Source organism: Lacinutrix venerupis, from assembly GCF_001971745.1.
Classification (GTDB): Bacteria; Bacteroidota; Bacteroidia; order Flavobacteriales; family Flavobacteriaceae; genus Lacinutrix; species Lacinutrix venerupis.
Genome location: NZ_CP019352.1, coordinates 2,774,388 through 2,832,058, shown reverse-complemented (window position 1 = coordinate 2,832,058; position 57,671 = coordinate 2,774,388). Strand labels below are relative to the sequence as shown.

Here is a 57,671-nt window from a genome sequence, read left to right as displayed (position 1 = left end):
TATTTCCTGCTTACGCAAAAATATATCCTTTTATTGAGATTGTTTTAGGACTTATGTTTTTAATGCGTTTTCAAATTTTTACAGCACTTATTGTAACCATTATTGTATTGGGTATTACTACAATTGGAGTAATAAAAACACTTTTAAATAAACAAGAAATACAATGTGCATGCTTAGGTACAGTGCTTAAATTACCTATGACTAAAGCTACTTTTATTGAAAATACAATCATGATTATTATGGCAATAATTATGCTTTATAAAACCTACAATTAAATGAAAAAATTAATATATATATTATTGCTATTGCCGTTGTTTGCAATATCTCAAGAAAAAATAACTGGAACAATTTTAGAAGATAATGCTTCTAAAAATCCATTGCCAGGAGCTAACGTTTTTTGGCTAGGAACTAAAGTTGGAAATGTTACCGATTTTGATGGAAATTTCTCCATTCCGTATAAAGAAGAATACAAAAAATTAGTAATAAGTTTTGTTGGTTATAAAACCGATACGCTAACAGTTTTAAATGCAAAACCAATTAAACATAGATTAAAACCAACTAGCGAACTTGAAGAGGTTGAAATTACAGCTAAGCAAAAAACAATGGGAACATCGTATTTATCATCTCAAAATATTATTACTGTAAGTAGTGATGAGTTGTTAAAGGCCGCTTGTTGTAACTTGTCGGAAAGTTTTGAAACTAATCCATCAATCGATGTTAATTTTGCAGATGCAGTAACAGGAACAAGGCAAATTAAAATGTTAGGCTTAACAAGTCCATATATTTTAATCGCTACCGAAAACATACCATCTATTCGTGGAGCATCTCAAGCTTTTGGACTTAGTTTTATTCCTGGAACTTGGGTAGAAAGTATTCAAATTACAAAAGGAGCTGGAAGTGTTGTAAATGGTTACGAAAGTATCGCAGGACAAATAAATACCGAGCTAGTAAAACCTAAAACAGATAATAAATTGTTTGTAAACCTTTATGGAGCAAGCAGTACACGTTTAGAATTAAATACACATTTTAATACTAAAGTAAGTGATAAGTGGGATACTGGTTTTTATATACATGGTAATACACACCAGAAAAAGCATGATGTAAATAATGATGGTTTTATAGATATGCCATTATACAATCAAGTCAATTTTATGAATCGCTGGCAATATATTAATCCAGAAAAAGGATTGGTTAGTTTTATTAATTTAAAGTATTTAAATGATGAAAAACAATCAGGACAAATAAATTTCGATCCAGATAGAGATAAATTAACTACAAATTATTGGGGAAGTGAGATTGAAACAGAACGTTTTGAAGTTTCAGCAAAATTAGGATATGTAAATCCTGAATTACCATGGCAAAGTTTAAGTATTCAAACTGCATTTAGTGGTCATCAACAGGATTCATATTTTGGATTAAATCAATACGATATAGAGCATAATAGTTTGTACACCAATATTATGTATAATACTATAATAGGAGACTCGAGACATAAAATTAAAACAGGAATAAGTTATACTTACGATCATTACGATGAGTTTGTAAATACTCTAAATTACGAAAGAACCGAAAACTCGATAGGTGCATTTATGGAGTATAATTATTTTAATTTAGATAAGCTTAACATTACTGCAGGTTTAAGAGTAGATAGACATAATTTATTAGGGACGTTTGTAACACCACGTTTGCATATGCGCTATACAACTTGGGAAAAAGGTGTATTTAGAGCATCTGCAGGTAGAGGTAAACGAAGCGCTAATATTTTTGCCGAAAATCAAAAATTATTTTCGACCTCTCGAACAATTAATATTTTAAATAATACTGGTGAAATTTATGGATTAGATCCAGAAATCGCATGGAATTACGGAGTGTCTTTTTTACAAGGATTTAGACTGTTTAATAGAAAAGCTGAAATTACAGCAGATTTTTATAGAACAGATTTTAAAAATCAAGTAGTTGTAGATTATGAAAATGCACAAGAAGTAAATTTTTATAATTTAGAAGGAGATAGCTATGCTAACAGTTTTCAAGTAGAATTAAATTACGAACCGTTAGATCGTTTAAATACCCGTATAGCTTACAAAAACTACGATGTAAAAACACAATATGCATCTGGTAAATTAGAAAAACCATTAACTCCAAAGCATAGGTTTTTTGCAAACGCTTCATACGAAACACAAGTAAAAAATAACTCGAATTGGAAATTTGATGCCACATATAACTGGTTAGGAGAACAACGTTTTTCTTCTACAGCAAATAATCCTGCGCAGTATATGTTACCAGACTATTCTCCAACTCTAGCTACGCTTAATGCACAAGTAACTAAAGTGTTTTCTCCAAAATTTGAAGTATATTTAGGAGGAGAAAATATAACCAATGTAAGGCAAGATAACCCAATAGTATCTGCAGATAATCCTTTTGGCTCAAGTTTTGATACTACGTTTGTATATGGTCCAATATTTGGTGCAAATTATTATGCGGGATTACGATATAAAATAAAATAACTCAACAGCTATAAAATTAAAAATCTAATAAATAAATTTATATAATTATGAAAACAATAAAAAGTACAATTCTAGTTTTAGCAGTTTTAATAACGTCTATAACTTTTGCTCAAGACAAAAATAAACGCGCTTCTATAGAGGTAGATGGCGTTTGTTTAATGTGTAAAAAACGTATTGAAAAAGCAAGTTTAAATACAAAAGGTGTAAAATCTGCAAAATGGGATGTGCAAACACACGAACTTAAATTAATTTTCGATGAGCGTAAAACAAATATTGAAGCTATTTCTAAAAGTATAGCCGAAGTAGGGCACGATACAAAAGAATTAAAAGCTACAGACGAGGCTTATAATTCTGTACATCCATGTTGTAAATATCGTGATGAAGAAGTTTTAGATAATCATTAAAAAAACTATAAAATAGTTATAAAGAAAAAGCCTAAACTTATGTTTAGGCTTTTTTATTTTAAAACATATTATAATAAGTAATTAGAAGGCGTTAAATAATAATAAAAACCATCCAGTAACTAATAATAAGCCTCCTAAAGGAGTAATTGGTCCTAAAAATTTAAGTTTTTTACCTTTAGCATCACTTAAAACTAAACCATAAATACTAAACGAAAATAGTATTATGCCAAATACAAAACACCAGTAAATTGCACTGCTTTTTGGACCTTGACCAAAGCCTAGTACCAATAAAACAATAGCATGATACATTTGGTATTTAACTCCAACCTCGAAACTTTGTAATTGTTCTTTAGATAGTGTTTTTTTTAAGGTGTGTGCTCCAAAAGCACCAAAAATTACTGCTAACATACCAAATAAAGCAGCTGTTGCAATTAGTGTTTGTGATGTCATAATTAAATTATATTGTTAATTTTTGTAAACTACAGGTATAATTTCGCCTTCAGCTAAACAATATTTTTCTATTTCTTCGGAAGATAACTTAGCTGTATAATCTACTTCTTCTACTTTAAAACCAATAGATCTTAATTTGTTAAAGTAATCGCGTCCATATACGCGAACATGGTCGTATTGGCCAAAAACTTGAGCTCGTTCTTTTTTGTCTGTAATAGTATTATCTTCAAAAGTTTTATCTCTATTTAAATCTTGTGGGATTTGAAAAATTCCATATCCACCAGGTTTCATAACACGATATAATTCTTCCATAGCTTTAGTATCATCTGGTATATGTTCTAGTACGTGATTGCATAGAATAATATCAAAACTATTATTATTAAAAGGAAGATTGCAAATATCTGCTTTTACATCTGCAATAGGCGAGAGCAAGTCGGTAGTTGTATACTCTATATTTTTAAGTTTTCTAAATCGTTTTAAAAAACATTGTTCTGGTGCAAAATGAAGCACTTTTTTTTTAGCTGAAAAAAAAGTGGTTTCATTTTTTAAATACAACCATAATAATCTATGGCGTTCTAAAGATAGCGTTGATGGTGATAATACATTATCTCGTTGTTTGCCATATCCATATGGTAAAAAACTTCTAAAGCCTCTTTCGTCTATAGGATCCATATACTTTGAGCCGTAAAGAGATACGGCTAGCATAGGCCTAATAAGATAGCTTAGCCTAATAAGAATAGGTCTTGGTATTATATTTAGTATTAATTTGAAGAGTTTTTTCAATTTAAACTATACATTTAAAATTTATTTTTAGTAAAAATTTTATAAAAAATACTAAAATAGAGCTTAGTGATATTTGTATTGCTATTAAATATTTAAAGTAAAATCTAAAATTAAAAAATAACAGCAGTTTTAACCTAAAAAGAAATTAAAGCACTAAAGCCTTTTGTCTAAAAGCATCTTCCTCGTCACTTACAATACCTAAAGCTTCATAAATGTAAGCAAAAGTAGATAGTATCTCCGGTTTTCCGTCTAAAATGGCAACATCATGCTCAAAATGTGCACTTGGTTTACCATCTTGAGTGGTAATAGTCCAACCATCTCTATGTTGTTTTATACGTCTAGTACCCATATTAATCATGGGTTCTATGGCAACAACCATACCTTCAATAAATTTTTTACCACGACCACGTTTTCCATAATTAGGCATTTCTGGATCTTCATGCATTACACGCCCTAAGCCATGTCCAACTAATTCTCTTACAACACCATATCCATGATCTTCGCAGTATTTTTGAATAGCAAAACCAACATCTCCAACACGATTGCCCACTTTTAATTCTTTAATACCAACGTATAAAGATTCTTTTGTTACTTGTAGTAACTTTTTTGTTTCAGAATCTATTTCTCCAACAGCAAACGTATACGCGTGGTCACCATAAAATTCATTTTTTATAGCACCACAATCTATAGAAATAATATCTCCTTCAACCAAAGGTGTGTTGTTAGGTATACCATGTACAACTTGAGAGTTTGGACTCATACAAAGCGTGTTAGGAAAATCATACAATCCTAAAAACCCAGGCACTGCTCCTTGATCTCTTATGCACTCTTCTGCAATTTTATCTAGTTCTAATGTTGTTACGCCAGGTTTAACAGCTTTTGCAACTTCACCTAATGTTTTAGAAACAACTAATGCAGCTTCTCGCATTAACTCTATTTCTTCTCTTGTTTTTACTACTATCATAACCTGTTAATCTCTTTTTTAGAATCTAAAAAAACCTTTTTTCTTTTTTTGTTTGGGTTTAGGTGCCTCGTTAGTGAGCATTTGGTATATTTCTCCCCAACCAAGTACGCCTCCTATATTTCTATCGTCTATAAATAAATCTGCATGAATTTTTCTACTGGCATTTTCTAGTATATCTTCTTCAGGAAAACTACGGTTTATAGCATAAAATTCTATTCCGTTAGCTTTACAGAAATTTACTGCTTCATCTAGTTTCTTACCATGACGATACGTCCATAAAATTAAACGATGACCATCTGCTTGTAAACGTTTTAAGGTGTCGAAAGCAAAAAGGCGCTCATCTCCAATTCTAGGATAAGCATCTTCTACAATAGTGCCATCGAAATCTACCGCAATAATAAGTCCTTTAGAAATATTCATTTTAATTATAAATAGAATACAAAAATACAATTTTTATAATCAAAATAGAGCGATGTTTACTTACTACGATTATTTGTAAGTGGTGATTTTTAAAACTATTTCTATGTTTTTATAACTTATCTATAGATATAGAGCAGTAAACTATTAAATTAATGAGTTTTGTGTCATTACTTTAGGTTGTTCTACTCCCATTAATTTTAAAATTGTAGGTGCAACATCTCCTAAAACTCCATTTTTAATAGCTTTTAGTTCTTTATCTATTAAAATAATTGGTACAGGATTGGTGGTGTGTGCAGTATGTGGAGAGCCATCTGGATTTACCATAGTTTCGCAATTACCATGATCTGCGATTAATAATATTGTATAATCGTGTTCCACAGCAGTAGTAATAACTTTACTTACGCATTTATCAACTGCTTCACATGCTTTAATTGCTGCTTGCATAGAGCCTGTATGTCCAACCATATCGCCATTTGCAAAATTTAAACATACAAAATCAACCTCACCTTTTTGTAGTTCTGGAACTAGAGCATCAGTTAATTCAAAGGCACTCATTTCTGGTTGTAAATCGTAAGTTGCAACTTTTGGCGAATTTTTTAAAATTCGAGATTCTCCTTTAAAAGGCTCTTCTCTTCCTCCTGAAAAGAAAAAAGTAACATGTGGATACTTTTCTGTTTCTGCAATTCTAATTTGTGTTTTGTTGTTTTTTTCTAATACTTCTCCTAAAGTTTCTGTAATGTTATCTTTATTAAAAACAACATGTAGGTTCTTAAAATTTTCATCGTAATTAGTTAGGGTAACATAATATAAATTCAATTTTTTCATATTGAATTCTGGAAAATTTTCTTGAGTTAGCGCATTAGTTAATTGTCTACCTCTATCTGTTCTAAAATTAAAGAAGATTACAACATCATCTTCTTTAATGGTTGCTAAAGGAGAACCTTTGGCGTTAGATTTAATTATTGGTTTTATAAACTCGTCTGTAATATCTGCATCGTAATTTTCTTGAATGCTTTCTTGAAGATTATGAGATAGTGTACCTTCTCCGTTAACTAACGCGTTATACGCTAATTGTACACGTTCCCAACGTTTATCTCGATCCATAGCATAATAACGACCAGTTATTGAGGCTATTTCTGAATTTTTATCTTTATTAAATTCTTCTAAATCTGCAATAAAGTCTTTTCCAGAATGTGGGTCTACATCACGTCCGTCTGTAAATGCATGAATATAAGATTTTTGTACTCCATAAGCTTCAGAAGCTTCAATAAGACCTTTTAGATGGTTAATGTGAGAATGTACACCACCGTTACTTACTAATCCTAAAAAGTGAATAGGTTTATTGTTTTTTTTAGCATATTGAAAGGCGTTTTCTAAAACAGGTTCTTGTGCTAAAGATTTATTCTCTATGGCTAAATTTATTTTTGCCAAATCTTGATAAACAATTCGTCCTGCTCCTAAATTCATATGGCCAACTTCACTATTTCCCATTTGTCCTTCTGGTAGTCCAACATGTAAACCGTCGGTTCTTAATTGAGCATTAGGGTATTTAGTGTATAAACTATCTATAAATTGTGTGTTAGCATTATCTATGGCAGACACTTTAGGATCAGGACTTTTTCCCCAACCATCAAGAATCATTAGGATGACTTTTTTGTTCATTTTCTTAGAATTTGAATAACAAATATAAAAAGAAAAGTCCCGCAAATGCAGGACTTTATATTATAATTAAACGAAAACGATTTAGTTTCTTCTGTATTTTTCTATTGCTTCTCTTATTTTTTCAATTCTATTATCTGGATCTGGATGCGTGCTAGAGAATTCTGGTTGTCTATTTGGACCTGCGGCATCTTTTAAAATTTGCATAACACCTATCATTTCTTCAGGGTCGTAACCAGAACGCATCATGAAACGAACTCCAAGTTCGTCGCTCTCAAGTTCATCACCTCGTCCATTTTTAAGCAATGTGCCATTTCCAATTTGGCTAACTACACCACCCATATCTGCGCCAACAGAACCTGCTGTACTTAAGCCTTGCCACATTTTACTATTTGCAATACGTTCTGCAGAGTGTTTTCCTAAAACATGACCTATTTCATGACCAAGAACACCAGCAAGCTGATCTTCGTTTTTTAATTTTGAAAATAAGGCATACGTAATACATATTTGACCACCAGGTAATGCAAAAGCATTAATAGTACTTGGGTCTGCTAATAGGTGAAAATCGTATTTGTAAGGAGTGTCTTTTGCAATGCTATTGTTAACTAATTTGTTCCCTACTTTATCTACCAAAGCTTGATATTGCTCATTTGGATATAGTCCACCATGCTGTTGTGCCATTTGATTTATACTGGCTAATCCCATTTGTATTTCTTCTTCTGCAGTCATGTCAATCGCTTGTACTTTCCCGGTGTAAGGATTGGTTTCTCTGCTCATGTAATGTTTAATTAAAAAAAATGCTGCTATGGCTACACCTATTAATAATCGTCCTTTAAGTCCACCTTTTCTCATTTTAGTATTTCTTGGTTATTTTATAAAGTTACAAAAGTTCGGGATTAATATCTAAAATATTTTCTTTAGTATATTGGTTTATAAACTCTTCTGAAAAGTTGCTGCTCCCGGTAAGTTTATCTTTTTTTAGTAATTCTGAAATATTTATTTCTTGATATTTTTTTAAATATTGAAGAGATAGAGGTTTGTAGGTGTAATGCCAAGGCTCATATTTAAAGCCTTTTCTATTTGATGAATTTGTATAAACTAAATAAAAGCCAAATTGTTCTGAATTAGCATCCATCCATTTTTTTAGTTTGTAAAACACTCCATTTTCATGATAGTTTTTTGTTTGTAAAATGCCATTTGGTTGTTTAACATTAGTTTGATAAATATCAATATCTGTTCCCCAATGATGGCGCGAGGTGCCAGGAATTGTAGAATATTCTATAATTTTCTTAATGTTTTCTTTTCCGGAAAGTCCTTTAGATTTATTTCTATTAAATTTTCTTTCCCATATACGTTTTTGATGCGCAAAACTTCTATAGCTAGAAGCAATACCAATTGTTATGTTGCTTTTTAATGCTGCAGCTTGCATTTTTTTAAAAGCGATGTAAGCTTCTTCTCTTAATTTGTAATCTTTTCCAAAGAGTTTTGGGTTTCCTTTGCCTATTAATTCTTCAGTTGAAATTGTATTTTGAGCAAAAGCAAACTGAGAAAAAGAGCTAATAGTAAGAAGTAATAATACTAAAAGATTTATACTTTCTTTTTTAATCATAATTTTTTGTGCATTACAAAGTGATCACCTACGTTAGGTATATTAAAAACAGGTCCAATAGTTTCAAAACCATTTTTTTTATAAAAGTTTAAAGCAATAATTCTTGCATTAAACCAAAGACGCTCTACTTTTTTTTCTTTTAAAAAATGAACACCAAAATTTAATAGCTGTTTTCCAAGTTGTAAGCCTTGGTAACCTTCTAGAACACCCATTGCTCTAAGTCTATATTGGTTAGGTTCTTTAAAATAAACAGATTTATCTATTACAAAAGTGCTAACCGCAACAAGTTTGTTATTGTAAAATAACCCAAAATGATAGGTTGTTTTCAGGTTGTCTTCCGGAATAGGACACGCTTCGATAGGTTTTCCTTTTCTTAGCACAGCATGACGAATAGGTAGAGTTTGTTCTCCGGTAATAGCTTCAATTTTTATGTTTGAAAAATTGTTTGTTTTCATAGAAAGTAATGTCTTTCAAACTTAATGATTTTATTTAAATTTACTAAAAATTATCAGTATGTCTTTAAGCTTTAAAATTATTAATAAAAAGGATATAAATTGTATTATTCCTTTAATTCAAAAGTTAACAAATAATGCAAATTCTGACGCTATATTAAAAGAACGTTTTGCAATAATTGTTGAAGAAAATTATGAATGTGCAGGTGTTTTTGAAAATGAAAAGCTAATAGGTGTTTGTGGAATGTGGTTTCAAACAAGACATTATGCAGGAAAATCTATGGAAATTGACCATGTTTATATAGATGAAGAGTATCGCGGTAAAGGTTTAGGAAAACGTTTTTTTAATTGGCTTTACGATTATGCAAAATCTAAAGGATGTGTAATTTCAGAGTTAAATACCTATGTGCAAAATTATCCTTCGCATAAATTTTATTATAACGAAGGATATGAAATTTTTGGCTATCACTTTTATAAAACCTTGTAATTAATAGTTAATATATATCCAACCAGAATAAGTTTTATTATCTTCTGTTAATTGTAATATATAAAAATAAGTTCCTACGGGTAATCTGTCTCCTTGACTACCAATAATTTTTTTGTTTGAAACTCCATTAAAAGTGTTTTTGTAATCTACAGCATCATATACAACACGTCCCCAACGATTAAATATTTTTAGTTCATTTTTAAATAAATCTATGCCTTCAATAATAAAAGTTTCGTTTACTCCATCGTTATTTGGGCTAATTCCATTATAAACAACAAGTCCATCGCTTCCAATAAGTGATCCAAAAGTTATAATTTCAAAATCATTTGGAGTAAATTGAAAAGAGCTTATAGTACCATTATTAAGGTCGCCAGTAACATTAGTGTTTCCTAAATCTAACCATTTGTTTTCTGCTTTACTCCATCCTACAACTCTTAAATTTAGCAAATCATTAGTAAGTAAAGGGATTTGGCTTTCTTGATCCCAAGTTAAAGTAACTAAGGTTTTGTTAGTGCCATTAAAATCCCAAAATTCTTCATTACTGATTTTGCTAATAATTACTTCAGAGTTATTAGTATTAAAAGATTGTAAGAAAGTAGAAGGGAAGTTTGGGTCTTCATTAAAATAAGCTGCTTTAAATTTTGAACTGATATTTTGTGTTGGAATAATTAAAGGTCTCAATTTGTTATCATCTCCAATTGGAAAAGTAAAAGAATTATTACCTGTAATAGCAGCATATCCATCCGTTAATCTAAAATCATCTTCACTTACAAAAAAAGAATTGCTTAAATAATCTAAAGATATTTCAGAATTTGTTCTAGGTGTAATAATATCTCCAATAATATAGTACAAGCCATTTGAAACTTCTGTATTTATTTCTAAAAATAAATTATCGTCTACTGCAATATCCATATCAAAAAATCTTGGAGTTTTTGTTCCTGATATTTTTAAAGAATTATCGGAATTGTAAAAGCCTGCCAAACCTAAATTTTCATTAAAAGTTCCGTTATTAATTAAATCAATATGAAACCCTATTTGACCTTGATCATGAATTTGAATATTTCCAGAATTTTGAAGCGCTTGCTGTCCAAAATTAATTTGAAATAGAAGCAATGCTATATATATTAAATTTCTCATGCTTCTTAATTATTTATAAGCAGTAAATATTACAACAACATTATCTGATTTGTTAGTTACATTTATTGTAAATCCATTAGCGTTAAATGAAGTTAAGCTAGCTAGTGTTCTTCCAACAGCATCACCATTTTGATTACCATATCTTAAACCAATACATCTAGAGCTTGAAGCGAATCTTGAAATATCGTTAATAGAATTACCACTTCCACCTACATAAATTACTTGTTGTGTTATCGTTCCAGAGTCATTTCTAGCAAAGCCATTCATTGTTCCAAAAGAGTTAGCAATGCCTGTGTTATTATTGCCTACACCGTTGTCTGCGTCTATATCTAATGTTTCTACATTCGCATGAGCAACAAATGTTATCGATGATGGTTCAAATGGTATTCCTGTTATAGTTTGGTTCCCAGTTGCTGTAATAATAAATTGTCCAACATAAGCATTAGAAGGGCCTACTGGACCTTGAATACCTTGCTCACCTTGTGGGCCTTGAGGACCAACTTCACCTTGTGGTCCAGTTTCACCTTGAATACCTTGCTCACCTTGAGGACCTTGAGCACCGTCGGCACCATTTATTCCAGCAGGACCTTGTGGACCTTGAGGACCAACTTCACCTTGTGGCCCAGTTTCACCTTGAATACCTTGCTCACCTTGTGGGCCTTGAGCGCCATCTGCACCATTTATTCCAGCAGGACCTTGTGGGCCTTGAGGACCAGTTTCACCTTGAATACCTTGCTCACCTTGAGGACCCTGAGCACCATCTGCACCATTTGTTCCAGCAGGACCTTGTTCTCCTTGAGGTCCAACTTCACCTTGAGGACCTTGAGGACCTTGAGGACCAGTTTCACCTTGAATACCTTGCTCACCTTGAGGACCCTGAGCACCATCTGCACCATTTATTCCAGCAGGACCTTGCTCTCCTTGAGGACCAACTTCACCTTGAGGACCAGTTTCACCTTGAATACCTTGCTCACCTTGAGGACCCTGAGCACCGTCAGCACCATTTGTTCCAGCAGGACCTTGTGGACCTTGAGGACCAACTTCACCTTGTGGTCCAGTTTCACCTTGAATACCTTGCTCACCTTGTGGGCCTTGAGAACCGTCAGCACCATTTATTCCAGCAGGACCTTGTTCTCCTTGAGGACCAACTTCACCTTGAGGTCCAGTTTCACCTTGAATACCTTGCTCACCTTGTGGGCCTTGAGCACCATCTGCGCCATTTGTTCCAGCAGGACCTTGAGGGCCTTGAGGACCAACTTCACCTTGAGGTCCAGTTTCACCTTGAATACCTTGCTCACCTTGTGGGCCTTGAACGCCATCTGCACCATTTGTTCCAGCAGGACCTTGTGGACCTTGAGGACCTTGTTCACCTTGAGGTCCAGTTTCACCTTGAATACCTTGTTCACCTTGAGGACCCTGAGCACCGTCAGCACCATTTGTTCCAGCAGGACCTTGTGGACCTTGAGGACCTTGTTCACCTTGAGGACCAGTTTCACCTTGAATACCTTGCTCACCTTGAGGACCCTGAGCACCGTCAGCACCATTTGTTCCAGCAGGACCTTGTTCTCCTTGAGGTCCAACTTCACCTTGAGGACCTTGTGGACCTTGAGGCCCAGTTTCACCTTGAATACCTTGCTCACCTTGAGGACCCTGAGCACCATCTGCACCATTTATTCCAGCAGGACCTTGTTCTCCTTGAGGACCAACTTCACCTTGAGGTCCAGTTTCACCTTGAATACCTTGTTCACCTTGTGGGCCTTGAGCGCCATCTGCACCATTTATTCCAGCAGGACCTTGTGGGCCTTGAGGACCAACTTCACCTTGAGGTCCAGTTTCACCTTGAATACCTTGCTCACCTTGTGGACCTTGAGCGCCATCCGCACCATTTGTTCCAGCAGGACCTTGTGGACCTTGAGGACCTTGTTCACCTTGAGGTCCAGTTTCACCTTGAATACCTTGTTCACCTTGAGGACCCTGAGCACCGTCAGCACCATTTGTTCCAGCAGGACCTTGTGGACCTTGAGGACCAACTTCACCTTGAGGACCAGTTTCACCTTGAATACCTTGCTCACCTTGAGGACCTTGAGCACCGTCGGCACCATTTATTCCAGCAGGACCTTGTGGACCTTGAGGACCAACTTCACCTTGTGGCCCAGTTTCACCTTGAATACCTTGCTCACCTTGAGGACCCTGAGCACCATCTGCACCATTTATTCCAGCAGGACCTTGTTCTCCTTGAGGACCAACTTCACCTTGAGGTCCAGTTTCACCTTGAATACCTTGTTCACCTTGTGGGCCTTGAGCGCCATCTGCACCATTTATTCCAGCAGGACCTTGTGGGCCTTGAGGACCAACTTCACCTTGAGGTCCAGTTTCACCTTGAATACCTTGCTCACCTTGTGGACCTTGAGCGCCATCCGCACCATTTGTTCCAGCAGGACCTTGTGGACCTTGAGGACCAACTTCACCTTGAGGACCAGTTTCACCTTGAATACCTTGCTCACCTTGAGGACCCTGAGCACCGTCAGTACCATTTGCTCCAGCAGGACCTTGTTCTCCTTGAGGACCAACTTCACCTTGAGGTCCAGTTTCACCTTGAATACCTTGTTCACCTTGTGGGCCTTGAGCGCCATCTGCACCATTTATTCCAGCAGGACCTTGTGGGCCTTGAGGACCAACTTCACCTTGAGGTCCAGTTTCACCTTGAATACCTTGCTCACCTTGTGGACCTTGAGCGCCATCCGCACCATTTGTTCCAGCAGGACCTTGTGGACCTTGAGGACCAACTTCACCTTGAGGACCAACTTCACCTTGAGGACCAGTTTCACCTTGAATACCTTGCTCACCTTGAGGACCCTGAGCACCGTCAGTACCATTTGCTCCAGCAGGACCTTGTTCTCCTTGAGGTCCAACTTCACCTTGAGGACCTTGTGGACCTTGAGGCCCAGTTTCACCTTGAATACCTTGCTCACCTTGAGGACCCTGAGCACCATCTGCACCATTTATTCCAGCAGGACCTTGTTCTCCTTGAGGACCAACTTCACCTTGAGGTCCAGTTTCACCTTGAATACCTTGTTCACCTTGTGGGCCTTGAGCGCCATCTGCACCATTTATTCCAGCAGGACCTTGTGGTCCAGTTTCACCTTGAGGTCCAGTTTCACCCTGAATACCTTGCGCACCTTGTGGGCCTTGAGCGCCATCTGCACCATTTGTTCCAGCAGGACCTTGTTCTCCTTGAGGACCAACTTCACCTTGAGGTCCAGTTTCACCTTGAATACCTTGTTCACCTTGTGGGCCTTGAGCGCCATCCGCACCATTTATTCCAGCAGGACCTTGAGGACCAGTTTCACCTTGAATACCTTGTTCACCTTGTGGGCCTTGTTCACCTTGAGGACCCTGAGCACCATCAGCACCATTTGTTCCAGCAGGACCTTGAGGACCAACTTCACCTTGAGGTCCAGTTTCACCTTGAATACCTTGCTCACCTTGTGGGCCTTGTTCACCTTGAGGACCCTGAGCACCATCTGCACCATTTAATCCAGCAGGACCTTGAGGGCCTTGAGGACCAACTTCACCTTGAGGACCAACAATTCCAACAGTAGTTGTTACATTGTTTTCATTGGTATAAGTAACTGTACCATCTCCATTATCAACTAGAGTTGTAGCAGTTTCTAAGTTAGACACAATATTTGAAAGATTTAATTGTGTAAGTGTACCATCTTCATCTATATAGTCAATAGTGGTATTGTTTGGGTTTAAAGTAATTGATGTTAAAGTTTCTAGTGAAGGTATATCTATTGTAACAGGAGCGCCATTACCATTGTTAAAAGTATAAGTTCCATCATTATTATCTATAAGATTAGACTTAATAATTGTTGTTGTAGACCCATCTTCGCTGGTATAACTAATAGTTCCATCATTATTATCTATTAATGAAGTAACAGTTTCATTATCCATTACATTAACACATAAACTTGACCATGTATTGTTATTATATTGGAATAAGCAATTTTCGTCAGTATTGTAAATAATAGCTCCATTTAGTGGATTTAGAGCGTTCATCTGAGCTGTAGAAATTCTTGTTACAACTAAAACTTTATCTGTGCTTTCTAATTCAAGAATAGAGTTTGGGTTTATGGATTGAGGGTTTTCACCAACCTTAACTTGAGCAAATAAATTAGTTACTAATAGAAATGTGAATAGTAGTAGGATTTTTTTCATTTTGAGGAATTTTTCTGTAAAAATATATCATGTTGATTGTTTTTACGAAAATCCATCATTCTTAGTTTTATTTATCGGTAAAAACCAAAAATATTCGATGAAATACACAATAATATTTATTAATTTTATTTGATAAACTATTTTAATTATTATATTTGCCACCGGAAATGCGAGAGTAGCTCAGTTGGTAGAGCGTCAGCCTTCCAAGCTGAATGTCGCCAGTTCGAACCTGGTCTCTCGCTCTAAGAAGCCTTATCTTTTAAAGATGAGGCTTTTTTATTTTAATATATTTAGGCTTGTATTGCTTTCAATCTCATACGGCTCTTTTTTGTATTCAAAAATTCTAGCTTTTAAATTACCTTTTAGAGTAATATTATTGCCTTTAACTTGAATATAGCTGCCTTCTCTTAAGCCAATTACTGGTTGTGTATTAAATTGATGAAATTCTTTAATTCGAGTTTCTCTTGTTTCTCCCATATGCTTGCTTCCAATAATAGGATCAAGATAGTGTGGATTTATATTAAATGGAACAAAACCTAAAGTCTTAAAACTTGGAGGATAAACTATAGGCATATCGTTAGTGGTGCTCATTGTTAATCCGCAAATATTACTACCGGCACTTGTGCCTAAATATGGTATACCATTATTAACGACTTCTTTTAAAGTATTTAAACACTTGTTTTTATATAATTGATTTACTAAAACAAAGGTATTTCCTCCTCCAACGTAAATGCCTTTAGCTTCTTTTAAAGCTTTAATAGGATTTTTAAATTCATGAATACCTATTATTTTTTTATCAATTAAATTAAAAGGTTCTTTTACTTTTTGCGTGTATTCTTCATGAGAAATACCGCCAGGTCTAGCATAAGGTATAAACAATATTTCATCTGTATTTTTAAAATGATTTTTTAGATCTTCTAAAATATAGTCTAAGGTTTCTCCTCCAAAAACTTTAGAAGTGCTTGCAATAATTATACTTCTCATTATGATTTATTTGTTGTAAATTTATGTATTACCAATTTAATTGTAATAGGCTATAGAAAACCTTTAACAAAAGTTTAAACCTCTTTTAAATTTAAATTAAGAAATGAAAACCGTTATTTACAAGTATAAAACCAATTATATGAAACATACTCTATCTATTTTATTTTTTTTTACTGCTACATTATTTCTTTTTTCTCAAAACGATTCTCGGATAGAAGTTAAAGGAAAGATAATTGTGGACTTAGAGGATTTAGAAAATATCACTATTTATAATACATCTTCAAATAAAGGAACAATTACTGATTCTTTAGGAAATTTTAAATTAAAAGTAGCTCTTAATGATGAAATTAAAATTTCATCTATTCAACTTATTCCTTTTACTACAAAAATTACTGATGCTGTAATAGATACTAAAGTTTTAAAAGTTTATTTAAAAGAATACATAAATACACTTGATGAAGTTGTTTTGTTACCTTACGATTTAACCGGAGACCTTGCTACTGATGCTTTAGATGCAAAAGTGTCTGAGCCTATAGTTTTTAATTTTGAAAGTTTTGAGAATTTTGAGATGCCAGATGATTACCACTCAAAAGTAGATAATATAGCAGTTGGAAGCCAAAACGATCGCATACGTTATATGGCTAATGGTGTTGCAATTTTGGGATTAGTAACTAATTGGATATTTAAAAATAGAAATAAAGATAAAAAGAAAGCTAAGGATACAAGGTTAGAAACGCCTATCTCAAATCTATCTCAAGCATTTGAAAATTCATATTTTATAGAAAATTATAAAATACCAGAAGATAAAGTGCAAGCTTTTATTGCTTTTGTTGAAGATTCTCAGTTTGATAGTAGTCTTTTAGAGCCTAAAAACGAATTAAAATTAATAGAATATTTACATGCCAAGAGTAAAGTGTTTTTAGCATTAAAAAATGAAGAAAAGAACTAATATATGTTTTCTTTTATTTTTATTTTCTAGTATAGGTTTTTCTCAAAACCTAACTTTAAACGGTATTGTAACTGGAGAAGAAACGGTAGAAAATATTCATGTTATAAATAGAAGTCAAAAAAAGTATACTACAACAAATGAAAAAGGGTACTTTAAAATTGAAGCTTTAAAAAACGATACAATAGTATTTACTTCCGTTCAATATAAACCTTATATACATATTATTACTTCAAAAAACATCTTAGATAAAGAGCTTAGTGTAGCTTTAGAAATTAATGTTAACGAGTTGCCAGAAGCGGTAATTGGTTTTACCTTAACGGGAGATTTAAATAAAGATATTTTAAATTCTGATGCTAAGAGACCAATAAATTTCTATGATGTTGGAATTCCTGGTTATACAGGGAAGAAAATGAGAAAAAGTGAAAGATTATTAGCCGAAGCTGGTGAGTTTAAACCGTCTATGTTACTTGGTGTCTTAGCTGGCGGAATACCTCTAAACCCAATTTTAAATGGTATTTCAGGAAGAACTAAAGAACTAAAAAAGCGAGTGGCACTTGAGGATAATACAATATTTATGAATGCTTTAAAAAATAGACTGTCCGAAGCTTTTTTTAAAGAAAATGAATTAAAAAAAGAGCTCAGAGCAGATTTTTTCTACTTCTGTGCAGAAGATAAAAATTTTGAGACTAGATGTGCAATAAGCGATTTGGAAGCCCTAAAATTTATGAAAGAAAAATATTTAGTTTACAAAGAAAATTTAGAATCTAAAGAATAAGTCTAAAAGATGGAACGCTTTTTGACTTCTTTATGTAAGTTTGTATACGAAATCTCAAGCCATGAAAATTATTAAAATATTTCTAGTTTTAAGCATAGTATTATCATTAGCCTACTCTAGTGCTCATAAGTATTATGTAAGTATAACAAAAATTGAATACGTTAAAGAAAAACAATCTGTACAAATTATAACTCGCATTTTTATAGATGATTTCGAAAGACTTCTTAAAGAACGTTATGATAATAAAATAGTTTTAGCAAGTAATAATGACGAAACACAGATAGATAAATACATTGAGAAATATTTACTCTCTAAATTTAAAATTACTATAAACGAACAAGAATCGATAATAAATTTTATTGGTAAAGAGTATGATGGAGATGTGGTACAATGTTATTTAGAAATTGAAAATATTAAAAATATTAAGTCTTTTAGCGTAGAGAATAGCGTACTGTATGATATGTTTAGCGATCAAAAAAATATTGTTAGAACATTTATAAATGCTAAACACAAGTCCTTCATTTTAATTCCCGAAAATAGTATAGGAATGTTAAACTTCTAATAAAATAGATGTTTAAATCTTAAAATTTGTTAATTTCAGCCTTTATTCTGAAAAAACAACAACCAAAATGAACAACTTTAAGTACTACGTGCTATCTGCACTTTTTGTTACTGTTGGTGTATTCGCACAACAAGAACAAGAAAAAAAGGAGCCTCAACAAGGGCATACTAATCAAAATAAATTTAAACAACTCTATGATGAGTTTTCGACGCCAAACATGTATCGTGCTGCATCTGGAGCACCCGGATCTGCATACTACCAACAACAGGCAGATTACAAAATGGATTTAGTACTTGACGATGTTAATGCTAAATTATCAGGTTTCGAAACAATAACTTACACTAATAACTCTCCAGACGTACTTAATTATCTTTGGGTACAACTAGATCAAAATATGAGAGCCAGAGATTCAAAAACACCTTTAATAGAAAGTAGTGGAATTGGACCTGCGAAACAAGTATCTAGCTATGCCAACGATTACATGGGAGAAGGTTTCGATGGAGGTTTTAATATTGAAGAAGTAAAAGATACAAATGGGAAGCCATTAAAACACATGATTAATCGTACAATGATGCGTGTTGAAATGCCTAAACCATTAGCTTCTGGAGAAAAATTCTCTTTCTCAATAAAATGGTGGTATAACATTAATGATCATGTTAATGGAAGAGGAAGATCTGGTTACGAGTATTTTAAAGAAGATGATAATAGAAACTATGTAATAGCACAGTTTTATCCAAGAATGGCTGTTTATAATGATGTAGAAGGATGGCAAAATTCTCAATTTTGGGGACGTGATGAATTCGCATTGCCTTTTGGTGATTTTGATGTAAATATTACAGTGCCAGCAGATCATATTCTTGATGGAACAGGTGTACTTACTAATAGAAAAGAAGTGTACTCAAAAGAAATGATGAAGCGTTACGAAAAAGCTAAAAAATCTTTTGATGAACCTGTGGTAATTGTAACTCAAGCAGAAGCAGAAGCTGCCGAAAAAACAAAATCTACAAAAACAAAAACATGGAAATTAAGTGCTAAAAATGTGCGCGATTTTGGGTTTGCAACATCAAGACGTTATATATTAGATATGATGGCGGTAGACATCAATGGATCTACTAAAATGGCAGTTTCTATGTATCCTAAAGAAGGAAATCCGTTATGGGAAGATTGGTCTACTAAAGCAGTTGCAAGTACATTGAAATCTTATTCTAGAATGACTTTCGATTATCCATATCATAAAGCTATTTCTGTACATGCAAAACAACAAGGTATGGAATACCCAATGATTTGTTGGAATTATGGTCGTCCAGATAAAGATGGAAATTATAACGATCGTACTAAGTTTGGTATGATGTCTGTAATTATTCATGAAGTTGGACACAATTTTTTCCCAATGATTGTAAATAGTGATGAGCGCCAATGGACATGGATGGACGAAGGTTTAAATACATTTGTGCAATATGTAGCAGAACAAGATTTTGGAAAATGGTATCCAGGTGCTCTATCTGAAGGGCAAACAGCGTATCCTTCACGTCGTGGACCAGCAAAAAATATTGTACGTTATATGGGTGGTGATCAAAACTTTATTGCACCAATAATGACAAAAGGCTTAAACACATACCAATTTGGTAACAATGCATACGGTAAACCAGGAACAGCTTTAAATATTTTAAGAGAAACTGTAATGGGACCAGAATTATTTGACTATGCATTTAGAGAATACTCTCAACGTTGGATGTTTAAGCACCCAACTCCAGAAGACTTTTTCCGTACAATGGAAGATGCTTCAGCATTCGATTTAGATTGGTTCTGGAGAGGTTGGTTTTACACAACAGATTATGTTGATATAGGAGTTAAAGATGTAAAAGCATATTATGTTTCTACTAAACCAAATAAGCAAGGAAAGGCAATTGTAGAGCGTTATGGATTAAGTGAAGAAGACTTAGTTTATTTTGTTGAAGAAGGAAGTGAAGATCATGAAGCAGGAACAAAAAGCGAAAAGGTTTCAGATAAATCAAAAACTTTACAAGAATATTTAATGGATAACTTCTCTGCTCAAGAGCGTGCAAAAATGGAAGAGCCTAAATACTTTTATAACGTAACGTTTAATAAGCCTGGAGGATTAGTAATGCCAATTATTGTTGAGTATACTTATGCAGATGGAACAAGTAAAACAGAAACTTATCCAGCACAAATATGGAGGTTAAACGATAAGGAAGTTAGTAAAGCAATTGCTTCAAATAAAGAAATTGTTAGTGTAACTGTAGATCCAAAAGAAGAAACTGCAGATGTAGACACATCAAATAATTCATGGCCAAAAGAGGTTAAAGAAGGAGAATTTGATAAGTTTAAGAATAAAGTTAGAAATTAAAACTTTAAGCTAAAAACAAATATTAAAAAGACCTGTTCATTTTTGAGCAGGTCTTTTTGTTTTTATAAAAAATATCTAATTTATCGTAAAACTTCCAAATTATTAAATTCGCAAATTTTAGCCTAAAAAAATGTGATTTTAAAAGATTTTTTTGTTCTCATTGAATTTATTACTTTAGCGAACGTTAAAAACTAATCAAATTATAAAACTAGTATGGATAAAATGATAATTTATTTGCCAATAGTATTGGCAGTATTGGGCTTAATTTACATGTTTGTTAAACAACAGTGGGTAATGAAGCAAGATGCAGGTGATGGTAAGATGAAAGAAATCTCAGATCACATCTACGAAGGCGCTTTAGCTTTTTTAAATGCAGAGTATAAATTACTTGCCATTTTTGTTGTTATAGTAAGTGTACTATTAGCAATTGTTTCTTTGGTTGTGCCAACAACGCATTGGTTAATTGTGGTGGCTTTTATCTTTGGAGCTGTCTTTTCTGCCTTTGCAGGAAATATAGGAATGAAAATAGCAACAAAAACAAATGTAAGAACAACTCAAGCGGCACGTACTAGTTTACCAAAAGCATTAAATATTTCTTTTGGAGGTGGAACTGTAATGGGACTAGGTGTTGCTGGTTTAGCTGTATTAGGCTTAACGGCTTTCTTTATATTTTTCTTTCATTTTTTTATGGGAGGAGTTTGGACAAATACTATGGATATGACCATAGTTCTTGAAACCTTAGCAGGTTTTTCTCTTGGAGCAGAATCTATTGCATTATTTGCACGTGTTGGTGGCGGAATTTATACAAAGGCTGCAGATGTAGGAGCCGATTTAGTTGGTAAAGTAGAAGCCGGTATTCCAGAAGACGATCCAAGAAATCCTGCAACAATTGCAGATAACGTTGGTGATAATGTTGGTGATGTTGCCGGAATGGGAGCCGATTTATTTGGGTCTTACGTAGCAACAGTTTTAGCGGCAATGGTACTTGGTAACTATGTTATAAAAGATATGGGAGGAAATATTGGTGAGGCCTTTGGAGGTATTGGCCCAATTCTTTTACCAATGGCAATTGCTGGAGTTGGGATTATTATTTCTATTTTTGGAACAATGCTAGTTAAAATAAGTAATAATGAAGCAAAGGAGTCTCAAGTAATGGGCGCGCTTAATAAAGGTAATTGGACGTCTATAATTTTAGTGGCTTTAGCATGTTTTGGTCTATGTAAATACATGTTGCCAGAAACCATGCAAATGGAATTTTTTGGAGAAGGCTTAATTCAAATATCATCAATGCGAGTATTTTATGCCACCTTAGTTGGTTTATTTGTAGGTGCAGTTATTTCTTCTGTAACTGAATATTACACAGGTTTAGGTAAAAAACCAATCTTAAAAATTGTACAACAGTCAAGTACAGGTGCAGGAACTAATATTATTTCTGGTTTAGCTACTGGAATGATTTCAACTTTTCCATCTGTATTATTATTTGCTGGTGCAATTTGGGCGTCTTATGCATTAGCAGGATTTTATGGTGTAGCTTTAGCAGCTTCAGCAATGATGGCAACAACAGCTATGCAATTAGCTATTGATGCATTTGGACCAATCTCTGATAATGCAGGAGGTATTGCAGAAATGAGCGAACAAGAACCAATTGTTAGAGAACGTACAGATATATTAGACTCTGTTGGTAACACTACAGCTGCAACAGGAAAAGGGTTTGCAATTGCTTCTGCTGCCTTAACATCATTAGCATTATTTGCTGCATACGTTACATTTACAGGAATAGATGGTATTAATATATTTAAAGCACCAGTTTTGGCTATGTTATTTGTTGGTGGAATGGTACCAGTTGTATTTTCTGCTTTAGCTATGAATGCGGTTGGAAAAGCAGCTATGGAAATGGTGCAAGAAGTGCGTAGACAGTTTAGAGATATTCCTGGAATTATGGAAGGTACTGGAAAACCAGAGTACGATAAATGTGTTGCAATTTCTACAAAAGCTTCTTTAAAAGAAATGATGTTACCAGGATTATTAACTATTGGGTTTCCATTAATAATTGCTTTTGTGCCAATGTTATTTGGAATGAACCATTTAGCTATTGCCGAAATGTTAGGAGGCTATATGGCTGGAGTAACAGTTTCAGGTGTACTTTGGGCAATTTTCCAAAACAACGCCGGTGGAGCTTGGGATAATGCTAAAAAATCTTTTGAAGCAGGAGTTGAAATAAATGGAAAAATGACTTATAAGGGATCAGATGCTCATAAAGCGGCAGTAACAGGAGATACAGTTGGTGATCCATTTAAAGATACTTCTGGACCATCTATGAATATTTTAATTAAACTAACCTGTCTTATAGGTTTAGTAGTAGCGCCAATTTTAGGTGGTCATACAGAAGAAGGTTATGCGGAAGTTACTAAAGAAATTTCTGTAGAAAATAATATTACTATTAATAAAGATAATGCTGAAGCAACAGTTACTTATACCACTATTGTAAATGGAGAAGAAGTAATAAAAAAAGAAACTTTTACAGGTACAAAAGCTCAAGTAGAAGCGAAGTTAAAAGCATTTGAAGCTGCTAATGATGTTGCTAGAGATGAGAATGTTAAAACAATTGAAAAAATAGAAATTAATAAAAGCTAAGGTCTATTTATATTTTATTTAAGAAACCTGTTAACTTTATTAGCAGGTTTTTTTGTTATTTTACAATAGTTAATTCGACAAATTTTTCATGGGAATATTTAAAAAAGATCCACTTCAAATCATTGCTTTTCAAAGCTACGGAAGCAATACACATTTTTACGCAAGAGGAAGAGCGCTTGAAGATGAATCTATAGATTTAGAATCTCAAAAAATTTGGAATTTAGCAATTAATGCATTTAAACGGTTAGAGTCTGATGAGATTGCAAATACAGCTATAAAAGTAAAACTTCCAAACAATAAAATTATAAAAGCCAAAACAGATAATGATGGTTATTATATTATTGAAGAAACAATTGAAAATTTAAAAAGTTTAACAAATACTGAAGGTTGGTTGTCTTTCGAATTATCTTACGATGATGTTACCATAAAAAGAAAAATAACAAATAATAATAGATTTCCAGGTGAGTTGTTAATACCTTCATCTAAAGCAGAATTTGGAGTAGCAAGTGATATAGACGACACCATTTTGCATACAGGAGTAGTTTCTACTTTAAAATGGCGTGTTATATATAATTCTATATTTAAAAATGCAAAAAGCAGATTGCCACTTGAAGGCGCTGCAGAATTTTACCACATGCTGCATCGTGGCGTATCTGGAGAAAATGCAAATCCTATTTTTTATGTTAGCCATAGTCCTTGGAATCTATATCGTTATTTGGAGTTGTTTTTAAGACAGCATAAGTTTCCTAAAGGACCAATTTTACTTAGAAGTTTTAAAGAGTTTAGATCAAGAAAAACTTCAGACGAAAAACCTCAAAAACAAAAAGAAATTCTTAACCTTTTAAAAACGTATCCAGATTTGCCTTTTATTTTAATTGGTGATAGTGGAGAGCATGATGCAGATATTTATATTGAAATTGCTAAGCAGTTTCCAGAGCGTATAAAAGCTATTTATTTACGTAGTGTAAAACATAAAAAGAGAATGTTGCGTGTTAAAGGCTTACTTGAAAAATATAAAACTACACCTGCGTTGTTGGTAGAAAGTAGTAAGCAAGCTATTGAACATGCTAGGGAAAATAGATTTATTAAATAATTTCTTGTGTTAAATTGAAACTCTGTACAAAATGTTTAAACATCTTTTAAAATAAAAACTAAAGGTTATTTAAAATAGTTATAGGTGGCTATTTGAGATTGTATAGGTTCTTTATTATTTTTTATATATTCATTTTTTTGCTCTGCATCAATAATTCTGGCTTTTACATTGTCTTTTAATTGTAGTTGTAAAATGTCTTTAACAATTTTAAAATTATCAGGATCAAGTATAGGTGTAATAACTTCAATTCTATGACTTAAATTACGTTTCATCCAGTCTGCCGAGCCAATAAATAATTTTTCATCACCATTATTACCAAATAAATATACGCGACCATGCTCTAAATAGCGATCTATTATACTAGTTACTGTGATATTTTCACTTTGATTTTTAATGCCTGGAATTAAACTACACATACCACGAACAATTAGCCTGATTTTTACACCAGCATTACTAGCTTTGTATAAAAGTTTAATCATTTGTTTGTCTTCAAGGCTATTCATTTTTAAAATAATTAAACCTTGTTTTCCAGCATGAGCAAATGCAATTTCACGTTCGACCATTGCAGAAAATTTATGTCTTGAAGTAAATGGAGAGATAAGAAGTTTTTTTGCTTTAGGTACTATTAATACACCTTCAAGTACTAAAAATACACGGTTTAGCTCTTTAGTAATTTTTTTATTAGCAGTCATTAAGCCAAAATCTGTGTATAATTTTGCTGTATTTTCATTAAAATTTCCTGTTCCTATATAGCAGTATCTGTTTATTTTATTATTAATTTCTCTTTCAATATATAGTATTTTAGAATGAACTTTAATGCCTGGATAACTATAGATAACTTTTGCTCCATTTTCTTTAAAAATGTTTCCCCATTTAAGGTTGTTTTTTTCATCAAACCGAGCTTTGGCCTCAATAAAAATAACAACTTTTTTACCATCTTTAGCTGCGTTAGCGATCGCTCTATTTAACCTAGAATCTTTAGCAACGCGATAAAGTGTCATTTTTATGGTAGTAACTTTAGGATCGCTTGCTGCTTCTTCAATTAGTTTTATTACAGGCTCAAAAGATTGATAAGGATAGTGTACTAATTGGTCTTTAGCGTCAATGGCTTTAAACATTGAAGAACATTTTTTAAGTACAGGATGAGGTTTTGGAGTTAAAACTTTATTTGATAATTTTTTATCTGTTGGGTTTGGAAACTTAAAAAAATCTTTAAAATTATGGTGTGCTCCACCCATAATAATATCAGCATTGGTAACGTCTAGAGTTTGTTTAATAACATTTTGAAGTGTCTTAGGCATTTTAGAATCTATTAAAATTCTAGTGGCTTGTCCTGTTTCTCTTTTTGGTAATGATTCTTTAATTTTTTGCATTAAATTACCAGAGAACTCATCTTCTATATATAGTTCTGCGTCTCTAGAAAGCTTTAATTCGTAATATTTTAAATTAGAATTATTGTGGTTAAGTTTTAAATTATGCTTTAAAATATCATCTATAAAAGTAATGTAATGCTTCCCGTCTTTGGTAGGGAAAACAAAAAAACGATCTTCGTTTTCTGGAATTTTTACAATTTCAAACGTATTTTTATCTAATAGCGTAGTGAGATAGAGTGCTTCATTTTCAACAAAAACAGAGTTTTTTTCGGCTATAGTATGAGTTTCAAATTTTAATTTGTGTTTTATTTTTTTCTTAAAATAATCTTCTGCTACTTTTTTTTGTGATGTAGAAAACTCATCTGCACTAATTAAATAAATGTTTTCTTGTTTTAGTGCTGGTATTATATCGCCAACAAATATAAGTCCAAATTCTTCTTGTAGAATATGGACTTGTTTTCTTATTTCTTTTAAAACCTTATTTGGTTTTGTAATTAGTTTTTTACGAAGTGGTTTTTCGATATTTTTTATTTGCCTGATGTCAGACACGCGAACTTTAAAAAACTCATCTAAATTGGATGAGAAAATAGCAAGAAATTTTATACGTTCGTATAAAGGGTTTCTAATGTCTTTTGCTTCTTGTAAGACGCGATGGTTAAAGCGTAGCCAAGATAAATCGCGATGGTAGTATTTAGAATTGTAAAGGGATGCCATATTTTGTTTTTAACAAAATAAGGCTTTTCAATTTAAATTATGTAAGTAAAATGTTAAGGTTAAAAGAGTCCGTTTATTTCAGCATCAATTTTATTAAGTATGAAGCCTAAATCTTCTGGTCTGTCAACAAAATCAAGATTGTCAACATCAATAATTAATAATTTTCCTTTTGTATATCCTGTAATCCAAGCTTCATAACGTTCGTTTAATCTGCTTAAATAATCTATGCTAATAGAGTTTTCGTAATCACGACCACGTTTGTGAATTTGCGATACTAAATTGGAGATAGAACTACGTAAATAGATTAATAAATCTGGGCCTTGTACAAAGCCTTCCATAAGTTCGAAAAGTGATGAATAGTTTTCAAAATCACGATTAGTCATTAGGCCCATTGCATGAAGATTTGGTGCAAAAATATGTGCATCTTCATAAATAGTTCTGTCTTGTATAATGTCCTTTCCACTTTCACGAATTTGAGCTACCTGGCGGAAACGACTGTTTAAAAAGTATACTTGTAAATTAAAACTCCAACGTTCCATTTGGTTATAGAAATCATCTAAATATGGATTGTCTACTACGTCTTCTAATTGGGCTTCCCATTTATAATGTTTGGCAAGTAATTTTGTGAGCGTAGTTTTTCCAGCTCCAATGTTTCCGGCAATGGCAACGTGCATATTATTTTAATTTTAGTTTGTATTGATAAAGCTCTTTATCGGTGTAAATATAAAGGTTTTGATTGGTTACAAAAAACTGACTTATTAAAAAATTTGGAATGTTGATAGGTTTTATATTTTTGGTGTTTTCTTCTAAGTAAAATATGTTTTTGTCTTTCTTTAAAAAAATATTTTCATTACTCTCTTTTATAGAAGTATAGCCGGTATTTGGCATTTTAGAAACTAAACTCCCAAAATAATTGTATTTATAGATATAGTTTTCGGTTAGTAGCCAACATGAGTTATAGTTACTAGTAATATCTAAAACATTGTTTTCTATTGGAAGAGTTTTTGCACGTATAGTATTTGTTTTATAATCGTATAGTTCTAATTGCATTAAGTCTTGATTAAAAATCCAAAGTGTGTTGTCGCTTCCTGTAGAAATGTGCGAGACATTTTTATATGGATTAACTTGGTTAAAATCTACTTTAAAAATTTCTGCAAGTCTATTATCTAGAATTATAACAGTATTAAATGTTTTATAAAAAACATTAATTTTTAATGGATTAAAAGTGCTTGAGGAGGTTATACTACCTAATTGTACATTACTATATTTAAGTAGTTTTTCTTCTTGTTTTTTTATTAAGGAATTGTTTAATGTATAAAAAATGGTTCCAAAATTATCTACGTCTATTATAGAATCTGCTTTAAATTTAATTTTACTTTGCTGTTGTACTTGTATGCTGTCTTGAGCAAAGATAGAAAATGTAAAAAGTAAAAAAAGATATTGTAGCTGTTTCATTATGATGTGAAAAGTACAAAAATTGAACCGTTTTACACAAACAAAAAACACCTTAATATGTTAAGGTGTTTTTGTCTAAATTATTTATTAAAAAAAAGCTTATTTTCTAATAATCTTAAAGTTAGTTGTTTCGTTTCCAGATTTTACTGTTACAATATATATACCAGATTCAAGGTCTAAAAGATTTAAAGAGACTAATTTACCTGATGTATCTTTTCTAATAATAGCCTTACCTAATATATCGTGAACTGTAATGTTATTTATGTTTTTATTATATTTTATATTAAGAACATCGTTAACAGGATTTGGATAGTAACTAAAGTTATTTAAATCGAAATCATCAACACTTAAAGGTGTGCTATCGTAGGCAGAGATTCTAAATTTACCAAATTGATATGCCCATCCCCAAACTCTTACAATAACAGTTTCTCCTGGTGTTTTGTTTGTAAATAGAATACCTGCATATGGGTTACCACCAATAACAAATTGATTATTACAATAAGCAGTACCATTATTTGGAGCTGGTAAATCGTAATAGTAAGGGATTAGTGTGCTAGTTCCGCATGATCCTGTATAAGTTTCCATTGCTGTGTCACTTAAATTTGTTTCTGTAGATTCTGCTCTAGTTTCTACTGTAAAACTACCTGAAGCAGGAACAACAACAGAAAACCATACGTCTCTTCCGTATATTCCAAAATCTGATAAAGTACCACAGTCTGGGAAGTTTGAGTTTCCAGAATTAACAGATGCAGAAGTTGTTGTTGCTGTTATAGCATTGTCTTCAAAATCTTGTCCAACGGTTAACGGAGTAGGATTGTTACAATCGTCGTTAGATGGAGCTGGAGGCGATTTATAAGTACATAATTCAAAATAAATAGCTTGTGATGATTCCGAAGAGGTTACACTTATGTAATAAGTGGTTCCGGCCGTTAAATCTGCTAAAACAATATCTTCACATTGTAATGTAGGAGAAGTTGGGCTTTCTGCAATAGCGTTTAAATATCCTGGAGTTCCAGTGTAAACTCCAATATATAATGGCGTTGTTCCATTTATTAAATCTGCTCTAAATGAATACTCGGTAGTTTCGGTAGGTGTAAAAGTATACCATACATCTGGGTTAGAATTGCTACAAATAGTCTCGTATGTATATGATGCATTTGCTGTATAGCCAACGGTAGTGTTTTCGCAAACTTCAAAAGTTGATTCTGTAAGAGCTTCTGCATTGTCTGGTTCATCATTAATTGGAGGATCTGGAAATGCATATACACACATACGATATTGAATGTTAGCAGAAGCACCTCTAACATTAATATAATAAGTTTGTCCGCTATTTAAATTGCCACTAAAATACCTTGTTGCACATCCAGTTTGGCTTGTTAAATTTCCAGGAGTACCTGTAAATATACCTATTCTTACAGAGTTTAAAGAGCTAGCATTTAATGATTCAATTTCTATTGAATATTTTTTAGTTTCTATTGGTGTGAATGCATACCAAGAATCAACCCAATTATCATATCCAAAACAAGTAAATTCAGTAGATTTGGTAAAACCTTGAAAGTCTCCTGTTTCAGCATTTTCACAATTATAGGTTTGAGATAACAGAGTTGGAGTAGCACCAATTGCTTCGTCTGTTTGTGCGTTTAAAGCAAACGAGAATGCAATAGCTAAAATTAAAAGTAATTTTTTAGTCATGATATTTGTTTTTTGTGTGTTACAAATTTTAAAAATATAGAGCAAAGAAAGTGATGATATATTATCGTTAACTTATCGTTAACCGAAATTAACTTTGTTAAATGAGCAATAGTAAATAAGTTTACGCTTTAAATTATAGTTTGTTATAGAATATAGCAGGTTTAAAAAGCTTAAAATTAAAGATATATAACGATGAAAAAAAATTACTTAATTCTTGTTTTTACATTATTCTGTTTATATGTAAATGCTCAAAGCGTTTTAATTAATGATGCTACTTTAGGAGGTATTTCAACAAGTACTTTTCAAGAAACACCAATTGATGCAGATGATAATTATTCTTATTCGCAAAGCATTTATTTGCAATCTGAAATAAACCAATCTGGAAATATTTCTAAAATAACATATTATACAAATGGAGTGCTTGAAAACTCTAATGATATTGTGGTTTATATGGCTGAAACATCAGATGATGTTTTTGCATCTAATACCGGTTGGATTGATTTGGCTAACTTAACTCAGGTTTATGCTGGAGTTTACACGGTGTATAATAACGAGGTTTCTATAATTTTAGACACACCATTTAATTATTCTAACAGTAACAATCTTGTAATAGTAGTTGATGAAAATCAAGAAGGTAGTGATTCTAACGATTTTATTACACATAATTTAGGATATGGTAATGCAAATGGAAGAGTAATACACTACGGAAATAATTTTACAAATCCTGATCCTGCATCGCCACCAAATGGAATTTTAGATTATTATAGACCAAACATAGAAATAGATTTTACGTCTATAACTTGTTATCCGCCATCGGATATTGTGCTTTCTAATTTTGGCGAAAATACTGTAGATGTAAACTGGCTTTCTGCAGCAATGCAATGGGATTATGTAGTGCAATTGTCTGGCACAGGTAATCCAGATGCGGCTACTTCTGAAAACGTATCTTCAAATAGTACAACTATTAGCGGTTTAACTAATAATACAGAGTATGAGTTGTATTTAAGATCAAATTGTAATACAGATGGAGTAAGTGATTGGGTTGGACCAATAATTTTTAGAACAGCTTGTGGCGTTGTAGATGATTTTTCTGAGAATTTTGAAAGTATGCCGGATGAATTAGAAACACCTTATTGTTGGACAACCATTGCAACATCAACAGGAACGTCTCCTACAATAAAGGTAAATACTAGTAGCTCTCAAGCATATTCTCCAAGCAATTATTACGAAATGCAATTTAATAATGATGATACTGTATATTTAATTTCTCCAGAAAGTTCAATTATTGCAGATGGTATGCATAGAATTGAGTTTGCAGCAAAAGTAAATTCTGCTACAGGTTCAGAAACATACATGAAAGTTGGTTTAATGTCCGATCCTGCAGATGTAAATACATATACGGAGTTATCTTCAATTGTTTTATCGAGTTCTTCAAGTAACACAAATAACTATTCTTTTCATTATGTAAATATACCATTAAATGCTACTGCTAATTATTTAGTTCTAAAGCCAGAAACTAATTCAACGTCTAATAAAATAGTATATCTTGATGATATTGTTGTAACAACTCAACCATCTTGTTTTGAAATTTTAGATGTTGAGGCAGCTAATATAACAGATGTTTCTTTTAGTCTTAATATAACACCAGATATACAAACGCAAACAGAGTGGGAGTTTGTTGTAAAGCAAACAGATTTAAATTTTAATCCTGCTTTAGAAACACCAATAGTAGTAAATACACTAACAACGAATTTTACAACAGATTCTGGTGGAGCTGCTATAATACCAGATAGTCCTTATAGAATTTTTGTAAGATCAAATTGTGATGCTGCTGGTAGTGATGGTTCTGGATATAGTAGTTGGTATGGGCCTTATGATATTAGAACAGCTTGTGCTCCTTTATCGGCTAATTTTTTAGAAAATTTCGATTCTTATTCAAATGGTGATTTTCCTTTTTGTTGGAGTAAAAATGTAACTTCAACAGGCTCGCCTACATTTCAAGTAAGTACTTTTGCATCTTATGCGGTTTCGGGTTCAAGTAGTATAATTATGAATACAGGAAACGATGCTAATGCAAATATTTTATTAATCTTACCACAAAATACAGTTGCAAACGATGGAGCACATAGATTACAGTTTTATGCTAGAAAATCTAATGCTAATACAGCAGCGAGTTTAATTGTAGGGAGTATGAGTGATCCTTTAGATGCAACAACATTTAACGAAATTACCGAAGTGCCAATAGTCTCTGGAGGTACAACAGGAGACATAATACAATACTATGTTAATTTACCAGCGAGTTCTAATGAGTATGTTGTAATAAAACACGGTGCAGGATCTGGAGCTGGTATTGCATTTTATATTGATGATGTAGAAATTACAGATCAGCCAGCATGTACCGAAGTTTATAATGTTTCTGCAGAAAATATAACAGCATCTTCTGTAGATGTAAGTTGGGATTTTCTAGGAGCTCAAGCAGAATGGGAATATGTAGTTCAATTAGCAGGAGTAGGAGAGCCAGTTGCAGGAACCTTAACAACATCAAACACTTTAAATAATGATTTTACTAATTTATCATCTAATACACCTTACGAAATTTATGTAAGAGCAGATTGCGATGTGAATGGAGTAAGTGATTGGGTAGGACCTGTAAACTTTACAACTGCATGTGTTCCAGAATCTGGAGATTTTTCTTCAAGTTTTGAAGGTTTCTCTAACAACGAAGAAATACAACCTTGTTGGTCTAGTTTAATAGATCCGGTTTCTACAAGTCCTTATGTTAGATACAGTGCTGTTCAATCTCAAGATGGAACTATTAGTGTTAGGCTTTATAGTGGTAATGATGCGTCTGCTGGAATATTTTTAATTACTCCAATGCTGGATGATTTAGATAATACCAAGCAAATAGTTTTTCAAGTTTACGATGATAATAATGGCGGTTTAGAAGTTGGTACAATGTCCGACCCAACAGATGCTACAACATTTACATCATATCAAACATATCTTGACGCAGATATGGCTGATGATGCTTGGGAAGAAAAAACAATTAATTTTGATAATTATACAGGATCAGATAATTATATAGCATTTAAATATAATGCTGCTACAACATTCGATTATTTATATATAGATAATTTTACATACCAAATAAATCCAACTTTAAGTGTAGATAGTTTAGAATTTGATAATTCGGTTTCTCTATATCCTAATCCAGTGCAAAACATTTTAAATATTAAAGGTGAAAATATTAAGTCTGTTAATGTTTATAGTATTAATGGAAAAAAAGTTTTAACTACAAGTGTAAATGTTAAAACAATAGATGTTTCAATATTAGAAACTGGTATGTACTTTGTTAATATAGAAGATAATAAGGGAAATGTTATTGTAAAGAAAATTATAAAAGAATAATTAATAGCGCGCACTAAATTTAGTGAAAAGGCAACTAATTTAATTAGTTGCTTTTTTTTATTATAAATTTTAAACCAACTCCTCTAATGCTATTTATGCTAATATTTTTATCTTCTTTAAAATGTTTTCTAACTCTAGTAATAAATACATCCATGCTTCTGCCAGAAAAGAAATTACTATGTCCCCAAACGTTTGCAAGAATATCTTCTCTTGGTATTAATCTATCTTTATTACTGTATAAATAATAAATAAGCTGGGCTTCTTTTTCGGTAATTTTAAAGCTTTTGTTGTTAATGTTTAGAGTTAGATTTTCAATATCAAAAATATAGTTGCCAATTAATATAGGTTCGTTTTTTTTAGCATCTAAAGCAATGGTTTTTTGTTGCTTAGTTCTTTTTATAATATTATTAATACGTAAAATTAGTTCTTCTACTTCAAAAGGTTTGGTGATGTAATCATCGGCACCTAAACTTAAACCTTTTATACGGTCTTCTTTAGTTTTTCTTGCTGTTAAAAATAAAAAAGGTGTTTCGGCATTTTTTTTGGAAATTTTTTTGGAAAGTTTAAAGCCGTCTAATTTAGGCATCATAACATCAATAATGCAAATGTCAAAAGTGTGCATTTTAAATAAATCTAAGGCTTCTTCTCCATCTTTTGCCCAAAACACTTCAAATTTATTAAGCTCTAAGTATTGCTTTAGCGTTATGCCAAAATCAATATCATCATCTGCTAATAAAATTCTCTTTTCTGTCATTTACTGGAACTTTAATATAAAATGTTGTGCCTTCTTTTTCTTTGCTTTCAACATCTATAGTTCCATAATGTGCTTTTATTATTTGTTTACAATAATAAAGACCTAATCCTAGTCCTTTATAATTGTGTATGTTTTTTTCACTCACACGATAGAACTTACCAAATATAAGTTTTTTATTTTTTTTAGAAATACCTATACCATTATCAGAAATCGAAATAATATGATTATTCTCGCTTAGAGTGTATTTAACCTTTAATATCGTGCCATCAAATTTTATGGCATTGTTTAGAATATTTATAATAGCTGTACTAAAGTAAAATTTGTCTATTAAAATTTGTTTTTCTGTATTATCAATGTCTCTAATAAACTGAATGTTGTTGGATATTGTTAAATAAAAGTCATCGCAAACTTCATTTATAAATGCCGAAAGATTAACTTCTTCAAGGTTAAGTTTTATGTCGTTGTAACCTAAACTGTTGTCTACTACTTGGTCGATTAAATTTTGTAACCTTTTGTTTTGCCTGTTTATTGTATTTATGGAGTCTTCGGCAATATCTTTGTTGTCTTTTGCAAACTTATTAGTTAGTGTTTTAGTAGCAATAGATAGGGTTGCTAATGGTGTTTTTAATTCGTGAGTAATATTGTTTATAAAATCTGTTTTAATTTCAGAAACTCGTTTTAATTTAAGTAAATTTCTAATAGAGTATGTAGTTAATGTAATTAAAAATAGAAGTAATAAGAAAGCTATAAAAAACAGTAATAATAATTGTTTAAGAATAATTTTATCCCAATTTAAAATCTTCATATACAGGCTAGCTCTATATCTAATTATAATGGTGTCATTTTCTTGATTACTGTTAATAAACTCTTCGTTAAACGACCAATTCCAATTATTTATTAATAAACCTTCGTAAAAAGGAAAATTAGTTCCTATTAAAAATACTTGTTCATTTTTACTTTCGTCTATAAGGTTTTCTACATTTCCATTTTTATCTATAAGCTGTATGGTTGTTGCAACTTTATTAAATAGTACATTCTCATTTAAATTAAAATGGCCAGCACCTTGTTTATAATATTCTAAAAATTGATCATTTCTTGCTTTAGCTGCGTTTTCTAGAGTTAAAAGCAATTCTTCTTTTGTAATATTACCACTTTTATAATCTGGAATTTTTTTAACAAAGTCCATTCTGTAATTCCAAGACAAAGAATCTACATAGCTGGTTTTTACTATACCGCCAATTTTTTTTCTAGATTCAACAGCAAAGCTCTTTTTTTTAAGATCGTAAGTGTTAAAAATTAAATAACCTTGCATTGTGGTTAAAGCTATTAAAGTAAAAATAGCTCCAGTAATAAGTGCTCTCGATTTTATTTGCATAGAGGAAAATTACTATAATGCGATTTAATATTTTAGTTTTTATTTTCTGTTAACCTATCATTAACTAAGGTTTAAGGCGGTTGGCGAAAAAATAATATTACTAAAATTGCTAATTAATTGTGTGTTAAAGAATTTTGTTATGCAATTTAATGATAAAAGCAAACTGTAGTTTTAAAATTATAGATATTTTATTCTAATTAAAGTTAATGTTTTTTTTAAGAAATATTTAACAAACATAAGTTAAACATTTTCTTCTTTTTAACGTCTTACTGTTATTAACTGTAATTTTACACCATAAACTAATAAATACTATTATGAAATTAAAAGCACTATTAACCTGCGTTACTTTATGCTTAGTGTCGTTATCATTTGCTCAAGACGATTTTCAAGGAGAAGCAACATACATGTCTAAAACTACTATGGACATGGAAAACTTTGGAGGAAGAGAAATGAGTCCAGAACGAAAAAAAATGATTGCAGACCGTATGAAAGGTATGTTAGAGAAAACATATGTGTTAACGTTTAACAAATCTGAATCTATGTATGTAGAAGATGAAAAGTTAGACACGCCTGGAGGTGGACGTGGAATGATGATGAGAATGGGAATGGGTTCTGGTACGCAATATAAAGACATGAAAGAAGGTGTTTTAATTGAGGATAAAGAGTTCATGGGAAAACAGTTTCTAATTAAAGATAATTTAGAAAAGTTAGAATGGAAAATGACAGGTGAAACCAAACAAATTGGTCAATACATGGCAATGAAAGCAGTTGCAATGAAACCTGTAGACCAAACCGATTGGACTAAAATGAGAAGAAGAGGAAGAGATGAGGATAAAAAAGATGATAATAAGAAAGACGAAGCAAAAGGAGATAGAACAGTAAGTGCTTTTGGCGAAGCTAAAGCTAAAGATGGTGAGAAAACTAAAGATTCTTCAATAGTAGCATCAACAAAAAAAGAAACAACAACTATTACAATGGATGATATAGAAATTCCTAAAGAAGAAGAAGTTGTTGCTTGGTACACTATGCAAATACCAGTAAATAATGGTCCTGGAGAATTTTGGGGACTGCCAGGATTAATTTTAGAAATTAATGCCGGAAGAACAACAATTTTATGTTCTAAAATAGTAATGAATCCAGCAGAAAAGAAAGAGATTAAAAAACCAACAAAAGGTCAAGAAGTTACAAGGGCAGAATATACAGAAATTGTAACTAAAAAAATGGAAGAGATGAGGGATATGTACGGTAGAGGACGTGGAGGACGCGGCGGCCGAGGCAGATAAACCAAATAACCAACCATACTATTTATACACAAAACAAATTTTTTGTAAAAAAAGAAGGTGTATGTAAGCTTACATATGTCCATAAAAAATTCCCATATGAAATATATTTTTACGCTACTGTTGTTATTTGTAGCAAATACAATTATTGCACAAGTTAAATTTGAAGGCGTTGTTAAGGATGCAGAAGGCGAAGCGCTAGAATTTGCAAACGTTATTGCTATAAATAAAGAATCTAAAGTTTTAGAGTCTTATGCAGTAACAAACGAAGCTGGACGCTATAAATTAAACCTTGGAAAAAATACAACTTATACTATTCAAGTAAGTTATATTGGTTACAAAAATTTCGAGCAAGAAATTACAACTAAAGAAGAAAGTATAAATCAAAATTTCGATTTACTAATAGATAATAGTCTAGACGAAGTAGAATTGGTTTACGAAATGCCGGTTACTATTAGTGGAGATACTATAACTTATAATGCAGATTCTTTTAAAAATGGAACAGAGCGTAAACTAGGAGATGTACTTGAAAAAATGCCAGGTGTAGAAGTTACAGACGAAGGAGAGATTGAGGTAGAAGGAAAAACAGTTGGAAAAGTAATGGTTGATGGTAAAGACTTTTTCGATGGAGATAGTAAACTAGCTACCAAAAATATTCCAGCAAATGCTATAGATAAAGTTCAGGTTTTAAAAAACTATTCAAATAATAGTCAATTAAGTGGTGTAACCAATAACCAAGATAATATCGCAATTAATATAAAGCTAAAAGAAGGTAAAAAGAACTTTTGGTTTGGTACTGTTACAGCAGGAGTAGGGGACTCTCCAGATGGAGGATTATATTTAGCGCAACCTAAATTGTTTTATTATAGTCCAGAAAAGAGTATCAACTTTATTGGCGATATTAATAATATTGGAGAATTGGCATTATCACGAAGAGATATTTTTAATTTTGGAGGAGGATTTCAGCAACCTAGTCAACAAAGTGGTACAAATATAAATTTAGGTAGCAACGATTTAGGATTTAGACAACTTCAAAATAACCAAGCAAAAGATATTAATACAAAATTTGGAGCAGCAAACTTTAGTTATTCTCCAAAAAGCAGTTTAGAACTAAGTGGGTTTGCAATATTTGCAAGTAGTAGGATTGATTTACAAGAAAATAGCTCTGTACTTTACACAAATAATGATCTAAACATACCAGACGAATACACACAAAGTAATACCGAACAAAAAAGTGATTTAGGTTTATTAAAATTTAGTACAACATATAAGCCAAACGCTAATAATCAATTAGATTACGATATTATTGGTCGTATCTCTAAAGACGAACAAATAAATGGAACATACTCAACTGTAGTAGGAGGTATTAACCAATTAGAAGACACAGATCCTTATAAAATAAATCAAAATTTAAACTATTATTATACTCTAGACGATAGTAACATTTTTGCATTATCTATACAACATTTATTACAAGACGAAGATCCTTTTTATAATGCATTATTAGAAAACGATCCAACAAATAACGATAATGGTTTCGATCCAGATAATCCAGAAAATGATGAAGATTCTTACGATGGTACGGCAGAAGATATCGGTTTAGATAGATCACAACAGTACTATAGCGTTAATCAAGAAAAATTTGTAAAAACAAATCAATTAGACGCTAAATTAGACTATTGGAATATTTTAAATAAAAAAAGTGATATTAATTTTACTGTAGGAACCATTTATAGTAATCAACAATTCGATTCTAACATCTTTCAAACCTTGGACGATGGAACAGATGTAGACACAAACTCAAACATTACTGGAGTATCAGATGTCAACGATATTAAATACACCTTTAGCGATGTTTATTTAGGTATGCACTACCGATACAAAACAGGGAAATTTACAATTAGTCCAGGTTTATCGGCACATGCATATGGTGTAAAAAACGATCAATTTAATACAGTAACAACAAATAATTTCTTTAGATTGTTACCAGACTTAAATGTAAGAGTACAATTAAAATCTTCAGAAAATTTAAATCTATCCTATAAAATGCAAACACAATTTACAGACGTAAATCAGTTTGCACGTGGATTAGTATTAAATAACTATAACTCAACCTTTGTAGGTAATCCTAGTTTAGAAAATTCGCTATCTCATAATATTAACCTAAGTTATTTTAGCTTTAATATGTTTAACTATACAAATGTATTTGCATTTTTAAACTATAGTAAAAACATAGATAATATTAGAACAGAATCTATATTCCAGCCAGGTTCGGTTATTAGAAGTAGTACACCATTTAATTCGGATCTTGCAGATGAGACCTTTACAGCAAGTGGTCGTTTTCAAAGACGTTTTGGTAAATTACAAGCAAGTATAAGAGGTAATTTTAACTTCTCTAAATATAACCAGTTTATTAATAATCTATTATCTGTAAACAAAAGTTTTACACAAACCTATACACCAAGTATTCGATCTAATTTTAGAGAAGCACCAAATTTCGAATTAAGCTACAGATACAGTTTAAGCGATAACGATCAAGGAGATAGAACTACTAAAATTATAACAAATAGTCCATCTATAGAGTTCGATGCATTAATCTTTAAAAAGTTTACGTTTGCAACAGACTATGGTTATACAAGACAAACTTTAGAAGGAAATACAAATAGTTTTGGACTATGGAATGCTAATTTAATGTACAGAAAAACAAACGAAAGTAAGTGGGAGTACGAAATAAAAGCAACAAACATATTAGATGTCTCTTCTAAACTAACAAACAGTGTTGGTGGATTTAGTGTAAGTACAAGTGAGTATTTTATACAGCCAAGATTTTTAACCTTTAGAGCTATTTATAATTTATAATTGGGCGTTACTGGAGTTATGCTTTAGTGCATAACTCCAGTCAGGCTTTCGGCAGTCGCTCTTTTCAAGGAGCTCCAACAAAGCCTCAATCCTTAACGCAAACAAAAAAAGCGAGCTAAAATGCTCGCTTTTTTTTGTTTTGTGTGGGGAGAGCAGGATTCGAACCTGCGAAGACGTAGTCAGCAGATTTACAGTCTGCCCTCGTTGGCCGCTTGAGTATCTCCCCAAAAATCGTTTGCAAATATACTATTGTTTAGCATACTCACAAATGATTTTTAATAAATTTTATGTTAAATCAAATTCTGCCTTAACTTTATCAACGTAATCCAATTTCTCCCAGGTAAATAGCTCAACGTCTAATGTAATATCATTACCATTTGGTCTAGAAAAAGTTTTAGTAACTGTTTCATTTTTTCTACCCATATGTCCGTAAGCAGCAGTTTCGCTATACATTGGGTTACGTAATTTTAAACGAGATTCTATTGCAGCAGGTCTCATATCAAAAACTTTAGAAATTTTCTCTGCAATTTCTCCATCTGTTAAATTAAAAGGGCATGTGCCATAAGTATCTACAAAAATTCCCATAGGCTCTACAACACCAATGGCATAAGATACTTGTACTAATATTTCTTCACAAACACCAGCAGCTACTAAGTTTTTAGCAATATGTCTTGTAGCATAAGCTGCACTTCTATCAACCTTACTTGGGTCTTTTCCAGAAAAAGCTCCACCACCATGAGCGCCTTTTCCACCATAGGTATCAACAATAATTTTTCTTCCTGTTAATCCTGTATCACCATGTGGTCCACCAATTACAAATTTTCCTGTAGGATTAATGTGGTATTTAATATCATCATTAAATAATGCCTGTAAATGCTCTGGAAGTTTTGCAATAACTCTAGGAATTAAAACCTCTATAATGTCTTTTCTAATTTTATCAAGCATTGCGGTATCGCTAGTGTCAAAATCATCATGCTGTGTAGATACAACAATAGCTTCAATGCGTTGAGGTATATTATCATCACTATACTCTATAGTAACTTGACTTTTAGAATCTGGTCTTAAGTAAGTAATATCTTTATTCTCACGACGTAGCTCAGCTAATTCAATTAATATTTTGTGAGACAAATCTAAAGCCAATGGCATGTAGTTTTCGGTTTCATTTGTAGCATAACCAAACATCATACCTTGGTCACCTGCACCTTGTTCTTCTTTACTTTCTCTGTCTACACCACGATTAATGTCGTCACTTTGTTCGTGGATAGCACTAAATACGCCGCACGAATTACCGTCAAACATATAAGCGCTTTTAGTATAACCAATTTTGTTAATGGTATCTCGTGCAATTTTTTGAACGTCTAAATAAGTATTAGATTTTACTTCGCCTGCAAGCACAACTTGTCCAGTAGTAACTAAAGTCTCACAAGCTACTTTAGATTCGCTGTCGAATGCTAAAAAATTATCTATTAATGCATCACTAATTTGGTCTGCAACTTTATCTGGATGTCCTTCAGATACACTTTCTGATGTAAATAAATACGCCATAGTTTTCTCTTAAATTTTAAATGTACAGGATTTGACGAAAGCGTCGAAGGAAGTTTACACTGCCTTTAGCATTTTTTAATGAGGTTGCAATCAGTCAAATCCGTCCTCGTAATTAATTTTCAGCAAAAGTATAAAAATTATATGGATAGAAAATTGTTTTCATATTTTTTAAGAAAAATTTTAAGATATATTCTTTTATTGTGAAAATATTTCTGTTTAAATAGTTTTTTAATAAAAATGATGAAATATATTCTGTTTTATTTGTTTGTGTAAAATATTTTTCACAATATTTGTACTCACAAAGTTCAAACACTTACTGAAATGTTATCAAGAAAGGTGGAGAGATAGACTCTTTGAAGCCTTAGCAACCCTTAGACTTACTAAGAAGGTGCTAAATTCTACTTAATGCTCGATTCATTAATCGAAACATTGGATAGATAACTAAAACCTAATTACTCATTTGTAGTTAGTATTTTCTTTTTAACATTTTTCTATTAGGTATGCTTCAATCGAAGCTTATTTGACTTTTGAATTAATTTAGTTTAACTCGAAAAAATTAGAAAAATGAGTACACAAAAATTTGCTACGCAAGCATTACATGCAGGACACGACACAACACAAACTAGTGGTACAAGAGCAGTGCCTATTTATCAAACAACTTCGTATGTTTTTAATAATTCAGAACATGCAGCAAATCTTTTTTCGTTAAAAGAATTAGGGTTTATTTATACACGTTTAAATAATCCAACAAATCAAATATTACAAGAGCGTTTAGCTGCTCTAGAAGGCGGAGTTGGTGCAGTTGCTTTTGCTTCTGGTACCGCGGCAATTTCTACAGGATTATTAACATTATTAAAGGCAGGAGATCACATTGTAGCATCAAGTAGTTTGTATGGTGGAACTTACAATTTATTAAGTGTAACCTTACCAAGATTAGGTATAACAACAACATTTGTAGATGCTTCAAACCCTCAAAATTTCGCAGATGCGGTTCAAGAAAATACAAGAGCTTTTTTTGTAGAATCTTTAGGTAACCCAAAATTAGATGTTTTAGATATTGAAGGTATTGCTGTACACTCTAAAGCAGCTAAGGTTCCTTTTATAGTTGATAATACAGTGGCTACGCCAGCATTGTTAAACCCAATAAAGCATGGAGCAAATATTGTAATTCACTCTTTAACAAAATATATAGGAGGACAAGGAAACTCTTTAGGTGGTGTTATTATAGATGGTGGGAATTTTGATTGGTCTAGCGGTAAATTTCCAGAATTTACAGAGCCTTCTGCAGGTTATCATGGTCTAAAATATTATGAAACCTTAGGTGCAGCTTCTTTAACTTTTAAATTAATTTTAGAAGGACTACGAGATTTTGGCGGAGCATTAAGTCCAACAAACGCATTTAATATTATTCAAGGTTTAGAAACTTTAGAAGTAAGAATTAAACAACATTCTCAAAATGCACTTGCTTTAGCACAATGGTTAGAAAACCAAGAAGAAGTAGCTTGGGTAAACTACCCAGGTTTAGAAAGTAGTAAATATAAATCTTTAGCAAATAAATATTTACCAAAAGGACAAAGTGGTATTGTAACTTTTGGAGTAAAAGGAGGTTTTGAAGCTGCAAAATCTGTAGCAGACGCTACTAAAACTTTTTCGTTGTTAGCTAATATTGGCGATACAAAATCATTAATTATCCACCCAGCGAGTACAACACATCAACAACTTGACGAGGCACAACAAAAAAGCGCAGGAGTAACTCAAGATTTAATTCGCTTATCTGTAGGAATAGAAGATATAGACGATTTAAAAACAGATTTAAAAAATGCTTTTTCAGTATTAAAACAGGTAGTGGCCTAATAATATAATTTTAATTATATAGTAGAAATGGCTTCGCATTTTAATTGCCATTTAAAATGTGAGGCTTATTTCAAATTTTAAAAATGAAAGATTTACAATACATAGAGAATATAGATTATGCTACCCAAAACGGGAAGTCAGTTAAAATAAAACTGTCTTATCAGGTTTTTGGAAAAACATTACATACAGCTCCAATTGTATTAGTTAATCATGCCTTAACAGGTAACAGTAATGTTGCGGGAAACGATGGTTGGTGGTCAGAGTTAGTTGGTAAGGATAAAGTTATAGACACTAAAGAATATACTGTTTTAGCCTTTAATATTCCAGGAAATGGTTACGATGGTTTTTTAATAGAAAATTATAAAGATTTTATAGCTAGAGATATTGCAAAGCTATTTTTAATAGGATTAGAAAAACTTAAAATAAAATCGCTTTTCGCTGTTATTGGTGGCTCACTTGGTGGAGGTATTGCTTGGGAAATGGTTGTTTTAAAGCCCAATTTGGCTACACATTTTATACCTGTTGCTACAGATTGGAAAGCTACAGATTGGCTTATGGCAAATTGCCAAATACAAGAGCAGTTTTTAGTAAATTCTAAAAACCCAGTACACGATGCACGTATGCACGCGATGTTGTGTTATCGTACACCAGAATCTTTTAAATCAAGGTTTCAACGTTCTAAAAATAAAGAGCTAGAAATCTTTAATGTAGAGAGTTGGTTGCTTCATCATGGTAATAAATTACAAGAGCGTTTTCAGCTTTCGGCTTATAAATTAATGAATCAATTATTACGCACAATTGATGTTACTAAAAATCGAGAGCCAAATAAAAACGTCTTAGATGTTATTCAATCTAAAATAACAATAGTTGCAGTAGATTCCGATTTGTTTTTTACTGCTGAAGAAAACCGAGAAACACAAAAACAATTAGCGTTAACACATCCAAATGTTACCTATAACGAAATAAATTCCATTCATGGGCATGATGCTTTTTTAATAGAATTTGAACAATTAGAAAATATAATTAAAGGCATTTTTAAACCTAAAGTAAAAGAGAAAAAAATGAAGGTATTAAAATTTGGAGGAAAGTCCTTAGCCAATGGAGAAGGTTTAAATAGAGTAATTTCTATAATAGAAAATAAAGTTAAAGATCAAGAAAATATTGCTGTAGTTGTTTCTGCAAGAGGAAGTGCTACCAACCAATTAGAGGCTATTTTAGAAAAAGCAGTAAAAAACCAAAGTTATAAAGAGCAATTAGAAGCTTTTAAAAGTTATCAAAAAGAAGTAATAAATATTGGTTTTGAAGAAGAGTTTTCAAGACTCGATAGTTTATTCGAAGGTGTACAATTACTTGGTGACTATAATCAAAAAATAAAAGATGAAGTTTTGGCGCAAGGCGAATTAATTTCTGCTAAACTAATTACTGCCCTATTAGAAAATAAAAATATTAATGCTAAAGTAGCAGATGCTAGAATTCTAATAAAAACAGATGATACTTTTGGTAATGCAAAACCAATTGATGCCTTGTCTAAAAAAAATGTAATCGATTATTTTAAACAAAATAATGGTACTACAGTAAATATAGTTACAGGTTTTATAGCTTCTAATAAAGACAACAAAACAACCACTTTAGGGAGAAATGGTAGTAATTATACAGCATCATTATTGGCAAATTATTTAGATGCAGAAGAATTACAAAATTACACACATGTTAACGGAATTTATACTGCAAATCCAGATTTAGTAGAAGATGCAAAAAAAATTGAAAGATTATCTTTTACCGAAGCTAATGAGCTAGCAAATTTTGGAACAACTATTTTACATGCTAAAACTATAATTCCTTTAATAGAAAAAAATATTCCACTACGTATTTTAAATACATTTAATCCAGAAGACAAAGGCACAATAATTACAGCACAAAATAAAGATAAAGGCATACGTTCATTGTCTGTTTTAGATAATGTGGCTTTAATAAATATAGAAGGTCGTGGTTTATTGGGTAAAGTAGGTGTAGATGCTAGAATTTTTAGTGCTTTAAGTAAAGAAAACATAAGTGTAAGTATTATTTCTCAAGGCTCGTCAGAACGTGGAATTGGATTAGTTATCGATGCTGAAAAAGCATCTAAAGCCGTAATTGTTTTAGAACAAGAGTTTGAAAACGATTTTTACTCTCAAGACATTAATAAAATTAGTGTAATAGACGATGTGTCTGTAATATCAATAATTGGTCAAGAGCTCAGCACATTCCATAAACCGTTTAACGCTTTAATTAAAAACCAGATTATTCCATTACTCTTCAATAATACCATTACAGGCGAAAATGTGAGTATTGTAATTAAAAAAAATGAACTTAATAAAGCATTAAATGTTATTCATGGTGAAATTTTCGGAATTTCTAAAAAAATAAACCTAGCCATTTTTGGTCATGGTTTAGTTGGTAGCGAACTAATAAATCAAATTATAGCTTCAGCTAAAGATATAGAAAAACGTAAAGGTATTAAACTTAATATTTTTGCAATAGCTAATTCTAAAAAAGTACTATTTAACCGAAAAGGAATCGATGCAAATTGGAAAGAGAATTTAAAAACAAAAGGTGAGAATTATGTAATTGACGATGTGTTTCAGTTTGCAAAAAATAATCATTTAGAAAATTTAGTAGCAATAGATAATACATCAAGTAGAACCTTTGTAAATAACTATATAAAGCTTGTTGAAGAAGGATTCGATTTGGTATCGTCTAATAAAATAGCAAATACTATCGATTTTAAATTTTATAATCAATTACGAGAAACATTAGATAAGAATCAAAAAAAATATTTATACGAAACTAATGTTGGAGCAGGATTACCTTTAATAGATACTATTAAATTGTTACATCTTTCTGGAGAAAACATAGTTAGAATTCGTGGTGTGTTTTCAGGCTCGTTAAGTTATTTGTTTAATACCTTTTCTTCTCAAAATATTCCATTTTCTCAAGCATTACAACAAGCATTAGATAAAGGTTATACAGAGCCAAATCCAAGAGAAGACTTAAGCGGAAATGATGTAGCAAGAAAATTATTGATTTTAGCCAGAGAGCTAGATTTACATAATGAAATTGAAGATGTTAATATTCAAAATTTAATTCCAGAACAACTTAGAGAAATTGAAACTTCAAAGTTTTTAGAATCGTTTAGCGAAATGAACCAAGAATTTCAGCAGCAAAAAGAAGTTCAAAAAGAAAACCATGTGCTGCGTTATATAGGCGATTTACATGGTGATTTATCGCATGAAAAAGGAGCGATATTAGAAGTTAAATTAGTGTCGGTTCCAAGTCAATCTCCTTTGGGAGCATTAAAAGGAGCAGATTCTATTTTCGAAATATATACCGAAAGTTATGGCGATAACCCAATAGTAATTCAAGGAGCAGGGGCAGGAGCATCTGTTACAGCAAGAGGTGTTTTTGGAGATATTTTAAGACTAACAGAAAGAAATAATTAATAATGAGCACTAACAACTTCGAAACCCAAGCCATTCGAACACAAACAGAGCGTTCTCAATTTTTAGAACACTCAACACCTTTGTACTTAACATCAAGTTACGTATTTGAAGATGCTGAAGATATGCGTGCCTCTTTTGCAGACGAAAAAGATCGTAACATTTACAGTCGGTATTCCAATCCTAATACAACAGAGTTTATAGATAAAATCTGTAAAATGGAAAGCGCAGAAAGTGGTTACGCTTTTGCTTCAGGTATGTCAGCAGTGTTTTCAACTTTAGCAGCATTATTAAATTCAGGAGACCATATTTTGTCTTGCAGAAGTGTATTTGGATCCACACAAACCATGTTTAAAAACATACTTCCAAAATGGAATATTTCGACTAGCTATTTTAAAATAGATGAAATTGAAAACATTGAAAGTTTAATTCAACCTAATACAAAAGTTATTTATGCTGAAAGTCCAACTAATCCAGCTATAGATATTTTGGATTTGGAAGCCATAGGAAACATTGCCAAAAAGCACAACATCATATTAATTATAGATAATTGTTTTGCTACACCATATTTACAACAGCCTATTAAATTTGGTGCAGATTTAGTAATTCATTCAGCTACCAAATTAATAGATGGACAAGGTCGTGTACTTGGTGGTATTACAGTTGGTAGTGCAGATTTAATAAAAAAAATCTATTTATTTTCTCGTAATACAGGACCTTCTTTATCGCCTTTTAACGCTTGGGTATTGTCCAAAAGTTTAGAAACACTAGCAGTAAGGTTAGACAGGCATTGTGATAATGCTTTAAAAGTAGCAACTTTTTTAGAAGGTCACGATAAAGTTAACCTTGTAAAATATCCTTTATTAAAATCACATCCACAACACCATTTGGCTAAAAAACAAATGAAAGCAGGAGGAAGCATTGTTGCTTTTGAAGTTAAAGGTGGTGTTGCGGCTGGAAGACAATTTTTAAATAATATTAAACTATTATCACTTTCTGCAAATTTAGGAGATACGCGTACCATTGTAACACATCCAGCGTCTACAACACATGCAAAATTAACTGAAGAAGAAAGATTACAAACCGGAATTACAGGTGGTTTGGTACGTATTTCGGTTGGGTTAGAGCATCCAGAAGATATTATTAACGATTTAAAACAAGCTTTAGAAGTTTAATTAAAATATAAATTATGAGTAGTAATCCAGAATTTAAGCACATTCAAGAGTACCTAGATAAAGGTGCTATAATATTAGATGTCAGAACTGATACAGAATTTGAAGAAGGTCACGTTAAAGATGCGTTGCATATTGTTTTAGACGATTTAGAATATGAAATAGACAGAATAAAAGCTTTAAAAAAGCCAATAATTACGTGTTGTAGAAGTGGAGCAAGAAGCGAACGTGCTAAAGATTTATTAGAAGACAATGGTATTGATGCAATAAATGGAGGTCCATGGCAAAATGTAGAATCTTATTTGCAAAAATAGAATATGGCAAATATTTATAACGAAATACAAAAACGAATTTTAGTACTTGATGGTGCAATGGGTACCATGTTACAACGCTATAATTTTACAGAAGAAGATTTTAGAGGCGAGCGTTTTAAAGACTATCCATCTTCTTTAAAAGGAAACAACGATTTACTGTCATTAACTCAACCCAATGCTATTGCAGACGTACATCGTAAGTATTTTGAAGCTGGAGCAGATATAGTAGAAACTAATACATTTTCAGGTACAACCATCGCTATGGCAGATTACGATATGGAAAATTTGGTTTATGAGCTTAATTTTGAATCCGCTAAAATTGCTAAATACGTTGCTACGGAATTTACTAATGCAAATCCTGAAAAACCACGTTTTGTGGCAGGAAGCATTGGGTCAACAAACCGTACAGCAAGTCTAAGTCCAGATGTTAATAGACCAGAATTTAGGGCTGTAACTTTTGATGAATTGAGAATTGCTTACAAGCAACAAGTAGAAGCCTTAATTGATGGAGGTGTAGATTTATTGTTAGTCGAAACTATTTTTGATACACTCAATGCAAAAGCAGCATTATTTGCAATTGAAGAAGTAAAAGAAGAAAAAAACATAGACATTCCAATTATGGTATCTGGTACCATAACAGATGCTTCTGGTCGTACATTGTCTGGTCAAACCGTAGAAGCTTTTTTAACTTCTATTTCTCATGTGCCATTGTTAAGTGTTGGTTTTAATTGTGCATTAGGTGCAGAGCAATTGCAACCTTATTTAAAACGTCTGTCAAGTCAAACAGATTTTTTTACTTCTGCACACCCAAATGCAGGATTACCAAATGCTTTTGGAGAGTACGATCAAACTCCAGAAGAAATGAAAAACTTTATTGAGGCCTATTTAAAAGACAATTTAATAAATATTATTGGTGGTTGTTGTGGCACAAATCCAGAACACATAAAAGCTATTGCTGAAGTTGTTAAAAAATACGAACCACGTAAAATTAAAACATTATCGTAATGGCAGAAAGCGATTGTAAAAAATATTTAACACTTTCAGGTTTAGAACCCTTAATTGTAACTCCAGAAAGTAATTTTATAAATGTAGGAGAACGTACCAATGTTACTGGTTCTCGTAAATTTTTACGTTTAATAAAAGAAGAAAAATATAGCGAAGCTTTAGATGTCGCTAGAGACCAGGTAGAAGGTGGTGCACAAATTTTAGATGTCAACATGGATGAAGGCATGTTGGATGGTGTACATGCCATGACTACCTTTTTAAATCTTATTGCTTCAGAGCCTGATATTTCCAGAATTCCTATAATGATTGATAGCTCTAAATGGGAAATTATTGAGGCTGGTTTAAAGGTGGTTCAAGGTAAATCTGTTGTAAATTCTATAAGTTTAAAAGAAGGAGAAACCGAGTTTATACGTCAAGCTAAACTAGTAAAGCGTTATGGAGCTGCTGTAATTGTCATGGCTTTTGATGAAAATGGACAAGCAGATACCTATAAGCGTCGTATTGAAATTTGTGAGCGTTCTTATAAAATATTGGTCGACATTGTCAATTTTCCACCACAAGACATCATTTTTGATCCTAATATCTTTCCTGTGGCAACCGGAATGGAAGAGCATCGTAAAAATGCGCTAGACTTTTTTAATGCTACAAAGTGGATTAGACAAAATTTACCGTTTGCTAATGTGTCTGGAGGAGTAAGTAATGTGTCCTTTTCTTTTAGAGGAAACAATACTGTGCGTGAGGCTATGCATTCTTCATTTTTATTTCATGCCATAAAAAACGGAATGAATTTAGGAATTGTAAACCCAACGATGTTGGAGATTTATGATGAAATTGATAAAGAGTTACTGCAATGTGTTGAAGACGTTTTGTTTGACAGACGTGAGGATGCTACTGAGCGTTTATTGGAATTTGCCGAAACCGTAAAAGGAAATAAAAAAGAATCTACAGAAACGGTTCAAGAATGGAGAAATACCGAGTTACAAAGCAGAATTACACATGCTTTAGTAAAAGGGATCGATACATATATAATTGATGATGTTGAAGAAGCAAGACAATCTGTTTCAAGACCAATAGAGGTTATTGAAGGACACTTAATGCAAGGTATGAGTGTGGTTGGAGATTTATTTGGAAGCGGAAAAATGTTTTTGCCACAAGTAGTAAAATCGGCTAGAGTTATGAAAAAAGCTGTAGCGTATTTGCAACCATTTATTGAAGCCGAAAAAGACGGAAAACAAGAGTTTGCTGGAAAAATTTTAATGGCAACCGTAAAAGGTGATGTGCATGATATTGGTAAAAATATTGTGAGTGTAGTTTTAGGTTGTAATAATTACCAGATTATAGATTTAGGCGTTATGGTTCCGCCAGAAAAAATAATTGATACTGCTATAAAAGAGGAGGTTGATATTATTGGTTTAAGTGGTTTAATTACTCCATCATTAGATGAAATGGTTTATGTGTCTAAAGAAATGGAAAAGCAAAATCTTGATATTCCTTTGATAATTGGAGGAGCAACCACGTCTAAAGCACATACTTCGGTTAAAATTGCACCTCATTATAAAGATGCTGTGGTACATATTAATGATGCGTCAAGAGCAGTAACAGTTGTTGGCGAATTATTAAATAAAAATAATGTTGTTTATAAAGAGCAAATTAGAGAAGAATACGATGTGTTTAGAGAAAAATTTTTAAACAGAACCAAACAAAAAGACTACATAAGCATTGAAGAGGCTAGAAAAAGAAAATATAAAATAGATTGGCAAACCTCTAAAATTGTGAAGCCAAAACAATTAGGAATTCAAATAATTGATGATTTTGATATTACAAAATTAGAAGCGTATATAGATTGGTCTCCATTTTTTAGAAGTTGGGATTTACATGGAAAGTATCCTGAAATTTTAACTGATAGCGTAGTTGGAAGTCAAGCGACAGAATTATTTAAAGATGCTCAAGAATTATTAAAAAGAATTTTTGATGAAAAGCTATTAAAAGCAAAAGCCATTTTTGGGTTGTTTCCTGCAAATACCATAAATGATGATGATATAGAGGTTTCTCTCAAAGAATGTCATACTGAACTCGTTTCAGTATCTCATAATCATGAGGACCAACTAACCTTTTTAACCTTACGTCAACAACTAAAGAAAAGAGAAGGTGTGCCTAACCATGCGTTAGCAGATTTTATTGCTCCAAAAGAAACAGGAATTCAAGATTATATTGGTGCTTTTTGCGTGTCTACAGGTTTTGGTACAGCAGAATTAGCTGAGCAATTTGAGGCTGAAAACGACGATTATAATTCGATTATGATTAAAGCGTTAGCAGATAGATTAGCCGAAGCTTTTGCAGAATATCTACATAAAGAAGTAAGAACAAAACATTGGGCTTACGCACAAGATGAGAGTTTAACTAACCAAGAATTAATTAAGGAAAGTTATAAAGGCATTCGTCCAGCTCCTGGTTATCCTGCGTGTCCAGATCATTTAGAAAAGCAAACCATTTGGAAGCTATTAAACGTGGAAGAAAATATTGGTGTAAAACTTACCGAAAGTCTTGCCATGTGGCCTGCAGCAAGTGTTAGTGGCTATTATTTTGGTAATCCTGAGGCTAAGTATTTTGGCTTAGGTAAAATTAAGGAAGATCAATTATTAGATTATTCTAAACGAAAAAATATTAGCACAGAAGAAGCGACCAAATGGCTAAACCCAAATTTAGCAGATTAGTGCGTTAGTGATTGAACGGTCTGTTTGAGCTCCTCGCAGAGAGCGAGTAGTGAAAGCGCGACCTTTAGGTAACGCCAAAATGATAATTGAGATATAATTTTAGGTAATACATGAAAGTAACAGAACATATAAAAAACGCTAAGGGTAAAACGCTATTTTCGTTTGAAATTATTCCGCCTAAAAAAGGAAAAAGTATTCAGGATTTGTACGATAATATAGATCCTTTAATGGAGTTTAATCCACCTTTTATTGATGTAACAACCTCTAGAGAAGAGTACATTTATATTGAAAAACAAGGTCTTTTAGATAGAAAAATAACAAGAATGCGTCCAGGAACGGTTGGTATTTGTGCTGCAATTAAGCATAAGTATGATGTAGATACGGTTCCGCATGTGTTATGTGGAGGTTTTAGTAAGGAAGAAACCGAGTATTTGTTGGTAGATTGTCATTATTTAGGGATTAATAATGTAATGGCTTTACGAGGTGATGCGATGAGTCATCAAAAATATTTTGAGGCTTGTAAAGGAGGTCACCAATATGCATCGCAATTGGTGAGTCAGATTCAGAATTTAAATTGTGGTAATTATTTACATGATGTTGTTGAGGTTGACGATACTTCTGATTTTTGTATTGGCGTTGCTGGTTATCCCGAAAAACATATTGAAGCACCATCGTTACAAACCGATTTAAAACGGTTAAAGGAAAAAGTAGATGCTGGAGCAGATTATGTAGTAACGCAAATGTTTTTTGACAACAAAAAGTATTTTGAGTTTGTGGATGCTGCAAAAAAAGCTGGAATACATGTGCCTATTATTCCTGGTATAAAACCTATTGCTATTAAAAAACACTTGCAATTATTACCTCAAGTTTTTAAAATAGATTTACCTCAAGATTTAATTACTAGTATAGAGCAATGTGATACTAATAAACAGGTTAGGCAAGTAGGAATCGAGTGGGCAATCCAGCAATCTAAAGAATTACAAGCTGCTGGTGTACCTGTTTTGCATTACTATTCTATGGGAAAAAGTGATAATGTAAAAGCAATTGCCGAAGCTGTTTTTTAATAATAAAAAACGCTTACTTTTGTAACATGTTATCTAAAAAAACAAAATACGGAATTAAAGCGCTAACCTATTTAGCTAAGCAGGATAGAAAAGTACCTATTCAAATAGCAACTATAAGTGAAAGTGAAAATATATCTGTGAAATTTTTAGAAAGTATACTATTATCTCTTCGAAAATCTGGAATCCTTGGCTCTAAAAAAGGTAAAGGCGGAGGTTACTATTTGTTAAAAGATGCTTCAGAAATTAAAATGACTAGTGTTATGAGAGTTTTAGAAGGACCAATTGCAATGATACCTTGTGTGAGTTTAAATTTTTACGAAAAGTGCGACGATTGTCCAGATGAAAATGCTTGTGCTGTAAATAAAATCATGCTAAAAGTACGCGATAATACGCTAGAAATATTTAGAAATACTACGTTGGCAGATTTATCGAATTAGCAAATATTCAATATTTGGGTACTATTTTTTAATTATTCTTCTTGGTTTGTAATGTTTTATATCATAGGTTTGCATTATTACCCTACTAATCCGATAGGGATTAAATAATAAGATAATGATAATTGATATATTTTATAAAAGTAATTTAAAAAAGGAAGCGCATAAAAGTTCTCAAGTTGAGGAGGTGAAAGAAGAAAGTTTACCTCAGGAGAAAATAAAAAGGAGCCTTCTTAAAACAATTAGTTGGAGAATAATTGGAACTCTAGATACTGTGCTAATTTCTTATTTAATAACAGGAACTTTAACTATGGCAATATCAATTGGAGGAATAGAATTGGTGTCTAAAATGGCATTGTATTTTTTTCATGAACGAGCTTGGAATAAAATTAATTGGGGAAAATAATGAGTTTAGATTTAAATAAAATAAATAAAGAGTTAAGCGCTAAAACGCCACTTGAAATTGTAGAATGGGCAATTAATTTAGCAAAATCACCTGTAGTAACAACAAACTTTAGACCTTACGAAGCTGCTATTTTAAAAGTAACTAGTGCCGTTAAAGGTGATATTAAAGTTATTTGGTGTGATACTGGCTACAATACGCCAAACACATATAAGCATGCAGAAGAGGTGATTAATAAATTAAATCTTAATGTTAAATTATATGTACCAAAACAAACAACAGCTCATCGTGATGTGGTTTTAGGTATACCAAATATTGAAGATCCAAAACATAAACTATTTACAGAGCAAGTAAAATTAGAACCTTTTAAAAGAGCTATGGCAGAGCATAAACCAGATGTATGGTTTACAAATTTACGCAAAGGTCAAACAGCTTTTAGAGATAGTATAGATATTGTATCTCAAGATAAAAACGGAGTATTAAAAGTGAGTCCATTTTATAATTGGACAGATAAAGAATTAGATGTTTTTTTAGAAGAAAATAATTTGCCAAACGAATTTAAATACTTCGATCCAACAAAACAATTAGCAAATAGAGAGTGTGGTTTACACGCTTAAAATATAGAAATATAGAGATGACAGATACATCAAAAATAAATCCATTAGAAAACGAAGCTATTTATATCTTTAGAGAAGTAGCTGCACAGTTCGAAAAACCAGTGCTTTTATTTTCTGGAGGAAAAGATTCAATAACATTAGTGCGTTTAGCACAAAAAGCATTTTATCCTGCAAAAATTCCTTTTCCATTAATGCATATAGATACAGGTCATAATTTTCCTGAAACTATAGAATTTAGAGACCGTTTGGTTAAAGAATTAGGTTTAGAATTAATTGTTAGAAATGTTCAAGATTCTATAGATGAAGGAAAAGTTAAAGAAGAATCTGGACGCTATGCAAGCCGAAACCAATTGCAAACAACAACACTTTTAGATGCTATAGAAGAATTTAAATTTGATGCTTGTATAGGTGGTGCTCGTCGCGATGAAGAAAAAGCAAGAGCGAAAGAACGTATTTTTTCTGTTCGAGACGATTTTGGGCAATGGGATGAAAAAAACCAAAGACCAGAATTGTTCGATATGTTAAACGGACAAATAGAATTAGGACAAAATGTACGCGTATTTCCTATTTCTAATTGGACAGAATTAGATGTTTGGTCTTATATACAAAAAGAGCAAATAGAAATACCATCAATATATTTTGCACACACAAGAGCTACTTTTTTACGCGATGGTTTAATATGGTCTGCAGACGATGACGTTGTTTATAGAGATGAAAATGAAGAAGTAGAAGAGCGTGTAGTACGTTTTAGAACCGTTGGAGATATGAGTTGTACAGCAGCAGTTTTATCTGATGCTTCAGATATATCAAGCGTTGTACAAGAAATTAGAGATTCTTCAATATCAGAAAGAGGTGCAAGAATAGACGATAAACGTTCTGAAGCCGCAATGGAAAAACGTAAACAACAAGGGTACTTTTAAAACCAATTTTTTATTTCCGCTTTAGCGGAAAATCTTTACAAATAAATAAAAACTCCTTCAAGTTAAGAAGGTTATATATAAAATGGACGTATTAAAAATAGCAACAGCAGGTAGTGTAGATGATGGTAAGAGTACTTTAATTGGTAGATTGTTGTACGACACAAAATCTTTAACCTCAGATAAGTTAGAAGCTATAGAAAAAAAGAGTAAACAATTAGGTTACGATTATTTAGATTTTTCTTTAGCTACCGATGGTTTAGTAGCAGAAAGAGAACAAGGTATTACCATAGACGTAGCTCATATATATTTCTCAACAGCTAATAAAAGTTACATTATTGCAGATACACCAGGACATGTAGAATATACTAGAAATATGGTTACTGGTGCTTCAACATCTCAAGCAGCTATTGTTTTAATAGATGCAAGAAAAGGTGTGATAGAACAGACTAATCGTCACTTTTTTATCAATAATTTATTACGAATTAAAACAGTAATTGTAGCTATTAATAAAATGGATTTGGTAGATTTTTCTGAAGAAAAATATAACCAAATTAAAAGTGATTTTGAAGCTCTAATGAGTAAACGAGATTATCAAGATCAAAACATAACCTTTATTCCTGTTAGTGCTTTAAAAGGAGATAATGTTGTAAATAAATCAGAAAACACACCTTGGTATACAGGCAAAACGCTATTAGATTATTTAGAAAATACAGATCAAAAAGATGTATATAACACAGGAACACCAAGGTTTCCTGTACAATATGTAATACGTCCTAAAACCGAAGAGTTTCATGATTTTAGAGGTTATGCAGGAAAAGTTTATGGCGGAGAGTTAAGTGTTGGAGATAATGTAGTGGTACTGCCATCGCAAACAAAATCTAAGATTAAAGAGATTCATTTTTATGACAAGAAAGTACAAACAGCTTCAAGACGTTCTTCAGTTTTAATAACGTTAGAAGATGATGTAAATATTAGTCGTGGCGATATGATTGTTAAAGAAAACGATTTGCCAACCATAGACAAGCAGTTTACAGCTACCATTTCATGGATGGATTTAGAAAATTTAACAACAGGAAAAAAATACGTTGTGCAACATGGTGTAAATAAAGTGTTGGCAAAAGTGTCTACAATTCATCATAAAATTAATCCAGATTATTCTGGAGTAGATGAAACTGCAGAAACTTTAAAAATGAATGATATAGCAAAAGTTTCATTTAAATTAAATAAGCCAATTTTTTACGATGCATTTAAAACACACAGAACAAATGGTTCGTTTATTTTAATAGATTCGCAATCTAACCATACGGTTGGTGCAGGATTTATTCAATAATATTAATGCAGTATTATGGCAATTATAATAACAGACGAATGTATTAACTGTGGAGCTTGCGAGCCAGAATGTCCAAATACTGCAATTTATGAAGGCGCAGCAGATTGGAAGTATAGCGAAGGTACAAGTTTAAAAGGCTTAGTGAAATTGCCAAATGGAATGACGGTAGATGCAGATAAAGAACACGAGCCAGTATCGGATGAGTTGTATTTTATTGTGCCAGATAAGTGTACAGAATGTAAAGGATTTCATGACGAACCACAATGTGCAGCTGTTTGTCCAGTAGATTGTTGTGTGCCAGATGATGATAACGAAGAGACTGAAGAACAATTGCTAGCAAAACAAGATTTTATGCATAATTAATTAGCGTTTTCAAAAAGCGCTAATTAATTCATAACCAGATTAAATAAAAGTGTTTTAATTTACCCTATTAAATCCATAGGAATTATATATAAAATAATGCAAAGTTTTAGAACCGAAATAGAAAACCCTTTAGTACAAAAGGATATTATTGAATTAGCCAATAAGATTGAGCTATTTAATAACGGAAAAATTGACGAAGAAAAATTTAGAAGTTTGCGTTTAGCACGTGGTGTTTATGGTCAGCGTCAAGAAGGTGTACAAATGATACGTATCAAACTACCTTATGGTAAAGTGTTAAGCAATCAATTACGTCGTATTGCTGAGGTTTCAGATGAATATTCTAGAAGCAGATTACACATTACAACACGTCAAGATATTCAAATTCATTATGTCGATTTAAAACGTACGCCAGAACTTTGGGCAGAACTAGAACGCGATAATGTAACTTTAAGAGAGGCTTGTGGTAATGCCGTAAGAAACGTTACTGCAAGTGAAACTGCAGGAATAGATATCAAAGAGCCTTTTGATGTTTCTCCTTATGCAGATGCTGTTTTTAAATTCTTTTTACGTAACCCAATTTGTCAAGAAATGGGACGTAAATTTAAAGTGTCTTTTTCTGGTACAGATGAAGATACAGGATTATCATACATGCACGATTTAGGGTTTATTGCTAAAATAGAAAATGGTGTAAAAGGTTTTAAAGTCATGCTTGGTGGTGGTTTAGGATCGCAACCAAGACATGCAGATGAGTTTTATAGTTTCTTAGCTTCAGATAAAATAATTCCATTAATGGAAGGTGTTTTAAGGGTTTTTGATCGTTATGGAGAACGTAAAAGTCGTGCCAAAGCAAGGCTTAAATTCTTAATAAAAGATATTGGTTTAGAGGCATTTAAAGGTTTAGTTGAAGAAGAACAAAACGCAATAGAATTTAAATCTGTTGCTATAAATGAAGCCACTTACCAAACATCAACTCCAGTTTCTGTTGAAGCTCCAACAGTTGATATTAAAGACACGGAAGCCTTCAACTTATGGAAAGCCACTAATATAATTCCGCAGAAGCAAGATGGTTATTTTGCAATAGGTATTAAAGTGCTA

Annotated in this window: 45 protein-coding genes, 2 tRNA genes and 1 riboswitch (2 of these 48 cut by a window edge); of the genes, 28 read left to right on the top strand and 19 right to left on the bottom strand. The window is 32.2% G+C overall.

The window, feature by feature from the left end:
- The 3 genes in view from BWR22_RS12770 to BWR22_RS12760 are tightly spaced (at most 47 nt apart) and all read left to right on the top strand, a layout consistent with a single transcriptional unit that may run on beyond the window.
- Nucleotides 1-275, top strand: partial view of a heavy-metal-associated domain-containing protein gene (locus BWR22_RS12770; RefSeq protein ID WP_076734047.1) — the final stretch only. Its footprint begins 457 nt before the window's first position; the window shows 275 of its 732 coding nt (coding positions 458-732); the start codon falls outside the window, past its left edge; it ends in the stop codon at nucleotides 273-275.
- Nucleotides 276-2,504, top strand: a complete 2,229-nt coding sequence (locus BWR22_RS12765) for a TonB-dependent receptor (protein WP_076734046.1) — start codon at nucleotides 276-278, stop codon at nucleotides 2,502-2,504.
- 47 nt (nucleotides 2,505-2,551) lie between these two features.
- Entirely contained in the window at nucleotides 2,552-2,908 is a 357-nt protein-coding gene (locus BWR22_RS12760) for a heavy-metal-associated domain-containing protein (RefSeq protein WP_083678307.1), read from the top strand.
- A gap of 81 nt (nucleotides 2,909-2,989) precedes the next feature.
- On the opposite strand, the gene BWR22_RS12755 is transcribed toward BWR22_RS12760, so the two are convergent.
- The 8 genes from BWR22_RS12755 to BWR22_RS12720 all read right to left on the bottom strand — a co-directional run bounded on the left by BWR22_RS12755 (nucleotide 2,990) and on the right by BWR22_RS12720 (nucleotide 9,248).
- Nucleotides 2,990-3,358, bottom strand: coding sequence for a DUF423 domain-containing protein (locus tag BWR22_RS12755; protein WP_076734045.1), 369 nt, complete (start codon nucleotides 3,356-3,358; stop codon nucleotides 2,990-2,992).
- Nucleotides 3,359-3,373: 15 nt separating this feature from the next.
- Nucleotides 3,374-4,141, bottom strand: a complete 768-nt coding sequence (locus BWR22_RS12750; protein ID WP_076734044.1) for a class I SAM-dependent methyltransferase — start codon at nucleotides 4,139-4,141, stop codon at nucleotides 3,374-3,376.
- A gap of 145 nt (nucleotides 4,142-4,286) precedes the next feature.
- Nucleotides 4,287-5,105 carry a type I methionyl aminopeptidase gene (map, locus tag BWR22_RS12745; RefSeq protein WP_076734043.1) on the bottom strand — a complete coding sequence of 273 codons (819 nt, stop codon included), beginning with the start codon at nucleotides 5,103-5,105 and terminating at the stop codon, nucleotides 4,287-4,289.
- An 18-nt stretch (nucleotides 5,106-5,123) separates the two neighbouring features.
- Nucleotides 5,124-5,525, bottom strand: coding sequence for a BT0820 family HAD-type phosphatase (locus BWR22_RS12740; protein WP_076734042.1), 402 nt, complete (start codon nucleotides 5,523-5,525; stop codon nucleotides 5,124-5,126).
- 144 nt (nucleotides 5,526-5,669) lie between these two features.
- Nucleotides 5,670-7,187: a 2,3-bisphosphoglycerate-independent phosphoglycerate mutase gene (gpmI, locus tag BWR22_RS12735; protein WP_076734041.1), complete on the bottom strand. Its 1,518-nt coding sequence runs from the start codon at nucleotides 7,185-7,187 to the stop codon at nucleotides 5,670-5,672.
- Between the two features lie 81 nt (nucleotides 7,188-7,268).
- Complete coding sequence (locus tag BWR22_RS12730; protein ID WP_076734040.1) at nucleotides 7,269-8,036, bottom strand: M48 family metalloprotease; 768 nt, start codon at nucleotides 8,034-8,036, stop codon at nucleotides 7,269-7,271.
- 28 nt (nucleotides 8,037-8,064) lie between these two features.
- A complete protein-coding gene (locus BWR22_RS12725) occupies nucleotides 8,065-8,793 on the bottom strand; it encodes a M15 family metallopeptidase (protein ID WP_076734039.1) in 729 nt (242 codons plus the stop codon).
- Nucleotides 8,790-9,248, bottom strand: coding sequence for a GNAT family N-acetyltransferase (locus tag BWR22_RS12720; protein WP_076734038.1), 459 nt, complete (start codon nucleotides 9,246-9,248; stop codon nucleotides 8,790-8,792). The genes BWR22_RS12725 and BWR22_RS12720 overlap by 4 nt, the downstream gene beginning before the upstream one ends.
- Before the next feature lie 58 nt (nucleotides 9,249-9,306).
- Between BWR22_RS12720 and BWR22_RS12715 the strand changes: the two genes are divergently transcribed.
- Nucleotides 9,307-9,732, top strand: coding sequence for a GNAT family N-acetyltransferase (locus BWR22_RS12715; RefSeq protein WP_076734037.1), 426 nt, complete (start codon nucleotides 9,307-9,309; stop codon nucleotides 9,730-9,732).
- On the opposite strand, the gene BWR22_RS12710 is transcribed toward BWR22_RS12715, so the two are convergent.
- Both BWR22_RS12710 and BWR22_RS12705 read right to left on the bottom strand, forming a co-directional pair.
- Nucleotides 9,733-10,869, bottom strand: coding sequence for a gliding motility-associated C-terminal domain-containing protein (locus BWR22_RS12710; protein WP_076734036.1), 1,137 nt, complete (start codon nucleotides 10,867-10,869; stop codon nucleotides 9,733-9,735).
- 9 nt (nucleotides 10,870-10,878) lie between these two features.
- A complete protein-coding gene (locus tag BWR22_RS12705; RefSeq protein WP_076734035.1) occupies nucleotides 10,879-15,090 on the bottom strand; it encodes a hypothetical protein in 4,212 nt (1,403 codons plus the stop codon).
- A gap of 169 nt (nucleotides 15,091-15,259) precedes the next feature.
- On the opposite strand from BWR22_RS12705, the gene BWR22_RS12700 reads away from it, so the two are divergent.
- Nucleotides 15,260-15,332 (top strand) — tRNA-Gly (locus tag BWR22_RS12700).
- Nucleotides 15,333-15,366: 34 nt separating this feature from the next.
- On the opposite strand, the gene pepE is transcribed toward BWR22_RS12700, so the two are convergent.
- Nucleotides 15,367-16,074, bottom strand: coding sequence for a dipeptidase PepE (gene pepE, locus BWR22_RS12695; RefSeq protein ID WP_076734034.1), 708 nt, complete (start codon nucleotides 16,072-16,074; stop codon nucleotides 15,367-15,369).
- 139 nt (nucleotides 16,075-16,213) lie between these two features.
- Here pepE and BWR22_RS12690 point away from each other — a divergent pair, with 139 nt between their 5' ends.
- The 6 genes from BWR22_RS12690 (at nucleotide 16,214) to BWR22_RS12665 (ending at nucleotide 24,455) form a co-directional block, all read left to right on the top strand.
- The gene (locus tag BWR22_RS12690) at nucleotides 16,214-17,023 is read left to right on the top strand and encodes a carboxypeptidase-like regulatory domain-containing protein (protein WP_076734033.1); all 810 of its coding nucleotides are present in this window, start codon (nucleotides 16,214-16,216) and stop codon (nucleotides 17,021-17,023) included.
- Nucleotides 17,007-17,798, top strand: coding sequence for a peptidase associated/transthyretin-like domain-containing protein (locus BWR22_RS12685; protein ID WP_076734032.1), 792 nt, complete (start codon nucleotides 17,007-17,009; stop codon nucleotides 17,796-17,798). Before BWR22_RS12690 ends, BWR22_RS12685 begins: the two co-directional genes overlap by 17 nt.
- A gap of 61 nt (nucleotides 17,799-17,859) precedes the next feature.
- Nucleotides 17,860-18,360, top strand: a complete 501-nt coding sequence (locus BWR22_RS12680; protein ID WP_076734031.1) for a DUF6702 family protein — start codon at nucleotides 17,860-17,862, stop codon at nucleotides 18,358-18,360.
- A gap of 67 nt (nucleotides 18,361-18,427) precedes the next feature.
- Complete coding sequence (locus BWR22_RS12675; RefSeq protein ID WP_076734030.1) at nucleotides 18,428-20,728, top strand: M1 family metallopeptidase; 2,301 nt, start codon at nucleotides 18,428-18,430, stop codon at nucleotides 20,726-20,728.
- A gap of 213 nt (nucleotides 20,729-20,941) precedes the next feature.
- Nucleotides 20,942-23,362 carry a sodium-translocating pyrophosphatase gene (locus tag BWR22_RS12670; protein ID WP_076734029.1) on the top strand — a complete coding sequence of 807 codons (2,421 nt, stop codon included), beginning with the start codon at nucleotides 20,942-20,944 and terminating at the stop codon, nucleotides 23,360-23,362.
- A gap of 88 nt (nucleotides 23,363-23,450) precedes the next feature.
- Entirely contained in the window at nucleotides 23,451-24,455 is a 1,005-nt protein-coding gene (locus tag BWR22_RS12665; protein WP_076734028.1) for an App1 family protein, read from the top strand.
- Between the two features lie 65 nt (nucleotides 24,456-24,520).
- Here BWR22_RS12665 and ppk1 read toward each other — a convergent pair whose 3' ends face one another.
- The 4 genes from ppk1 to BWR22_RS12645 all read right to left on the bottom strand — a co-directional run bounded on the left by ppk1 (nucleotide 24,521) and on the right by BWR22_RS12645 (nucleotide 29,689).
- Entirely contained in the window at nucleotides 24,521-26,542 is a 2,022-nt protein-coding gene (ppk1, locus tag BWR22_RS12660) for a polyphosphate kinase 1 (RefSeq protein ID WP_076734027.1), read from the bottom strand.
- A 59-nt stretch (nucleotides 26,543-26,601) separates the two neighbouring features.
- Nucleotides 26,602-27,216, bottom strand: a complete 615-nt coding sequence (locus BWR22_RS12655; protein ID WP_076734026.1) for a deoxynucleoside kinase — start codon at nucleotides 27,214-27,216, stop codon at nucleotides 26,602-26,604.
- Nucleotide 27,217: 1 nt separating this feature from the next.
- The gene (locus BWR22_RS12650; protein WP_076734025.1) at nucleotides 27,218-27,997 is read right to left on the bottom strand and encodes a hypothetical protein; all 780 of its coding nucleotides are present in this window, start codon (nucleotides 27,995-27,997) and stop codon (nucleotides 27,218-27,220) included.
- Nucleotides 27,998-28,096: 99 nt separating this feature from the next.
- A complete protein-coding gene (locus BWR22_RS12645) occupies nucleotides 28,097-29,689 on the bottom strand; it encodes a T9SS type A sorting domain-containing protein (RefSeq protein ID WP_076734024.1) in 1,593 nt (530 codons plus the stop codon).
- Between the two features lie 192 nt (nucleotides 29,690-29,881).
- Here BWR22_RS12645 and BWR22_RS12640 point away from each other — a divergent pair, with 192 nt between their 5' ends.
- Nucleotides 29,882-33,097 carry a T9SS-dependent choice-of-anchor J family protein gene (locus BWR22_RS12640; RefSeq protein ID WP_076734023.1) on the top strand — a complete coding sequence of 1,072 codons (3,216 nt, stop codon included), beginning with the start codon at nucleotides 29,882-29,884 and terminating at the stop codon, nucleotides 33,095-33,097.
- A 43-nt stretch (nucleotides 33,098-33,140) separates the two neighbouring features.
- On the opposite strand, the gene BWR22_RS12635 is transcribed toward BWR22_RS12640, so the two are convergent.
- Nucleotides 33,141-33,851 carry a response regulator transcription factor gene (locus BWR22_RS12635; protein WP_076734022.1) on the bottom strand — a complete coding sequence of 237 codons (711 nt, stop codon included), beginning with the start codon at nucleotides 33,849-33,851 and terminating at the stop codon, nucleotides 33,141-33,143.
- A complete protein-coding gene (locus BWR22_RS12630) occupies nucleotides 33,820-35,226 on the bottom strand; it encodes a sensor histidine kinase (protein ID WP_076734021.1) in 1,407 nt (468 codons plus the stop codon). The genes BWR22_RS12635 and BWR22_RS12630 overlap by 32 nt, the downstream gene beginning before the upstream one ends.
- A 314-nt stretch (nucleotides 35,227-35,540) precedes the next feature.
- On the opposite strand from BWR22_RS12630, the gene BWR22_RS12625 reads away from it, so the two are divergent.
- The gene (locus BWR22_RS12625; protein ID WP_076734020.1) at nucleotides 35,541-36,509 is read left to right on the top strand and encodes a GLPGLI family protein; all 969 of its coding nucleotides are present in this window, start codon (nucleotides 35,541-35,543) and stop codon (nucleotides 36,507-36,509) included.
- A 96-nt stretch (nucleotides 36,510-36,605) separates the two neighbouring features.
- Nucleotides 36,606-39,365 carry a carboxypeptidase regulatory-like domain-containing protein gene (locus tag BWR22_RS12620; protein ID WP_076734019.1) on the top strand — a complete coding sequence of 920 codons (2,760 nt, stop codon included), beginning with the start codon at nucleotides 36,606-36,608 and terminating at the stop codon, nucleotides 39,363-39,365.
- Between the two features lie 144 nt (nucleotides 39,366-39,509).
- Here BWR22_RS12620 and BWR22_RS12615 read toward each other — a convergent pair.
- Together BWR22_RS12615 and metK are read right to left on the bottom strand one after the other, a co-directional pair.
- A tRNA-Tyr gene (locus BWR22_RS12615) sits at nucleotides 39,510-39,591 on the bottom strand.
- A 59-nt stretch (nucleotides 39,592-39,650) separates the two neighbouring features.
- Nucleotides 39,651-40,910 (bottom strand): methionine adenosyltransferase, encoded by a 1,260-nt coding sequence (gene metK, locus BWR22_RS12610; protein ID WP_076734018.1) that lies wholly within the window; start codon nucleotides 40,908-40,910, stop codon nucleotides 39,651-39,653.
- A 321-nt stretch (nucleotides 40,911-41,231) separates the two neighbouring features.
- Nucleotides 41,232-41,354: riboswitch (SAM riboswitch) on the top strand.
- Between the two features lie 120 nt (nucleotides 41,355-41,474).
- Between metK and BWR22_RS12605 the strand changes: the two genes are divergently transcribed.
- The 14 genes from BWR22_RS12605 to BWR22_RS12540 form a co-directional block, all read left to right on the top strand.
- The gene (locus tag BWR22_RS12605; protein WP_076734017.1) at nucleotides 41,475-42,764 is read left to right on the top strand and encodes an O-acetylhomoserine aminocarboxypropyltransferase/cysteine synthase family protein; all 1,290 of its coding nucleotides are present in this window, start codon (nucleotides 41,475-41,477) and stop codon (nucleotides 42,762-42,764) included.
- Between the two features lie 83 nt (nucleotides 42,765-42,847).
- Nucleotides 42,848-46,243, top strand: coding sequence for a bifunctional aspartate kinase/homoserine dehydrogenase I (thrA, locus tag BWR22_RS12600; RefSeq protein WP_076734016.1), 3,396 nt, complete (start codon nucleotides 42,848-42,850; stop codon nucleotides 46,241-46,243).
- 2 nt (nucleotides 46,244-46,245) lie between these two features.
- On the top strand, nucleotides 46,246-47,415 hold the full coding sequence (locus tag BWR22_RS12595; RefSeq protein WP_076734015.1) for a trans-sulfuration enzyme family protein: 1,170 nt from the start codon (nucleotides 46,246-46,248) through the stop codon (nucleotides 47,413-47,415).
- A 14-nt stretch (nucleotides 47,416-47,429) separates the two neighbouring features.
- Nucleotides 47,430-47,726, top strand: a complete 297-nt coding sequence (locus BWR22_RS12590; RefSeq protein WP_076734014.1) for a rhodanese-like domain-containing protein — start codon at nucleotides 47,430-47,432, stop codon at nucleotides 47,724-47,726.
- A gap of 3 nt (nucleotides 47,727-47,729) precedes the next feature.
- On the top strand, nucleotides 47,730-48,731 hold the full coding sequence (locus tag BWR22_RS12585; protein ID WP_076734013.1) for a homocysteine S-methyltransferase family protein: 1,002 nt from the start codon (nucleotides 47,730-47,732) through the stop codon (nucleotides 48,729-48,731).
- A complete protein-coding gene (gene metH, locus BWR22_RS12580) occupies nucleotides 48,731-51,445 on the top strand; it encodes a methionine synthase (RefSeq protein WP_076734012.1) in 2,715 nt (904 codons plus the stop codon). Before BWR22_RS12585 ends, metH begins: the two co-directional genes overlap by 1 nt.
- 110 nt (nucleotides 51,446-51,555) lie before the next feature.
- Complete coding sequence (gene metF / locus BWR22_RS12575; protein WP_076734011.1) at nucleotides 51,556-52,509, top strand: methylenetetrahydrofolate reductase [NAD(P)H]; 954 nt, start codon at nucleotides 51,556-51,558, stop codon at nucleotides 52,507-52,509.
- Between the two features lie 26 nt (nucleotides 52,510-52,535).
- Nucleotides 52,536-52,946: an RrF2 family transcriptional regulator gene (locus tag BWR22_RS12570; RefSeq protein ID WP_076734010.1), complete on the top strand. Its 411-nt coding sequence runs from the start codon at nucleotides 52,536-52,538 to the stop codon at nucleotides 52,944-52,946.
- 115 nt (nucleotides 52,947-53,061) lie between these two features.
- The gene (locus BWR22_RS12565) at nucleotides 53,062-53,349 is read left to right on the top strand and encodes a DUF2061 domain-containing protein (RefSeq protein ID WP_076734009.1); all 288 of its coding nucleotides are present in this window, start codon (nucleotides 53,062-53,064) and stop codon (nucleotides 53,347-53,349) included.
- The gene (locus tag BWR22_RS12560) at nucleotides 53,349-53,963 is read left to right on the top strand and encodes a phosphoadenosine phosphosulfate reductase domain-containing protein (RefSeq protein WP_076734008.1); all 615 of its coding nucleotides are present in this window, start codon (nucleotides 53,349-53,351) and stop codon (nucleotides 53,961-53,963) included. Before BWR22_RS12565 ends, BWR22_RS12560 begins: the two co-directional genes overlap by 1 nt.
- A 17-nt stretch (nucleotides 53,964-53,980) precedes the next feature.
- The gene (gene cysD, locus BWR22_RS12555) at nucleotides 53,981-54,883 is read left to right on the top strand and encodes a sulfate adenylyltransferase subunit CysD (RefSeq protein WP_076734007.1); all 903 of its coding nucleotides are present in this window, start codon (nucleotides 53,981-53,983) and stop codon (nucleotides 54,881-54,883) included.
- An 82-nt stretch (nucleotides 54,884-54,965) separates the two neighbouring features.
- Entirely contained in the window at nucleotides 54,966-56,213 is a 1,248-nt protein-coding gene (locus tag BWR22_RS12550; RefSeq protein WP_076734006.1) for a sulfate adenylyltransferase subunit 1, read from the top strand.
- A gap of 15 nt (nucleotides 56,214-56,228) precedes the next feature.
- Nucleotides 56,229-56,576, top strand: coding sequence for a 4Fe-4S dicluster domain-containing protein (locus tag BWR22_RS12545; protein WP_076734005.1), 348 nt, complete (start codon nucleotides 56,229-56,231; stop codon nucleotides 56,574-56,576).
- Nucleotides 56,577-56,672: 96 nt separating this feature from the next.
- Nucleotides 56,673-57,671, top strand: the 5' end (the start) of a protein-coding gene (locus BWR22_RS12540; RefSeq protein ID WP_076734004.1) for a HEPN domain-containing protein. 1,095 nt of this gene lie beyond the right edge of the window; only the first 999 of its 2,094 coding nucleotides appear in the window; its start codon is at nucleotides 56,673-56,675; the stop codon falls past the right edge of the window.

Bases quoted from the DNA above. Each gene is read 5' to 3' on its own strand.
- cysD (WP_076734007.1), top strand. From the start codon at position 53,981: ATGACAGATACATCAAAAATAAATCCATTAGAAAACGAAGCTATTTAT.
- BWR22_RS12715 (WP_076734037.1), top strand. From the start codon at position 9,307: ATGTCTTTAAGCTTTAAAATTATTAATAAAAAGGATATAAATTGTATT.
- BWR22_RS12620 (WP_076734019.1), top strand. From the start codon at position 36,606: ATGAAATATATTTTTACGCTACTGTTGTTATTTGTAGCAAATACAATT.
- thrA (WP_076734016.1), top strand. From the start codon at position 42,848: ATGAAAGATTTACAATACATAGAGAATATAGATTATGCTACCCAAAAC.
- BWR22_RS12755 (WP_076734045.1), bottom strand. From the start codon at position 3,358: ATGACATCACAAACACTAATTGCAACAGCTGCTTTATTTGGTATGTTA.
- BWR22_RS12635 (WP_076734022.1), bottom strand. From the start codon at position 33,851: ATGACAGAAAAGAGAATTTTATTAGCAGATGATGATATTGATTTTGGC.
- BWR22_RS12640 (WP_076734023.1), top strand. From the start codon at position 29,882: ATGAAAAAAAATTACTTAATTCTTGTTTTTACATTATTCTGTTTATAT.
- BWR22_RS12550 (WP_076734006.1), top strand. From the start codon at position 54,966: ATGGACGTATTAAAAATAGCAACAGCAGGTAGTGTAGATGATGGTAAG.
- BWR22_RS12665 (WP_076734028.1), top strand. From the start codon at position 23,451: ATGGGAATATTTAAAAAAGATCCACTTCAAATCATTGCTTTTCAAAGC.
- BWR22_RS12670 (WP_076734029.1), top strand. From the start codon at position 20,942: ATGGATAAAATGATAATTTATTTGCCAATAGTATTGGCAGTATTGGGC.
- gpmI (WP_076734041.1), bottom strand. From the start codon at position 7,187: ATGAACAAAAAAGTCATCCTAATGATTCTTGATGGTTGGGGAAAAAGT.
- BWR22_RS12685 (WP_076734032.1), top strand. From the start codon at position 17,007: ATGAAGAAAAGAACTAATATATGTTTTCTTTTATTTTTATTTTCTAGT.
- BWR22_RS12730 (WP_076734040.1), bottom strand. From the start codon at position 8,036: ATGAGAAAAGGTGGACTTAAAGGACGATTATTAATAGGTGTAGCCATA.
- BWR22_RS12590 (WP_076734014.1), top strand. From the start codon at position 47,430: ATGAGTAGTAATCCAGAATTTAAGCACATTCAAGAGTACCTAGATAAA.
- BWR22_RS12630 (WP_076734021.1), bottom strand. From the start codon at position 35,226: ATGCAAATAAAATCGAGAGCACTTATTACTGGAGCTATTTTTACTTTA.
- BWR22_RS12690 (WP_076734033.1), top strand. From the start codon at position 16,214: ATGAAACATACTCTATCTATTTTATTTTTTTTTACTGCTACATTATTT.
- BWR22_RS12570 (WP_076734010.1), top strand. From the start codon at position 52,536: ATGTTATCTAAAAAAACAAAATACGGAATTAAAGCGCTAACCTATTTA.
- BWR22_RS12625 (WP_076734020.1), top strand. From the start codon at position 35,541: ATGAAATTAAAAGCACTATTAACCTGCGTTACTTTATGCTTAGTGTCG.
- ppk1 (WP_076734027.1), bottom strand. From the start codon at position 26,542: ATGGCATCCCTTTACAATTCTAAATACTACCATCGCGATTTATCTTGG.
- pepE (WP_076734034.1), bottom strand. From the start codon at position 16,074: ATGAGAAGTATAATTATTGCAAGCACTTCTAAAGTTTTTGGAGGAGAA.
- BWR22_RS12740 (WP_076734042.1), bottom strand. From the start codon at position 5,525: ATGAATATTTCTAAAGGACTTATTATTGCGGTAGATTTCGATGGCACT.
- BWR22_RS12545 (WP_076734005.1), top strand. From the start codon at position 56,229: ATGGCAATTATAATAACAGACGAATGTATTAACTGTGGAGCTTGCGAG.
- metH (WP_076734012.1), top strand. From the start codon at position 48,731: ATGGCAGAAAGCGATTGTAAAAAATATTTAACACTTTCAGGTTTAGAA.
- BWR22_RS12595 (WP_076734015.1), top strand. From the start codon at position 46,246: ATGAGCACTAACAACTTCGAAACCCAAGCCATTCGAACACAAACAGAG.
- BWR22_RS12645 (WP_076734024.1), bottom strand. From the start codon at position 29,689: ATGACTAAAAAATTACTTTTAATTTTAGCTATTGCATTCTCGTTTGCT.
- BWR22_RS12725 (WP_076734039.1), bottom strand. From the start codon at position 8,793: ATGATTAAAAAAGAAAGTATAAATCTTTTAGTATTATTACTTCTTACT.
- BWR22_RS12605 (WP_076734017.1), top strand. From the start codon at position 41,475: ATGAGTACACAAAAATTTGCTACGCAAGCATTACATGCAGGACACGAC.
- BWR22_RS12720 (WP_076734038.1), bottom strand. From the start codon at position 9,248: ATGAAAACAAACAATTTTTCAAACATAAAAATTGAAGCTATTACCGGA.
- metK (WP_076734018.1), bottom strand. From the start codon at position 40,910: ATGGCGTATTTATTTACATCAGAAAGTGTATCTGAAGGACATCCAGAT.
- BWR22_RS12680 (WP_076734031.1), top strand. From the start codon at position 17,860: ATGAAAATTATTAAAATATTTCTAGTTTTAAGCATAGTATTATCATTA.
- BWR22_RS12655 (WP_076734026.1), bottom strand. From the start codon at position 27,216: ATGCACGTTGCCATTGCCGGAAACATTGGAGCTGGAAAAACTACGCTC.
- BWR22_RS12565 (WP_076734009.1), top strand. From the start codon at position 53,062: ATGATAATTGATATATTTTATAAAAGTAATTTAAAAAAGGAAGCGCAT.
- BWR22_RS12560 (WP_076734008.1), top strand. From the start codon at position 53,349: ATGAGTTTAGATTTAAATAAAATAAATAAAGAGTTAAGCGCTAAAACG.
- BWR22_RS12585 (WP_076734013.1), top strand. From the start codon at position 47,730: ATGGCAAATATTTATAACGAAATACAAAAACGAATTTTAGTACTTGAT.
- metF (WP_076734011.1), top strand. From the start codon at position 51,556: ATGAAAGTAACAGAACATATAAAAAACGCTAAGGGTAAAACGCTATTT.
- BWR22_RS12705 (WP_076734035.1), bottom strand. From the start codon at position 15,090: ATGAAAAAAATCCTACTACTATTCACATTTCTATTAGTAACTAATTTA.
- BWR22_RS12710 (WP_076734036.1), bottom strand. From the start codon at position 10,869: ATGAGAAATTTAATATATATAGCATTGCTTCTATTTCAAATTAATTTT.
- BWR22_RS12675 (WP_076734030.1), top strand. From the start codon at position 18,428: ATGAACAACTTTAAGTACTACGTGCTATCTGCACTTTTTGTTACTGTT.
- BWR22_RS12650 (WP_076734025.1), bottom strand. From the start codon at position 27,997: ATGAAACAGCTACAATATCTTTTTTTACTTTTTACATTTTCTATCTTT.
- map (WP_076734043.1), bottom strand. From the start codon at position 5,105: ATGATAGTAGTAAAAACAAGAGAAGAAATAGAGTTAATGCGAGAAGCT.
- BWR22_RS12765 (WP_076734046.1), top strand. From the start codon at position 276: ATGAAAAAATTAATATATATATTATTGCTATTGCCGTTGTTTGCAATA.
- BWR22_RS12760 (WP_083678307.1), top strand. From the start codon at position 2,552: ATGAAAACAATAAAAAGTACAATTCTAGTTTTAGCAGTTTTAATAACG.